At 64.5% G+C, this 45669-nt stretch carries 34 protein-coding genes; 12 read left to right on the top strand and 22 right to left on the bottom strand.

From position 1 onward, the window contains the following. Positions 1–102: 102 nt before the first annotated feature. The 8 genes from ACQ4OD_RS20070 to ACQ4OD_RS20035 form a co-directional block, all read right to left on the bottom strand. On the bottom strand, positions 103–2496 hold the full coding sequence (locus ACQ4OD_RS20070; RefSeq protein WP_139669676.1) for an efflux RND transporter permease subunit: 2394 nt from the start codon (positions 2494–2496) through the stop codon (positions 103–105). Next, positions 2493–3509, bottom strand: coding sequence for a WD40/YVTN/BNR-like repeat-containing protein (locus ACQ4OD_RS20065; RefSeq protein WP_139669674.1), 1017 nt, complete (start codon positions 3507–3509; stop codon positions 2493–2495). Before ACQ4OD_RS20065 ends, ACQ4OD_RS20070 begins: the two co-directional genes overlap by 4 nt. A 197-nt stretch (positions 3510–3706) precedes the next feature. Beyond that, entirely contained in the window at positions 3707–6364 is a 2658-nt protein-coding gene (gene pepN, locus ACQ4OD_RS20060; RefSeq protein WP_430944814.1) for an aminopeptidase N, read from the bottom strand. A gap of 13 nt (positions 6365–6377) precedes the next feature. After that, complete coding sequence (locus ACQ4OD_RS20055) at positions 6378–7208, bottom strand: DUF2797 domain-containing protein (RefSeq protein WP_430944813.1); 831 nt, start codon at positions 7206–7208, stop codon at positions 6378–6380. Further along, the gene (locus ACQ4OD_RS20050) at positions 7205–7465 is read right to left on the bottom strand and encodes a YeaC family protein (RefSeq protein WP_011532970.1); all 261 of its coding nucleotides are present in this window, start codon (positions 7463–7465) and stop codon (positions 7205–7207) included. The genes ACQ4OD_RS20055 and ACQ4OD_RS20050 overlap by 4 nt, the downstream gene beginning before the upstream one ends. Positions 7466–7478: 13 nt before the next feature. Beyond that, positions 7479–8363, bottom strand: coding sequence for a rhomboid family intramembrane serine protease (locus tag ACQ4OD_RS20045; RefSeq protein ID WP_139669670.1), 885 nt, complete (start codon positions 8361–8363; stop codon positions 7479–7481). Continuing rightward, complete coding sequence (locus tag ACQ4OD_RS20040) at positions 8360–9331, bottom strand: metallophosphoesterase (RefSeq protein ID WP_102685346.1); 972 nt, start codon at positions 9329–9331, stop codon at positions 8360–8362. The genes ACQ4OD_RS20045 and ACQ4OD_RS20040 overlap by 4 nt, the downstream gene beginning before the upstream one ends. Continuing rightward, positions 9331–10221 carry an NAD(+) kinase gene (locus ACQ4OD_RS20035; protein ID WP_011532967.1) on the bottom strand — a complete coding sequence of 297 codons (891 nt, stop codon included), beginning with the start codon at positions 10219–10221 and terminating at the stop codon, positions 9331–9333. Before ACQ4OD_RS20035 ends, ACQ4OD_RS20040 begins: the two co-directional genes overlap by 1 nt. A gap of 44 nt (positions 10222–10265) precedes the next feature. Between ACQ4OD_RS20035 and ACQ4OD_RS20030 the strand changes: the two genes are divergently transcribed. Then, positions 10266–11246 carry a DUF1853 family protein gene (locus ACQ4OD_RS20030; protein WP_198755800.1) on the top strand — a complete coding sequence of 327 codons (981 nt, stop codon included), beginning with the start codon at positions 10266–10268 and terminating at the stop codon, positions 11244–11246. Positions 11247–11289: 43 nt separating this feature from the next. On the opposite strand, the gene ACQ4OD_RS20025 is transcribed toward ACQ4OD_RS20030, so the two are convergent. Next, a complete protein-coding gene (locus tag ACQ4OD_RS20025) occupies positions 11290–12909 on the bottom strand; it encodes a WG repeat-containing protein (protein ID WP_139669666.1) in 1620 nt (539 codons plus the stop codon). Positions 12910–13084: 175 nt separating this feature from the next. Here ACQ4OD_RS20025 and ACQ4OD_RS20020 point away from each other — a divergent pair, with 175 nt between their 5' ends. Beyond that, positions 13085–13630 carry a cytochrome b gene (locus ACQ4OD_RS20020; protein WP_102685343.1) on the top strand — a complete coding sequence of 182 codons (546 nt, stop codon included), beginning with the start codon at positions 13085–13087 and terminating at the stop codon, positions 13628–13630. On the opposite strand, the gene ACQ4OD_RS20015 is transcribed toward ACQ4OD_RS20020, so the two are convergent. From ACQ4OD_RS20015 to rlmKL, 3 genes are all read right to left on the bottom strand, one after another. Next, on the bottom strand, positions 13621–14514 hold the full coding sequence (locus tag ACQ4OD_RS20015) for a 1-aminocyclopropane-1-carboxylate deaminase/D-cysteine desulfhydrase (protein ID WP_198755802.1): 894 nt from the start codon (positions 14512–14514) through the stop codon (positions 13621–13623). The genes ACQ4OD_RS20020 and ACQ4OD_RS20015 overlap by 10 nt on opposite strands. A gap of 924 nt (positions 14515–15438) precedes the next feature. Then, entirely contained in the window at positions 15439–17838 is a 2400-nt protein-coding gene (locus ACQ4OD_RS20010) for a sensor domain-containing diguanylate cyclase (protein ID WP_430944812.1), read from the bottom strand. A gap of 95 nt (positions 17839–17933) precedes the next feature. Then, positions 17934–20138 (bottom strand): bifunctional 23S rRNA (guanine(2069)-N(7))-methyltransferase RlmK/23S rRNA (guanine(2445)-N(2))-methyltransferase RlmL, encoded by a 2205-nt coding sequence (gene rlmKL, locus ACQ4OD_RS20005; RefSeq protein ID WP_102682738.1) that lies wholly within the window; start codon positions 20136–20138, stop codon positions 17934–17936. 550 nt (positions 20139–20688) lie between these two features. Between rlmKL and rmf the strand changes: the two genes are divergently transcribed. Further along, positions 20689–20904, top strand: coding sequence for a ribosome modulation factor (gene rmf, locus ACQ4OD_RS20000; protein WP_003248687.1), 216 nt, complete (start codon positions 20689–20691; stop codon positions 20902–20904). A 139-nt stretch (positions 20905–21043) separates the two neighbouring features. On the opposite strand, the gene ACQ4OD_RS19995 is transcribed toward rmf, so the two are convergent. Further along, positions 21044–22069: a quinone-dependent dihydroorotate dehydrogenase gene (locus tag ACQ4OD_RS19995; RefSeq protein ID WP_102682737.1), complete on the bottom strand. Its 1026-nt coding sequence runs from the start codon at positions 22067–22069 to the stop codon at positions 21044–21046. A gap of 94 nt (positions 22070–22163) precedes the next feature. Between ACQ4OD_RS19995 and ACQ4OD_RS19990 the strand changes: the two genes are divergently transcribed. The 4 genes from ACQ4OD_RS19990 (at position 22164) to ACQ4OD_RS19975 (ending at position 27059) form a co-directional block, all read left to right on the top strand. Continuing rightward, complete coding sequence (locus ACQ4OD_RS19990) at positions 22164–23408, top strand: CmpA/NrtA family ABC transporter substrate-binding protein (protein WP_198755638.1); 1245 nt, start codon at positions 22164–22166, stop codon at positions 23406–23408. 10 nt (positions 23409–23418) lie between these two features. After that, entirely contained in the window at positions 23419–23994 is a 576-nt protein-coding gene (locus ACQ4OD_RS19985; RefSeq protein WP_046854754.1) for an ANTAR domain-containing response regulator, read from the top strand. Positions 23995–24167: 173 nt separating this feature from the next. Continuing rightward, on the top strand, positions 24168–25379 hold the full coding sequence (locus ACQ4OD_RS19980; RefSeq protein ID WP_258701433.1) for a nitrate/nitrite transporter: 1212 nt from the start codon (positions 24168–24170) through the stop codon (positions 25377–25379). Positions 25380–25388: 9 nt separating this feature from the next. Further along, entirely contained in the window at positions 25389–27059 is a 1671-nt protein-coding gene (locus ACQ4OD_RS19975) for a protein kinase domain-containing protein (RefSeq protein ID WP_430944811.1), read from the top strand. Positions 27060–27169: 110 nt separating this feature from the next. Here the strand turns inward: ACQ4OD_RS19975 and ACQ4OD_RS19970 are convergent, their stop codons facing one another. The 8 genes from ACQ4OD_RS19970 to ppsA all read right to left on the bottom strand — a co-directional run bounded on the left by ACQ4OD_RS19970 (position 27170) and on the right by ppsA (position 35361). Continuing rightward, a complete protein-coding gene (locus ACQ4OD_RS19970) occupies positions 27170–28210 on the bottom strand; it encodes an OmpA family protein (protein WP_046854751.1) in 1041 nt (346 codons plus the stop codon). Between the two features lie 110 nt (positions 28211–28320). Continuing rightward, on the bottom strand, positions 28321–28887 hold the full coding sequence (gene sigX / locus ACQ4OD_RS19965) for an RNA polymerase sigma factor SigX (protein WP_046854750.1): 567 nt from the start codon (positions 28885–28887) through the stop codon (positions 28321–28323). A gap of 113 nt (positions 28888–29000) precedes the next feature. After that, a complete protein-coding gene (locus tag ACQ4OD_RS19960; protein ID WP_102682732.1) occupies positions 29001–29825 on the bottom strand; it encodes a mechanosensitive ion channel family protein in 825 nt (274 codons plus the stop codon). Positions 29826–29827: 2 nt separating this feature from the next. After that, the gene (locus ACQ4OD_RS19955) at positions 29828–30091 is read right to left on the bottom strand and encodes a hypothetical protein (RefSeq protein ID WP_038706516.1); all 264 of its coding nucleotides are present in this window, start codon (positions 30089–30091) and stop codon (positions 29828–29830) included. A gap of 89 nt (positions 30092–30180) precedes the next feature. Continuing rightward, positions 30181–31176: a zinc transporter ZntB gene (locus ACQ4OD_RS19950; protein ID WP_110704517.1), complete on the bottom strand. Its 996-nt coding sequence runs from the start codon at positions 31174–31176 to the stop codon at positions 30181–30183. Positions 31177–31201: 25 nt separating this feature from the next. Beyond that, a complete protein-coding gene (gene rraA / locus ACQ4OD_RS19945; protein WP_023630330.1) occupies positions 31202–31693 on the bottom strand; it encodes a ribonuclease E activity regulator RraA in 492 nt (163 codons plus the stop codon). 116 nt (positions 31694–31809) lie between these two features. Next, a complete protein-coding gene (locus ACQ4OD_RS19940) occupies positions 31810–32802 on the bottom strand; it encodes an alpha/beta fold hydrolase (protein ID WP_430944810.1) in 993 nt (330 codons plus the stop codon). Positions 32803–32985: 183 nt separating this feature from the next. Further along, positions 32986–35361 carry a phosphoenolpyruvate synthase gene (gene ppsA, locus ACQ4OD_RS19935; RefSeq protein ID WP_102682729.1) on the bottom strand — a complete coding sequence of 792 codons (2376 nt, stop codon included), beginning with the start codon at positions 35359–35361 and terminating at the stop codon, positions 32986–32988. A 178-nt stretch (positions 35362–35539) separates the two neighbouring features. On the opposite strand from ppsA, the gene ppsR reads away from it, so the two are divergent. Beyond that, complete coding sequence (gene ppsR, locus ACQ4OD_RS19930; protein WP_046854746.1) at positions 35540–36358, top strand: posphoenolpyruvate synthetase regulatory kinase/phosphorylase PpsR; 819 nt, start codon at positions 35540–35542, stop codon at positions 36356–36358. Positions 36359–36501: 143 nt separating this feature from the next. Here ppsR and ACQ4OD_RS19925 read toward each other — a convergent pair whose 3' ends face one another. Then, positions 36502–41367, bottom strand: coding sequence for an NAD-glutamate dehydrogenase (locus tag ACQ4OD_RS19925; RefSeq protein WP_139669700.1), 4866 nt, complete (start codon positions 41365–41367; stop codon positions 36502–36504). A 290-nt stretch (positions 41368–41657) separates the two neighbouring features. Between ACQ4OD_RS19925 and ACQ4OD_RS19920 the strand changes: the two genes are divergently transcribed. From ACQ4OD_RS19920 to ACQ4OD_RS19905, 4 genes are all read left to right on the top strand, one after another. Next, the gene (locus ACQ4OD_RS19920; protein ID WP_110704523.1) at positions 41658–42011 is read left to right on the top strand and encodes a hypothetical protein; all 354 of its coding nucleotides are present in this window, start codon (positions 41658–41660) and stop codon (positions 42009–42011) included. Between the two features lie 122 nt (positions 42012–42133). Continuing rightward, positions 42134–42844, top strand: coding sequence for a FadR/GntR family transcriptional regulator (locus tag ACQ4OD_RS19915; RefSeq protein ID WP_110704525.1), 711 nt, complete (start codon positions 42134–42136; stop codon positions 42842–42844). 101 nt (positions 42845–42945) lie between these two features. Then, positions 42946–44139 (top strand): L-2-hydroxyglutarate oxidase, encoded by a 1194-nt coding sequence (gene lhgO / locus ACQ4OD_RS19910; RefSeq protein ID WP_430944809.1) that lies wholly within the window; start codon positions 42946–42948, stop codon positions 44137–44139. 46 nt (positions 44140–44185) lie between these two features. Next, positions 44186–45514, top strand: coding sequence for an MFS transporter (locus ACQ4OD_RS19905; protein ID WP_023632061.1), 1329 nt, complete (start codon positions 44186–44188; stop codon positions 45512–45514). Positions 45515–45669 lie beyond the last annotated feature (155 nt).

Genomic DNA, 45669 nt, shown 5'->3' with positions numbered 1-45669 from the left:
AGAGATCGCGCCATCTTCAAGGCCAGCGCATACCTGTGGGAGCCGCGGTTCGCCGCTGCGAGTTGCCGGCGATTGGGCCGCGCAGCGGCCCCTTGCTGAGGATCAATGGGCGAAGATCGACCCGCCCTCCTTGCCCGCCAGTTTCTCTGGCTTGATCAGGAAGCGTGCCAGCGCCGGCAGCAGCCACAGGGCGCCGAACATGTTCCACAGCAGCATGAAGGTCAGCATCAGGCCCATGTCGGCCTGGAACTTGATCGCCGAGAAGATCCAGGTGCACACGCCGATGGCCAGGCACAGGCCGGTGAACAGCACCGCCTTGCCGGTGGAGCGCAGGGTCTCGTAGTAGGCCTCCTGCAACGGCAGGCCGGCGCGCAGGAAGCTTTCCAGGCGGCTGTAGATGTAGATGCCGTAGTCCACACCGATGCCCACACCCAGCGCCACCACCGGCAGCGTGGCGACCTTCACGCCAATGCCCATGAAGGCCATCAGCGCGTTGCCCAGTACCGAAGTCAGCACCAGCGGCAGGACGATGCACAAGGTCGCGGCGAACGAGCGGAAGGTGATCATGCACATTACCGCCACGCAGATGTACACGAGGATCAGGATGGTCAGCTCGGCCGACTTGATCACCTCGTTGGTGGCGGCCTCGATGCCGGCATTACCCGCCGCCAGGAGGAACTGCAGGCCCTCCTTGCTGTGGCTGTCGGCGAAGGCCTTGGCCGCGGCGGTGACCCGTTCCAGCGTCTCGGCCTTGTGGTCGTTGAGGAACACCAGCACTGGCGCCAGCGAACAGTCGGCGTTGTACAGGCCGTCGGCACGGGCGATGGAGTTGTTGAGGATATCCGGGTTGCGCGACAGGGTTTCCCATTTCAGGCTGCCCTCGTTCATGCCCTTGATGACCTGCTTGGACACGGTCACCAGGGAGATGGTCGACTGCACCCCGGGGGTGTTGTCCATGGTCCACATCAACTCGTCGATCGGCGCCATGGTCGAGTGGATCGAACAGCTCTCGGCCGGGGTCTTGACCATGATCACCAGCACATCGGAACTGGTCGAGTAATTGCTGATGATGAAGCTGTTGTCCTGGTTGTAGCGCGAGTCCGGGCGCAGCTCCGGCGCGCCCTGGTCGAGGTCGCCGATCTTCAGGTTCTGGCTGTACCAGAGGCCGCCGCCGAAGGCCAGCAGCGCCAGCACCACCGATACCGGCGCCACCTTGGGGCTGGCGAAGTTGGACAGCAGGCGCCAGAACGGATGCTCGCGGGTCGCATCCTTCTTGCTGCGGGCGATGGCCTTCTGGCTAATGCCGACGTAGCTGATCGCCACCGGCAGCAGGATCAGGTTGGTGAACACGATCACCGCCACGCCGATCGAGGCGCCGATGGCCAACTCGCGGATCACCCCGATGTCGATGATCAGCAGGGTGATGAAGCCCACGGCGTCGGCGAGGATGGCGATCATCCCCGGCAGGAACAACTGGCGGAACGTGCGCCGCGCTGCGGTCAGGGCGTTGTCGGCGTCGCTGGACTGCAGGGCGATGCCGTTGATCTTCTGCACGCCGTGAGAGATGCCGATGGCGAAGATCAGGAACGGCACCAGCATCGAATACGGGTCCAGGCCGAAGCCCACCGCATGCATCAGCCCCAGCTGCCAGACCACCGCCACCAGGGTGGTGATGAGCACGGCGATGGTGCTGCGGATGCACCAGGTGAACCAGTACAACAGCGCCCAGGTGATGACCAGGGCGACACCGAAGAACATCGCCACCATCACCAGCCCGTCGATCAGGTCACCGACCTTCTTCGCGAAACCGACGATGTGAATCTTCACGTTGGGGTTCTGCGCCTGGAACTTGTCGCGGATCTTCTCTTCCAGCTGGTGGGAGAACTGCTGGTAGTCGAGCTTGACCTGGCGCCCCGGATCCTGCGGGTCGGGATGGTTCTCCAGCAGCGGGATGTCGATGATGCTGGATTTGAAATTGTTGGCCACCAGGCGCCCCACCTGGCCCGACTTGAGCACGTTGTCGCGCAGGGTGTCGAGGCTGTCCTGGGAGCCGTTGTAGGTGTTGGGGATCACCTCGCCGCCGGAGAAGCCCTCTTCGGTCACCTCGCTCCAGCGCACGCTCGGGCTCCACAGCGACTTCAGCCCGGCGCGGTCGACGCCGGGGATGTAGAACACCTCGTCATGGATCTGGCGCAGGGTCTCCATGTAGTCCTTGTCGAAGATGTCGCCGTTGACCGCCTCCACCGAGACGCGCACGGTGTTACCGAGGTTGGCCAGGTCGTTGCGGTGCTCCATCATCTGCTCGATGAACGGATGCTGCAGCGGGATCATCTTCTCGAAACTGGTGGACGGGCGGATCTGTGTGGCCTGCCAGAACAGGAACACGCTCACCAGCAGGCAGATGGCGATGACCACGGGGCGGTTGTTGAAAATCAGGCGTTCCAGCAGGGTGGCCTTGTCCTTGTGCTGCATGTCGAAGCTCTCCCGGCTGGTCATGGACGCACCTCCTGGGTACCGTCGGCCGAGGCCAGGTGCACGCCCCCTTGCCCGACCAGCAACAGGCCGCCACCGCCCAGGCCACTCACACCCGACAGGGCGATGCGGTCGGCGCGGTTGCGCACACTGAAGGTCTGCCCGTCGTCATGGCTGCGCAGCACGCTGCCGCCATTGCCAACCAGCACCAGGCTGCCGTCCTCGAGAAGCGTAGCGCTTGCCAGGCCGAATTCGAGCGGACCGCGTTCGGCCTTGAGCTCGACTGGCTGCCAGCTGTCGCCGAAATCGGTGGAGCGGAACAGGTTGCCGCGCAGGCCGTAGGCCAGCAGCGTGTTGGACTGGGTGGTACCGATCACACCGAACAGCGAGCCCTCGTAGGGGCCCTGCACCGTTGTCCAGCTCTGGCCGGCATCGCTGGAACGGAACATGCTGCCCTGCTCGCCGACGATGAACAGGCCGGCGTCCTTCACCTGGGTAATGGCGTTGAGGTGAAGCTGGTCGGGGTTGTCCAGGCGCTCGGCGACGTCCTGCCAGTGCTGGCCGCCATCGGTGGTCTCCAGCAGCGCGCCATAGGCGCCCACGGCAAAGCCATGCTGCGCGTCGATGAAGCGCACGTCGAGCAAGGGCGCTTCGCGGGACAGGTCTTCGAACTGCTTGCTCCAGGTCGCGCCGCCGTCGTTGCTGGCGAGGATCTGGGCGTCATGGCCGACTGCCCAGCCGCGCTTGTCGTCGAGGAAGAACACCGCGGTAAGCAGTTGCCGGGTGGGCACCCGGGCCTGGGTCCAGGTCTTGCCCTGGTCGTCGGAGAACAGGATATGGCCGCGATCGCCGACCACCACCAGGCGCTGGCCGGCGTGGGTGGCGCCGATCAACAGGCTCTGGCTGGCCTTGGCCGACTCCACCGAGTATTCCTCGGCGGCCACCGCCGCCTCGGCATTGCCGGCGCCGATGCCCAGTACCAGTGCCAGCATCGCGCCTGCCGCCAGCCTGCGGCGTGGCGTTGTCCGCTCTCTCATGACTGCCCCCTGTTGTGTTCTTGTGGTGGGTCAATCTATTGCCAGGCACTGCCGAAACCCCTGGTCCAGAGGCCTGGAATAGCTTCTGGCCATCGTATCGGGCTTGTCCGACAGAAAACAACGAGCGGGACGTTATGTTTTGTTAACCATCAAACGCATCGCGACCCGACTTGCCCCGCGATAGCGTTGGACCAGGCTTACGCCAAGCTCTTGCTCACCACCTCGTACACATCGCTGGACAGCGCACCGGACGCGAGGATCCGCTCCAGCTCGCCCTTCATCAGCGCCTGACGCTGGTCGTCATACTTGCGCCAGCGGGTCAGCGGCGCCAATTGACGCGAAGCAATCTGCGGGTTGAGCGCATTGAGCTCGATCACCAGGTCCGCCAGGAAGCGATACCCCGAACCGTCAGCGGCGTGGAAGTTGACCAGGTTCTGCCCGGCGAAACCACCGATCAGCGCGCGCACCTTGTTCGGGTTCTTCAGGGTGAAGGCCGGGTGCTGCATCAATGCCTTGACCCGCGCCAGGCCGCCCGGCAGGGTGCTGGCCGCCTGCACGCTGAACCACTGGTCCATGACCAGCGGGTTGTCCTTGAAGTGCGCGGCGAAGGCGTCCAGGGCCTTGGCCCGCTCGGCCTCGAACGGCGAGTTGACCAGCACCGCCAGGGCGGTGAGACGCTCGGTCATGTTGTCGCAGTGCTCGTACTGCTCCAGGGTCGCCTCGAGCACCTGCGGCTTGCCGCTGAGCATCAGGTACGACAGCGCGATGTTCTGCAGGCTGCGGCGGGCGAAGTGCTCGGCCGAGGCCACGTAGGCGGTCTTGCGCGAGACCTCGCGGTTGGCCTGGTAGCGCGCCCACAGCGCATCGAACAGCTGCTCGGCGATCTGCCGGCGGGCGAACTCACGGGCGGCGTGGATGGCATCCACGTCGGCCACCTGGCTGATCTCGGTGAGGTAGGCCTCGCCCGGCAGCGAGAGCATCTCGGCGACCATGGCCGGGTCCAGCGACTCATTGCCAACCACAGTGCCCAGTGCGGTGATCAGGCGCTGGTCGAGGGACAGTGCTTCGCCACGCTGGTGCTGGCCGATCAGCTCCTGGAGCACCTGCACGGCCAACTGCTGCCCCGCTTCCCAGCGGTTGAAGCCGTCGCTGTCGTGTTGCATGAGGAACATCAACTGGTCGCGGTCGTAGGGGAAGCTCAGCTTGACCGGTGCGCTGAAGCCGCGCAGCAGCGACGGCAGCGGCTGGCTGGCAATACCTTCGAAGGTGAAGGTCTGCTCGGCTTCGGTTACCGACAGCACGCGACTGGTGCCAGTGGCGGCGCTTTCGCCGGCCAGGCGCAACGGCAGGTCGTTACCTTGGGCATCCAGCAGGCCCAGCGCCACAGGGATCACGAACGGCAGTTTCTCAACCTGCCCCGGTGTCGGCGGGCAGCTCTGGCGGAAGGTCAGGCTGTAGCGCTGCGCGGCAGCGTCATAGGCCTCGCTGACCTCCAGGCGCGGGGTGCCGGCCTGGGTGTACCAGCGCTTGAACTGGGTCAGGTCGACACCGTTGGCGTCTTCCATGGCCTTGATGAAATCGTCGGTGGTAACCGCCTGGCCATCATGGCGCTCGAAGTACAGGTCGCTACCCTTGCGGAAGCCCTCGGCCCCCAGCAGGGTGTGGACCATGCCGACCACCTCGGCGCCCTTCTCGTACACCGTCAGGGTGTAGAAGTTGGAGATCTCGATGAAGCTGTCCGGGCGGATCGGGTGGGCCATGGGGCCGGCGTCTTCGGCGAACTGATGGGTACGCAGGTAGGCGACATCCTCGATGCGCTTGACCGTGCGCGAATTCATGTCGGCGCTGAACTCGGCATCGCGGAACACCGTGAAGCCTTCCTTGAGCGACAGCTGGAACCAGTCGCGGCAGGTCACGCGGTTGCCCGACCAGTTATGGAAGTACTCGTGGGCCACCACACCCTCGACCCGCTGGTGGGCGGCGTCGGTTGCGGTCTCGGCGCGGGCCAGCACGCAGCTCGAGTTGAAGATGTTCAGGCCCTTGTTTTCCATGGCGCCCATGTTGAAGTCGTTGACCGCGACGATCATGAAGATGTCCAGGTCATATTCACGGCCGTAGACCTCCTCGTCCCAGCGCATGGACTTCTTCAGGCTGACCATGGCGTGGTCGCACTTGTCGAGGTTTTCTTCCTCGACATAGATACGCAGGGTCACGTCGCGGCCGGATTGGCGTTTGAATTCGCTCTCGACGCACCACAGGTCACCCGCCACCAGGGCAAACAGGTAGGCCGGCTTCTTGAACGGGTCTTCCCAGGTGGCCCAGTGGCGGCCGTCTTCAGCCGGCCCGCTGCCGACCGGGTTGCCGTTGGACAGCAGCACCGGATAGCGATGCTGCTCGGCGATCACCGTGGTGGTGAAGGTGCTCATCACGTCCGGGCGGTCGAGGTAGTAGGTGATCTTGCGGAAGCCCTCGGCCTCGCACTGGGTGCAGAACATTTTGCCGGACTTGTACAGGCCTTCCAGCGCGGTGTTGCTTTCCGGGTGGATCTTCACGCTGGTATCCAGGGTGAAGCGTTCGGCCTTGGGATGCACGGTGAGGCTGTCGTCATCGAGCTGGTAGTCGTTGGCGCCCAGCGCCTGGTCGTCCAGCTGCACACTCAGCAGCTCCAGGTGCTGGCCATCGAGCACCAGCGGCGGCAGGCCGGCGCCGCGCTCGGGGTTGCGGCGCATGACCAGCTGCGCATGGACCAGGCTGTGGTCCTCGAACAGTTCGAAGGTCAGGTGGGTCTCGTCGATCAGGTACTCGGGAGCCTGATAGTCCTTGAGGTAGATCACTTGCGGTTGTTCGGTACGCATGGTGACGATCCTTTTACTGGAGCACGGCCAGCTGGTAGGCCGTGTACTTGCGAATGTTGATCACGCCGGTGTCGAAAATCAGGTACTGGCCCTTGATGCCCAGCAGCGTGCCTTCCACGACGGGATCCTTGTCGAGGTTGAAGCTGACGATCTTTTTCGGGTAGGCCTCGACCGGGTAGCGCATCTGCACCACCTCGGCGTCGGGCAGCGGCTGGATGGCCTGCAGGCCGAAGCGCTCCTGCAGCCCACGGATACCGTCTGCGCAGGCGTCGAAGATCTGCTCGCGGATGGCCGGCAGGTCGAGCACCTCGGCGTCGCCTTTGAGCAGCGCGCGCCAGTTGGTGCGGTCCGGCACCTGGCTGCGCAGCACATCCTCGACCAGCCCGGATTGCTGGCGGGTGGCCACGCGCATGATCGGCAGCGCCTGTCTGGCGCCCTGGTCGAGCCAGCGGGTGGGCAGCTGGGTGGCTCGGGTGATGCCGACCTTGATGCCCGACGAGTTGGCCAGGTACACCACGTGGTCGGTCATGCAGAACTGCTCGCCCCACGACGGCTCGCGGCAGGTGCCGGCATCGTAGTGGCAGCGTTCCGGGGCCATGATGCACACATCGCACTGGGCCAGCTTGGTCATGCACGGATAGCAGTAGCCCTGGCTGAAGCTGGTCTTGGTGCGTTTGCCGCAATGGCTGCAGTGGATCGCGCCGAGGTACTCCAGGCGTATCGACTGGCCGATCAGCGGGTTGACCGGCACCTCGGTGTCATCCAGGCGGAAACTGTATTGAACGACCGGTGCGTCCAGGCGCACCGCCATCTTGCTCAGAGAGCCACGAGCGAGTTCGATCAATGTACCGAGTCCGACTTGAAGAGGATGTTGGCGATCGGCGCCGACTTCGAGGCGCATTCCTGCGGGCCCATGTAGCCGGTGCGCTGCTCTTCGGGGAGGTTCTTCATTTCCCAGGCGATCACCGCCTGCAGCGACAGCTCCTTCTGCTCAGCGGTCAGCTTGCGGCCGTCGGACCATTTGCCGATCTCCACGGCCGTCTTCAGGCTCTCGTAGATCTCGGGGGTGATGTTTTCGATCATTTGCGCGAACGTGGACATGCTGTCTCCTCAGTCAGGCGGTCAGTTTACGCCTCGCCAGCGCGCCACCCAAGAGCCCCGTCAGGCATCCGATGAGCAACCCGCCGACATGGGCGGCGTTGGCGATCTGGCCGAAGCCGAGCTGGCCGACCACGCCGCTCAGGCAGATCACCAGCCAGATCAGCATCATCACCAGCACGCCCTTGGGCAGGTTGAACTGCGGGTTCGGCGCCAGCCACTGGTACAGCCAGACATGCCCGAGCAAGCCGTAGAGCACGCCAGACAGCCCGCCGAACAGGCTCGGCCCGCTGGTGAAATGCTGAGCCAGGTTGGACACCAGACTGAACAACAGTGTCAGCCCCAGCAACATCCACGGCCCCTGGCGCAGCTCAATGCGCTTGCCCAGCTCCCAGTACCACAGGCCGTTCATGGCCAGGTGCAGCACGCCGAAGTGCAGCAGCATCGGCGACACCAGTCGCCACCACTGGCCTTCGGCGAGGCCCTGGAGCAAGGGGGTGAAGTACAGGTAGTCGCCCTGCACCTTGAACGACAGGAAGGTAAACCAGCCGATGGTCGAGAGGTTGTCACCCAGGCCGGTCACCCCGGCGACCACCAGGCTCAGGATCAGTACCGCGGCGGTGACCTTGCAGGCCAGGGCCTGCTTCTTCAGCGAAGGCGCCGCCGGGGCGGTCGGCATGCCAGCGTCCACAGGTTCGGGCATGGCTTCAAGGTCGGCATTGCCCTCAGGGAAGCGCCGATAGAGTTCCAGTACTTCGTGGGCCATGGCCGGCGGCGCCCAGAGCACCTGTTCCTCGCCCTCCTCCACCACCCGGTGCGGCACCTGCAGACGGCGCAGCAGGGCGACGAAACCGCTGAGATCGACCGCCAGCGGCAGGCGCAGCACTTCGACCACGTTCATTGGCTGGCCTGCGGGCGGTCGACATCGACCCAGACAAACTTGTGCGGGTCGATGCGGGTCTCGTCGTCCAGGCGGTAGGCCGCGAGCTTGCCGTAGAGCACGGCGCTGTAGTCCAGGCAGGCCAGGTTGTCGCGGATCGGCGCCGGCCGACCACTGCGCCAGTAATGGCCGACGAACAGCAACGGTTCGTCCTCGGCATAGCGCAGCAGGGCGTTCTTCTGGCTGTGGCTGAGCGGCGTGCGGGCCACCTCGTCGGGTAGCGCATCGGGCTGGAACACGATGTCGCCGTAGGTCTGCGGGTCCTCTTCCCAGAACTTGGTGCGGAAGAAGGCGCGGGTCAGGCCGTCGCCGCCGGTCAGGGTCAGGCCGTCCGGCAGGCGCATGTCGGTGCCGCGCAGCAGGCGGTTGCACACTGTCGAGGCGAAGCTGCCGGACACTGCCGAGGCCTGCACGAAGTGCTCGTCGATGCAGCCCGTGGGGTACTGCTGACGCAACGGCTCGATCAGCCGTGGGTCCCAGCAGGCATGCACAAGGCGGAAGCGGCCTGCGTCGACGAACAACGGCAGCTCATAGAACCACTGGATGAAATCGTGCCAGTCGCCGGGATGCTGGGCGAACTGGGTAAGGGTCTCGTCGATCAGCCGGGCATGGCGCGGGGTATGGTCGCGCACGAAGGCCTTGCCACTGCCCGGCAACGCCGGGGTGACCCAGCCCAGGGCGTTGTACTCATGGTTGCCCATGATGCAGAACGCCTGGCCGGCCTCGACCATGTCATGAACAATGTGCAGCGCCTCGCGGATGCGTGGGCCACGGTCGACGATGTCGCCCAGGAACAACGCCTGGCGCCGCGGATGCCGCCAGACCCCGCCGATGCGCTTGTAGCCGAGGGCGTCGAGCAAGCGTTCGAGGGTGAGCGCGCAACCGTGCACGTCACCGATGATGTCGAAACTGCGCGCCGGATCGAGCATCAGTCGTCCCTGCCGCCCAGGCGGCTGCCCCAGCCGAGCTTGGTGCGGCAGACCTCGTAGTAGTTGTGGTCCAGCGGGTGGATCAGGCGCAGCTTCTGCGGTTTCTTGCTCACGGTGATGGTGTCGCCCGGGGCGCAGGTGAAATGATTCTGGCCATCGCAGGAAACCTGCGGGTAGATCTGCAGGTCCTTGGACACGACGATCTTCAGCTCGCTGTTGCCGTCGACCACGATCGGTCGGCCGGACAACGTATGCGGGTACATCGGCACGATGACGATGGCATCCAGCTTGGGGTGCATGATCGGGCCGCCGGCGGACAGCGCGTAGGCGGTGGAGCCGGTCGGGGTGGCGACGATCAGGCCGTCGGCTTTCTGGCTGCAGACGAACTGGCCGTCGATGTAGATCTCGAACTCGATCATCCGCGTCGACTTGCCCGGGTGCAGCACCACGTCGTTGAGCGCGTCGCCCTGGCCGATGGCCTCGTTGTGACGACGCACCTCGGCCTGCAGCAGGAAACGGTTCTCCACCAGGTAATGGCCGTCGAGCACCTCGGCGACCTTCTCCTCCAGCTCGTCGGGGCGGATATCGGTGAGGAAACCCAGGTTGCCGCGGTTGATCCCCAGCACCGGGATATTGTGACGGGCCAGGGCACGGGCGGCGCCGAGCAGGCTGCCGTCGCCGCCAACCACGATGACCAGGTCGCAGACCTCGCCCAGCAGCTTGCGCGTGGAGGTCTGCAGGCCGTGGCCGGGCAGGACTTCGGCAATGGTGTCCTCGAGAATCACGTGCAGGTGGCGCTCGAGGAGGAATTTTTTCAGTCGGCGAATGGTGTCGAGCACCTGGGAGCTGCCAAGGCGTCCGATGATACCGATATTGCGAAATTGCTCCATGGTGCTCCTGCAAGGCTCTGCGGCGGGGTGACAATGCCGGGATTATGGGCGAAAGGACCGGCCAGCGGCAAACCGGCTATGCTCGCAGGATGACGCCCTTCGCCGATCTCGAGCCCCTGCCCCGCCAGCTGCGCCACCCTGCCGTGCGCGACCTGGCCTGGGCGCTGCTGTCGCCCCCGCTGCTGGCGCAGGCCAGCTGCCCCCAGCGCCACCCGCTGCAGGGCAGCGCCTGGGCCGATGATCCCCAGCGCCTGGGCCAATGGCTCGTGACGCTCGACCAGGAGCCTGCGCCGCTGCTGGACTGGCTGGCACGCCTGAACAGCCGGCGGCTGGGCCTGTACTACGAAAGCCTGTGGCAGTTCGCCCTGCAGCAGGCACCGGGTATCGAGCTGCTGGCGGCCAACCTGGCGATCCGCGACGGCGGGCACACCCTGGGCGAGCTGGACATTCTGCTGCGTGACCGCGAAGGCGATCATCATCTGGAGCTGGCCATCAAGCTCTACCTGGGACCGCCTAGCGGCGACGGTGGCGACCCAGGCCTCTGGCTCGGCCCCGGTTGCCATGATCGGCTGGGACGCAAGCTGGCACACCTGGTGCAGCACCAGCTGCCCATGTCGAGCGGACCGCAGAGTCACACTGTGCTGGCCGGATTGGGTCTGGACCGGGTGCAAGCCCACCTGTGGCTTGGCGGCTACCTGTTCTACCCACGGTCGGGGCACACCCGTCCACCTGACGGGGCCAACCCCCGGCACTTGCGCGGTGGCTGGCTGCGCCAATCTGAATGGAGCGAAGCCGATAACGGATGCTGGCAGCCCCTGCCACGCCAGGCATGGCTGGCGCCAGCGCGCTTTGAAGCACAGGCCTGCTGGAACGCAACGCGCTTCACCGCCTGGCGGCAAGGGCTGGAGCCCGATGCCCACGCACACTTGCTGTGCAGAGTGGAGGAACAGGCGGACGGAACGTGGGAAGAGGTCGAACGGATGTTCCTGGTGGCCGACAACTGGCCGCACCTCCCCCCACGCTGAAGCAGCACCCGCTGCCGATTCACCGGCGACGGGTGCTCAAGCGTCAGGACGCCTCGGCCACCGGCTCAGGCGCCGGGCAGTGGGCCTGGGCATCCTTCGGCCACAGCACCTGGCCCTTGCCATCGACCACCTGTTCCGCGCCACAGGGCAAACGGTTGGTGTCGAACACCACGCTGCCATCCAGACGATACAGGGCGCGCAGCGTGCGCACGGCGTCATCGCCATTGCCCTCGACTCGATAGGCGAAGATCGCACCACGCGCCTCGTCGACTTCCAGGTCCTGCCATTTGGCGGGCACCAGCAGCTTGCCATCGATGTCGTACAGCGCGCGCAGGGTATCGGAATTGCTGCCCTCGGCAGCCAGCAGGTGGCGGCCATCGGCCAACAGCTTGAACGACACGAACTGTTCCGGCTTGACCAGCACTTTGCCCTGCTCGTCCATCAGGCCCACGGTATCGGTTTCACTCGGCATACCGAGGAGCATCACCGTCTTCTTCGGCGATTTCAGCTCGGTGAAGGCATAGCGCTTGGGCGCTACCACGCCGATCTGCTTGTATATGGGCTGGAACACGACCTTCCCCTGGTCCAGGTCGATGGTTCCGTAGGTTGCCAGGAACATGTTCTGCAGCTTGCCGATATGGTTGAAACCCGGGCGATGGCCACTCATGCCGAGCAGGCCGATACCCGCATCGCCGATCGAGTCGTACTCGGGCTCGATCAGCCATTTGCCGTCATGCCCGATCATCCCGGCCTTGCCGCGGTCTTCGCCGGTGCGCTGCAACTGCACCATGCCGCCAACCTTGCCGAACGTCTCGCAGTTCTGGTATTGCGCCTCGATGACGACCTTGCCTTGATAATCCAGGTAGCCACAAGGTTTGTCGTAACCATCCCTGAAGGCCACCAGGCCACCGCCTGGCGTGCCCAGCCAACCCTTGTCGAGCGCAATCACCAGGTTGCCGGAGGCATCAGCCAGCCCCTTGCCCGCGCCGCCTTCGCGGGTGACCACCAGATATCCGTCAGCCGCGCTGACTATGGTGTCGAAGTCCAGCTTGCGCAACACCTTGGTCTGGAGGTTGTATCCCCAGCTCTCGCCTTGCCGCTCGGCCAGCACCCAGTTGCCACGCTTTGCGAAATCCTCGCGCACGTACAGCGAGTCGAACACCGCTTCGCTGACCTTCTCGCCCTGAGGCGTGAGGATGCCGCGCAGTTCGTCGATCTCATAGACGATGAAGTCGTTGTCACCTCCGACATAGACAGTGTCGAAGATGGCCGGCTGGACTTCCTTGCCCTGCTCATCCATCACTCCGACCTTGCCATTGCGGACGTAGCCGAACAGGCCAGGGGTCAAGGTGTAGAGCTCATCGGTGAGGTCGGCGCGAATCACCTGCTTGCCGTCACCACTTGCCAGGTGCCAGTAGTCGCCACGCCCGAAGATGAAGGCGTTGGTGAAGGCTTGGGTGTAGATCTGGGTGAACTCGCTGCCTGGGGCGACTCGAAATGCGCCGTTCTGGTCCAGCACCGCGCACTCGTCGTTCACGCACAGCGGAATGGTCAGGGCGGCAATCGGTGGAGTCTTGACCGCCGGGGCTTGCTCGCAGCCGGCGAGCAGCAGGGACAGGGCGCCAAACAGCGCTACCCGAGGGGTGGAGATGAGGCGTTTCATTGACACAGGATCCTTGTGCGATGGAGATCGGGTGCAGGCCCAAAGCCATTACCCAGGCCCGTTGTGTCGGCCGTGTTTGATAGATCTGAAGCAAACACATTTCCACGCCAGCGATTAGAGTTAGGGGCAGGCGCCATCAAGAGCGCCCCTTCCGACCTGATGACGAGGACCCACCATGGTTTCATCCACTCCTGCGGCCCACTACGCGCGCCTGTCGATCGCCCTGCACTGGCTGATGCTGGTGCTGCTGGCCGCCGTCTACGCCTGCATCGAGCTGCGCGGCCTGTTCCCCAAGGGCAGCGCCGAACGCGACCTGATGAAAGACCTGCACTTCATGCTCGGGCTGACGGTGTTCGTGCTGGTCTGGCTGCGCCTGGCCATGCGCCTGTCGCGCCCCACGCCGCCGATCGTGCCCAAGCCACCAGCCTGGCAGACCGGCCTGTCGCACCTGGTGCACCTGCTGCTGTACCTGATGATGATCGGCCTGCCGCTGGCCGGCTGGGCAATCCTCAGCGCCGCCGACAAGCCGATCCCGTTCTATGGCCTGGATCTGCCGGCCATCGTCGCCCCGGATCCGGACCTGAGCAAGTTCATCAAGGGCTGGCATGAACGCATCGGCAGCTGGGGGTACTGGCTGATCGGCCTGCACGCACTGGCCGGGCTTTATCATCACTACGTGCGGCGTGACAACACCCTGCTGCGCATGCTGCCCTACAAGTAACCGCGTCGTCCCTGCAGGCCTCCGGTATGCAGGAATACCAGGCGGGTGCCGGGAGCGAAATGCCCGGCCTCGACCCGGTCGCGCAGGGCCAGCAGGGCCTTGCCGGTGTAGAGCGCCTCCAGCGGCATGCCGGTTTGCCGTTCGGTGTCGGCGATGAACGCCAGCAGTGCGTCGTCGATACGGGCAAAGCCGCCACGGCTGGCGTCGTGCAATTGGTAGCCGTGCACGCCCGCCAGCGCTGCGACGGTTTCCGGTACACCGTGGTCGAGGGGCACGGCCAGGGCGCCATGGACCACATGTCTGCCCGCCTCCTCCAGCACCATTCCGGCCAAGGTCGTGCCGGTGCCTGCCGCCAGCCACCAGGCGTCGTAGTCCGTCCAGCCGAGCGTTGCCAACTGCGCCCGGCATTGCGCGACGATCAAGCCGCAGCCCTGCGCGCCAGCTTGGCCGCCACCGCCTTCAGGGATGCAGTGCCAATCCGGGTAGCGGGCCTGCCAGGGCTCCCAGAAACCGGGTTCATGGCGACTGCGGTAGCCGCCGAAACCGAGCCAAAACAGCTCCATGCCCAGGGCTCGCAGGTCTCGCACCGTCGGTGTGTCCTGGGGGTGGCCACGCAATAGCCCGACAGTGGCGAAGCCGAAGCGCTTGCCAGCCGCCGCCAGGGCATGAAGATGGTTGGAATGGTTACCACCCAGGCTGATCAGGCCCGGCGCATCGGCCTTGCGAGCCTGGAGCAGGTGATGACGCAGCTTGAACCATTTGTTGCCGCTGATCAGCGGGTCGATCAGGTCCAGGCGCAGGACCGCAGCTTCGATTCCCGCGTGGCGTAACCAAGATAGGTCGAGGCGTTGCAGGGGGGCTTGGGGGAGAGAAAAATCAGACATGGAGGCAGTTTATCTGATTGCCCAGATACAAATGTGCTGCTCGTTGCCGTTGCCGATGAGGAGTCTAGCGCCATACCCCGCTAGCGACAGCTGCGTCAGCCCAGGCGCCACCCGTAACTTCGCGACTTCAGGAGGCCGAACGCAGGTCTTGCGGAGGGAGGTGACGGGCATGGATGCCCGTCAAGCGCTGCGCCCCAGGATGGGGCGTTCAGCGCGGTCCTCCCGGGAGCAAGGCCGGAGTGAGGGGACCCGGAGCGAAGCGGAGGGCCGGATGAATGGAGCGCACGGTTTTTGGTTCCTTTTTGCCACGACAAAAAGGAACTCGCCGTAAAGGCGAAAAGGTGACTGTGCGTCGACATCGCAAATGAATGCGCTTACAACTATAAAAACCGATGCCGATTGACTTTGACTTTGACTTTGACTTTGACTTTGACTTTGACTTACACAGCGTGCGTCTCGAAAGTTATATGCGCATTCATTTACGATGGGGACGCATAATCACCTTTCCGCCCTTACGGCGGGTCCCTTTTTGAAGCATCAAAAAGGAACCAAAAAATGCTCGCTCCATTCATCCGGCCCCTACGCTTCGCTCCGGGGTCCCCTCACTCCGGCCTTGCTCCCGGGAGGACCGCGCTGAACGCCCCATCCTGGGGCGCAGCGCTTGACGGGCATCCATGCCCGTCACCTCCCTCCGCAAGACCTACGTTCGGCCTCCTGAAGTCGCAATTTGTGTCGCCTGAACTATCGCGCACTTAGAAGCAAAAGCAGAGCAAGAGCAAGAGCAAGAGCAAGAGCAAAACCTGGAAATTTATCGATTGAAAATAACACAATACACCGACGCACCGAAACACAACCTGAATTCGCATACAACTTCAAACCAACACCAAATACTATTCACCAACCAACAAGAACATCAAACCCAAGTCAAGACAACAACTCCCCCTCAACCCGATCCCTCCCCCCCTGCTTGGCCACATATACCCCAGCATCCGCCCGCAACAACAATGCATCCGCCCCCTCCCCAGCCCGCCACCCCGCCACCCCGAAACTCGCCGTCACCCGCCCAACGCCCTCCACCGGCACACTGCGCACCCCCTGCCACAACTCCTGCGCCAGCATCCGCGCCTGCTCGGCATTGCTCCCGGGGCACAGCACCATGAACTCCTCCCCGCCCAAGCGGCAGAACACATCGGTGCGCCGCAGCCGATGCGCGATCCGCTGGCACAGATTGCGCAGCACATGATCCCCGACCGCATGCCCGAACTGATCGTTGATACGCTTGAAATGGTCGATATCCAGCATGATTACCGCCAGGTCCAAACCCTCGCGCTGGGCCCGATCCAGTTCGTTGCGCAGCCGCTCCTGGAAATAGCGCCGGTTGTAGATACCGGTCAGGGCGTCGGTCACCGACAATGCCCGCAACTCTTCCTCGACCCGCTTGAGATCCGAGATATCGGTCAGGTAGCCATGCCACAGCGTGCTGCCATGCTCCCCGATCTCCGGCGTAGCCTCCCCACGCACCCAGCGCAGCCCCGCTTGCGGCAGGCACACCCGGTACTCCTCACGCCACGGCGCAAGGTGCTCGGCGGAATACCGCACCGAGCGTCGCACCCGCTCCAGGTCGTCAGGGTGAATACGCTCGAACACCGCCGTGGCATCCTCGCGCAGCACCGCCAGGTCAACCTCGTAGATGTCGTGCAGACCTTGGCTGGCATAGGGAAAACAGGAATGGCCATCGGCATCCAGGCGGTACTGGTAGATCCCGCCCGGCACCTCGGCGCTGAGTTTCTCCAGCAACCGATCGCGGGCCGCCAGGGCTTCGTGCACCCGGCGCCTCTCGGTGACATCGATGCAGACCGCCAGGTAACCCACCCACAAGCCCTGCTCGTCCAGCACCGCCGTCACCAGCATGTTGGCCAGCAGATGGCTGCCGTCCTTGCGTACCAGCGTCCAGTCCGCCGGCTGCGCGCCACCCTCCTGCACCGTTTCGGCGAACATCGCCTGGCCGGCGCCGACCTCGCGGCCAAAGCGCACGCTCAAGGCATGGGCACGCTGGTGCAGCTCTTCGGGCAACACCAGGTCCTCCAACCGCAGCCGGCCCAGCGCTTCGCCGGCCGAGTAGCCCAGCATGCGTTCGGCGCCGGCATTGAACGTGCCGATCACTCCGCGCAGGCTGGTGGCGATGATCGCGACCTGGGTCGCGGCATCGAGCACGCTGCGCAACTGGTTGTGAGTCTCGCGCAACGACTGCTCGCTGACACGTAACTCGGCGGTGCGCCGGGCCACCAGACCCAGGGCACGTTGGCGCTGGCTGAACAGGCTGTAGAGCAGCAGCGCCAGCAGTACGCTCAGCAGGCCACCCAGCAATGCCACGACTGGCACCGCAGACGACCGGTTAGCCAACAGAAAGCCCTGGCTGGGTCGAATATCGAGCTGGTAGTGATGGTCGGCCAGGTGTAGCAGGTGACTGCTGGCAAGGCCCATGCGCGCCGTCGGCATGCCCGAGTCGAACAGCACCTCGTGGCCGCCCTCGGTGGACAGGTCGAGGATACGCACCACCAGGTTGTCGTCGGCCACGGTCGGCAGGCTCTCGGCAATCAACTGGTGCAGGCTGAGCAAGGCCATCACATAACCTCGGGGCAACTCGCTCGCCGACGCATCATCGGCGAACACCGGGGCGACCATCAGCAGGCCGCGGGTGTAGGCTGGCTCGACATTGATCATGTCCAGCGGCGCGGACACCGCCATGCTGCCAGGGCCCGAGGCCCGGGCCAGGGTCGCGGCGCGCAGCGCCTGCCCGCCGAGGTCGAAGCCATAGGGCTGGGCCTGCCGGCTCGCCGCCTGGGTGTACAGGACCGGGTAGTAGTGATCGCGCATCGCTGCCGCCTGCCAACGCCCCTGGGCGTCCAGGTCGCGGATCTGGTAAGGCTGCCCCAGCAAGGCGCTGGCCTGCTGTTCGAACGCCGCGCGCTGCCCGGACGCTACCCGCGGCGCCCAGGAGTAGGCCTGGGTGCGATGCAGCAACGGGCGGGCATAGCCATCGAACTCGTAGGGCGTGATTTCACTGGAGTAGGCGAAAAAGCGGCGCAGGCCGTCCAGGCGCTGCTCCTGCTCCTCGAAACGTTCGGCGATGCGGCTGTAGCGTTCACTGGCCAGCAGTTCGAAACGCTGGCGCAGTTGCTGCTTGAAGAAGGTCTGCGTGGCAATGGCCAGCGCGGCCGTGAGCAGCGCCCCGGCGACCAGCGCCGCCAGGGCCACGCCCCAGGCCGACAGCTCGTCACCGAACAGGCCAAGCGGCTTCGCAGGTACGCCTGGGTTCGACATAGAGGACTCTCAGCAACGTCAGCGTCCTGCGTATTGTCCCGCCCTGTCCTGCTTTATAGCCGCTGGCCAGTGGCCACGCCATGTACCTCGTCGGCTCAGCGCAAACGCAGCTGCCAGGCGCGATGGATGCGGTTGTTGCGAGCGAAGTCAGGGTCCAGGGTCTGGGCGCTGATTTCCTCCACCGCATACCGCGTCGCCAGGTGCTCGTCGAGCTGGAACTTGCGGAAGTTGTTGGAGAAGTACAGCACACCACCCGGCGCCAGGCGCGCCATGGCCAGGTCGAGCAGTTGCACATGGTCGCGCTGCACGTCGAACACCCCTTCCATGCGCTTGGAGTTGGAGAAGGTCGGCGGGTCGATGAAGATCAGGTCGTAGCTGTCCTGGGCGTTCTCCAGCCAGGCCATGACGTCGCCCTGCTCCAGGCGGTTGCGCTCGGAGAAACCGTTGAGCGACAGGTTGCGCCGTGCCCAGTCCAGGTAGGTCTTCGACAGGTCGACGCTGGTGGTGCTGCGCGCGCCGCCCTTGGCTGCGTGCACGCTGGCCGTGGCGGTGTAGCAGAACAGGTTGAGGAAGCGCTTGCCCGCCGCCTCGCGCTGGATACGCAGGCGCATCGGGCGGTGGTCGAGGAACAGGCCGGTGTCGAGGTAGTCGGTGAGGTTGACCAGCAGCTTGACGCCGCCCTCGCTGACTTCCTGGAAGCGTCCTTCGGTGGCCTGGCGTTCGTACTGGCGGGTGCCGGTCTGGCGCTCCCGGCGCTTGAGCACCACGCGCTGCGGATCGACGCCAAGGGCCTGCGGAATCGCGGTCAACGCGTCGAGCAGGCGTGCCTGGGCCTTGTCCGGGTCGATCGAGCGCGGCGCGGCATACTCCTGCACGTGCACCCAGTCGTGGTACAGGTCGACAGCCAAGGCGTACTCGGGCATGTCGGCATCGTACACGCGGTAGCAATCGACCTGCTCGCGGCGGGCCCACTTGCCCAGCTGCTTGAAGTTCTTCTGCAGGCGGTTGGCGAACATCTGCGCGCCTTCCGACAGGCGCGCCGGCTCGCTGGCCACCGGCGCCTGGCGGCGCGGCTCGCCCTCACCCGCGTCGGCCTGGGCCTGAGCCTGACGACGATCGCCAGTGACGAACTGGTCGGGCTGGACCTTGAACAGCAACAGCTTGCACGGCAATGCGCCGTTCCAGAAAGCGTATTGCTTGTGGCTGCGGATACCCATGCGCTTGCCCAGCTCCGGCGCGCCAGTGAACACCGCCGCGTCCCAGCCCATGCATGCCTGGCGCAGGCGCTCGCCGAGGTTCTGGTAGAGGTACAGCAGGCTGGCCTCATCGCCCAGGCGCTCGCCATAGGGTGGGTTGCTGATCACCAGGCCCTTCTGGTTCTGGTCTGGGCGCGGCTCGAAGCTGGCAACCTCGCCCTGGTAGATCTTCACCCAGTCGCCCAGGCCTGCGCGCTCGACGTTGTTGCGCCCCGGCTGGATCAGCCGCGGGTCGGCCTCGTAGCCACGAATCCACAACGGTGGCTTGGCCAGGCCCACTTGGGCACGGGCCTGGGCCTCGTCGTGCAGCTTGCGCCACAGCGCCGGTACGTGCCCGAGCCAGGCCGTGAAGCCCCAGCGCTCGCGCTTGAGGTTGGGGGCGATGTCGGCGGCGATCATCGCCGCCTCGACCAGGAAGGTGCCCACACCGCACATCGGGTCAGCCAGGGCGCCGCCCTCGGCCGCAATGCGTGGCCAGCCCGAGCGGATCAGCACCGCCGCTGCCAGGTTTTCCTTCAATGGCGCCGCGCCCTGCTGCAGGCGATAGCCGCGCTGGTGCAGGCTGTGGCCGGACAGGTCGAGGGACAGAATCGCCTCGCCACGGTCCAGGCGCAGGTGCACCCGCAGGTCCGGGTCGAGCTTGTCCACCGACGGGCGCAGGCCTTCGCGGTTGCGCAGTTTGTCGACAATGGCGTCCTTCACTTTCAGGGCGCCGAAGTGAGTGTTGTCGATACCCGAGCCATGGCCGCTGAACTCCACTGCCAGCGTGCCGTCGGCCGCCAGGTGGTCAGCCCAGTCGAGCGCATGCACGCCGTCATAGAGGTCGTCGGCGTTCTTCATCGAGAAACGCTTGAGCACCAGTAGCACCCGGTTGGCCAGGCGCGACCACAGGCACAGGCGGTAGGCGGTTTCCATGTCGGCCGAGCCGCGAATGGCCGAGGTGTGTTCACGCACCTCGGTCAGGCCCAATTGGCTGGCCTCTTCGGCGAGCAGGCCTTCGAGGCCCTTGGGGCAGGTGAGATAAAGTTCGAAACGGTCCGACATGTGTAATCCAGAGCCTTTGGCTAGGTAAATGGCAAGCCGACGCATCGGCTGCCGCTGTTTGCCCGCGCACCTTTCCAGCAGGCGCCCGGGTGGCCTTGCGAAGCGATCGCAAGACCTGGCCGCTCGGCAGACCAATGCCTCACGCAGAAGCGAAAGAGGCTTTGATCGTCGGGCAGTGTGAAAATTTCGTGGACCCAGGGTTCAGATGTGACCCTTCGTCGCATTACCAATTATTACTGTCATCATCGAGCAACGCTGGCCAATTGACGTCAACGTTGACTAAACCCTGATCATAGCGGGCCCAACGGCAAACAAGGTTGAGTCGCATTTATTTACTTATCCCCTCACCCTCGGAAAGGTTACGTCCTTATGACAAATCGATCATTCACACTGTGACTCGCATTCGTTAGAACTGATCTCAGGCCGCACCGCAACGGGGCGGCACTTTCAGCCCGCGACGCCGGCAGCGGGCGCAAACCGGCAGAACGATTCTGCCCGGCCTCGGAGAGGCCGACGGGACATTACAGTCAACAAGTGAGGGCAACACCCTATGAGAAGACTTAAGCGTGATCCGTTGGAAAGAGCATATTCACGTGGCTACCAGTATGGAGTCACCGGCAAATCCCGCGAACTTTGCCCCTTCAATCTACCCTCTGTACGCCAAGCCTGGATCAACGGCTGGCGCGAAGGTCGCGGCGATAACTGGGATGGCATGACCGGCACCGCTGGCATTCATAGACTCAACGAAAATCACGCCGTTGGCTGAACGAGGACACTGAATTCGAGTCACCATGCGCGCCCTATCCGGGCGGCGGGCTGCGGCCCAGGGGCCCCTTTGAAGGGGCCCTTTTTTATGCACCTTATTTTCTCGCCACATCTTCTATACAGCGTGGGAGCGGCTCATTTCATGGTTTCGGCATCGCCGCAATCGCATCCACCGCTTCACGAATCAACGCCGGGCCTTTGTAGATGAAGCCCGAATAGATCTGCACCAGGCTAGCCCCAGCGGCGATCTTCTCAGCCGCGTGGCGCCCCTCGGTAATGCCGCCAGCGGCGATGATCGGCAGCTTGCCGCCCAGCTCGCCCGCCAGCACCTTCACCGTGTGCGTGCTCTTTTGCAGTACCGGCGCACCCGACAGGCCGCCCGCCTCGCCACCGAACGGCAGGCCTTCGACACCTTCGCGGCCCAGGGTGGTATTGGTGGCGATCACCGCGTCCATGCCCGACTCGCGCAGCGCCGCGGCCACCAGCGCGGTCTCTTCGTCGCTCATGTCCGGTGCAATCTTGATCGCCAATGGCACGCGCTTGCCGTTGGCCGTGGCCAGCTGTTCACGGCGCTCGGCCAGGGCATCGAGCAGTTGCTTGAGCGAGTCGCCGAACTGCAGCGAACGCAGGCCCGGGGTATTCGGCGAGCTGACGTTGACGGTGATGTAGCTGGCGTCGTTGTAGACTTTTTCCAGACAGATCAGGTAGTCGTCCTGGGCCCGCTCGACCGGGGTGTCGAAGTTCTTGCCGATGTTGATGCCCAGTACCCCGGTGTACTTCGAGGCGCGCACACGTGCCAGCAGGTGGTCGACACCGAGGTTGTTGAAGCCCATGCGGTTGATGATGGCCGTGGCTTCAGGCAGGCGGAACAGCCGCGGCTTGGGGTTGCCCGGCTGCGGGCGCGGCGTCACGGTGCCGATCTCGACGAAGCCGAAACCCAGCTGGGCGAAACCGTCGATGGCCGCGCCGTTCTTGTCCAGGCCTGCGGCCAGGCCGACCGGGTTGGCGAAGTTCAAGCCCATCACCGTCACCGGCAACGCCGCTGGCTGCTTGCACAGCAGACCATTGAGCCCCAGGCGGCCACCGGCGCCGATCAGGTCCAGCGAGAGGTCGTGGGAGGTTTCCGGGGAGAGCTTGAACAGCAGCTGGCGGGCCAGGGTATACATGGGCGGGCGGACTCGCGGTGTGTGAGGGGGCGATTATAGCCAGCGCGCCGCCGGGGCGACAGGGCCATGGCACATGGGTTGCTATGTCTGTTGCATGCCGCTCTATTGCGAACGCTCGAGGAACTCCGTGAACACACCCCTCCCGACAACGCCCCTGGCCTGGGTCAACGGCAGCGACGCGCCGGAAAAACCCAGCCTGGACATCGGCTTCATGGCCTTGACCGACTGCGCCTCGGTGGTGGTCGCCGCCACCCAGGGCTTCGCCCAGCCATTCGGCCTGACCTTAAACCTGCGCCGCCAGGCCTCCTGGGCTGGGCTGCGCGACAAGCTGGTCAGCGGCGAGCTCGACGCCGCCCACTGCCTGTATGGGCTGGTATACGCCGTGCACCTCGGTATCGGCGGCGTGCCCGCCAGCCCCCTGGCCGTGCTTATGGGCCTGAACCAGAACGCCCAGGCCATCAACCTCTCCCCCGCACTGCAGCGCAAGGGCGTGACCAACCCCGAGGCACTGGCGCGGCTGGTGCACCAGCAAGGCGCACTCACCTTCGCCCAGACCTTTCCCACCGGCACCCATGCCCTGTGGCTGTACTACTGGCTGGCCAGCCAGGGGATTCACCCATTGCGTGACGTCAGCAGCGTGGTGGTGCCCCCGGCGCAGATGACCGCCCACCTGCAGGCCGGGCGTATCGACGGCTTCTGCGTCGGCGAACCCTGGTCGGCGGACGCGCTTGCCAAGGGCCAGGGCTTCACCCTGGCCACTAGCCAGTCGATCTGGCCCGATCACCCGGAAAAGGTCCTGGCCTGCGCCCGGGGTTTCGTCGAACAGTACCCCAACAGCGCCCGGGCACTGATCCAGTCGGTACTCGCCGCCGCGCGCTTCATCGAGCAGAGCCAGGAGAACCGCCGCAGCACCGCGCAACTGCTCAGCGGCAGCGCCTACCTTGACACCCCCGTCGACAGCATCGAGCCGCGCCTGCTCGGCGACTATCAGGATGGCCTCGGTCATCGCTGGCACGACCCCCATGCCCTGCGCCTGTTCGACCAGGGCCGGGCCAACCTGCCCTACCTGTCCGACGGCATGTGGTTCATGACCCAGTTCCGCCGCTGGGGCCTGCTGCGTGAAGACCCGGACTACCTCGGGGTCGCCCGCCAGGTGCAACAGCTGGCCCTTTACCGCGAGGCCGCCTCGGCACTGGGCGTGCCCTGCGCCGACCTACCCATGCGCAGCAGCCTGCTGCTCGACGGACGTCGCTGGGACGGCAGTGACCCCCATGGCTATGCGCGCAGCTTCCCCCTGCACGCCCTGGACGCGGCGCCTGATGCCCGCGCCAGTCACTGAGGGGGCGAACATGCTGCGTATCCTGCTGATCGACGACACCGAAAAGAAAGTCGGTCGTCTCAAGGCCGCCCTGATCGAGGCCGGCTTCGAAGTGATCGAGGCCGGCAACCTGAGCATCGATCTGCCCGCCTGTGTCGAAACGGTGCACCCGGACGTGGTGCTGATCGATACCGAGTCACCTGGCCGCGATGTGATGGAGCAGGTGGTGCTGGTCAGCCGCGATCGCCCCCGTCCGATCGTGCTGTTCACCGACGAGCACGACCCCGACGTGATGCGCCAGGCGATCCAGGCTGGAGTCAGCGCCTACATCGTCGAGGGTATCCAGGCCACGCGCCTGCAGCCGATCCTCGACGTGGCCATGGCCCGTTTCGAAAGCGACCAGGCATTGAAGGCGCAATTGCTGGCCCGCGACCAGCAACTGGCCGAGCGCAAGCGCATCGAACAAGCCAAGGGGCTGCTGATGAAAATGAAGGACTGCAACGAGGAAGCGGCCTACACCCTGATGCGCCGCCAGGCCATGAGCCGCCAGCAGAAGCTGATCCAGGTGGCGGAGCAGATCATCGCCATGTCGGAGATGCTGGGCTAGTTGCAATGACCCGCAGACCTTGGCCCGTCTCTTGCTCATGGAACACCAGGTAGCCAACGGCGGTTGCCCCCCAGACCCCGACAAAGACGTCGCTCCCCAGCCACTTATCCGTGGACCGGGCAGCGGCGTCTTTTCGTTTCCGCCCCTGCGTTGCGCGCCCCACGAGGTGTCCGATGAATACGAGCTTCTGGAAATCCGGGCATGTGCCCACCCTGTTCGCCGCCTTCCTGTATTTCGACTTGAGCTTCATGGTCTGGTACCTGCTCGGCCCGATGGCGGTGCAGATTGCCGCCGACCTGCAACTGACCGCACAGCAACGGGGCCTGATGGTGGCCACGCCGATCCTGGCCGGCGCGCTGCTGCGCTTTGCCATGGGTCTGCTGGTCGATCGCCTGTCGCCCAAGACCGCCGGGCTGATCGGCCAGGCGGTGGTGATCGTCGCCCTGGCCTGCGCCTGGCAGTTGGGCGTGCGCAGCTACGAACAAGCCTTGCTGCTGGGTGTGTTCCTTGGTTTTGCCGGGGCCTCGTTCGCCGTGTCCCTGCCGCTGGCCTCGCAGTGGTACCCGCCGCAGCACCAGGGCAAGGCCATGGGCATCGCCGGTGCCGGCAACTCCGGCACGGTGTTCGCCGCCCTGCTGGCGCCGGCGTTGGCCGCCGCCTTCGGCTGGAACAATGTGTTCGGCTTTGCCCTGCTGCCGCTGCTGCTGACCCTGGTGCTATTCGCCTGGCTGGCCCGCAATGCCCCGCAACGGCCCAAGCCCAAGGCCATGGCCGACTACCTCAAGGCCCTCGGCGACCGCGACAGCTGGTGGTTCATGTTCTTCTACAGTGTCACCTTCGGCGGCTTCATCGGCCTGGCCAGCGCCCTGCCTGGCTATTTCAGCGATCAGTACGGCCTGAGCCCGGTGACCGCCGGCTACTACACCGCCGCCTGTGTGTTTGCCGGCAGCCTCATGCGTCCGCTCGGCGGCGCCCTGGCCGATCGCTTCGGTGGTATCCGCACCCTGCTGGCGATGTACGGCGTGGCCGCCGTGTGCATCGCGGCGGTGGGCTTCAACCTGCCCAACGCGGCGGCAGCCCTGGCGCTGTTCGTCAGCGCCATGCTCGGGCTGGGGGCCGGAAATGGCGCGGTGTTCCAGCTGGTGCCGCAGCGCTTCCGCCAGGAGATCGGCGTGATGACCGGGCTGATCGGCATGGCCGGCGGCATCGGTGGCTTCCTGCTCGCCGCGGGCCTTGGCACCATCAAGCAGCACACCGGCGACTACCAGCTCGGCCTGTGGCTGTTCGCCAGCCTGGGCCTGCTCGCCTGGTTTGGCCTGCATGGCGTCAAGCAGCGCTGGCGCACCACCTGGGGCTCGGCGGCGATCACTGCGGCGCGGGTCTGAGGCGCACCCATGAGCCTGCTACTGAGCTTCGCCCAGGCCAGCGCCACAGGCCCGCGCACGGAAAACCAGGATGCCATGCGCCTGGTCACCCCGGCAGCCGAACTGGCAGCCAGCAAAGGCTACTTGTGCGCGCTGGCCGACGGCGTCAGCCAGTGCGCCGACGGCGGCCTGGCAGCACGCGCCAGCTTGCAGGCCCTGGCCCTCGACTACTACGCCACGCCCGCCACCTGGAGCGTGGCCCAGGCCCTGGACCGTCTGCTGGTGGCGCAGAACCGCTGGCTGCGCGCCCAAGGCAATGGCCAGCCGCTGCTCACCACCCTCAGCGCCCTGGTGCTGCGCGGGCGACGCTTCACCCTCGCCCACGTCGGCGACTGCCGGGTGTACCGCTGGCAGGACGACCAGCTGCAATGCCTGAGTGAAGACCATGTGTGGGACCAGCCCGGCATGCAGCACGTGCTCAAGCGCGCGCTGGGGCTGGACCAGCAGTTGCTGGTGGACTATCTGGAAGGCGATCTGCACGAAGGCGAGTGCTTCGTGCTGCTCAGCGACGGCGTGTGGGCCAGCCTGGGCGATGTGCATATCCAGTCGATCCTGCGCGAACACCCCGACCTGCAGGAAGCCGCCGATACCCTCGTGGCCAGCGCCCATCACTGCGGCAGCCAGGACAATGCCAGCGCCTTGCTGGTACGAGTCGACCAGCTGGGCGCGAGCAACCTGGGCGACACCCTGGCGCAGCTCAAGCAGTGGCCGCTGCCAGCCGCTTTGCGTGAAGGCCAGATGATCGATGGCTGGCAGGTCGACGGTTTGCTGGCCCAGAGCAGGCAAGCGCTGCTCTACCGCACCCGTGACCCGCAAGGTCGGCCCTGGTTGCTCAAGACCCTGCCCCCGGCCCGCGACAACGAGCCCGGGGCCGCCCAGACCTTGCTCATGGAAGAGTGGTTCCTGCGCCGGGTCGCCGGCCGCCACTTCCCCGAAGTGCACCCGGCCAGCCAGCGCCAGCACCTGTACTACCTGATGCGCGAATACCCGGGCACGACCCTCGCCAGCCTGCTCGTGGCGAGCGGCCCGCTGCCCCTGGCGCAATGGCTGGAAATGGCGCGCCAGCTGCTGCAGGCTGTCGGCGCACTGCACCGGCGCAACCTGCTGCACCGTGACATCAAGCCGGAAAACCTTCACTTGGGCGAAGATGGCCAGTTGCGCCTGCTCGACTTCGGGCTGGCGTACTGCCCGGGGCTTTCCGAAGACCCGCCCCACGCCTTGCCAGGCACGCCTTCGTTCCTTGCCCCGGAAGCCTACGACGGCCTGCCCCCTGCGCCGCGTCAGGACCTCTATGCCGCGGGCGTGACGCTTTACCAGCTGCTTACCGGCCACTACCCCTACGGCGAAGTCGAGGCGTTCCAACGGCCACGCTTCGGTACGCCAGTAAACCCGGCGCGCTACCGCCCGGATGTGCCGGAGTGGTTGCAGCACAGCCTGTTGCAGGCGGTGGCGGCAGATCCAGCGCAGCGCTTCGAGACCGCCGAACAGTGGTTGCTGTTGCTGGAGCGGGGGGATCGCCAGGAACTGGACGAGCGACCACGGCCGCTGCTTGAGCGTGAGCCACTGAAGGTATGGCGCACGATTGGGTTGCTGTCGCTGCTGTTGAACATGGTGCTGTTGCTGGTTCTGCTCAAGCACTAGGCTCTGTACGAGCCTAAGCACACAGGCAAACCGCGCCCCATAGGCACCCAGAAATCGCGGACAAAGAAAAACCCGGCCGAGGCCGGGTTTTTCGTGAAGCGTCAAACCAATTACTTGGCCTGGGCTTCTACCTGAGCTTCTACGCGACGGTTGACGGCGCGGCCAGCTTCGGTGGCGTTGTCGGCGACCGGACGGGTCTCACCGTAGCCAACCGAGTCAACACGGCTCGATTCAACACCGTACTGCTGGGTCAGGACCTGCTTGACAGCGCTGGCACGACGCTCGGACAGCTTCTGGTTGTAAGCGTCTGGGCCGACGGAGTCAGTGTGACCTTCCACGGTGGTGGTGGTCTGTGGGTACTGCTTCATGAAGTCAGCCAGGTTCTTGATGTCGCCGTAGCTGTTTGGCTTGACGACCGACTTGTCGAAGTCGAACTTGACGTCCAGCTCAACGCGAACGACTTCGGCAACAGCCGGGCAGCCATCAGCGTCAACGGTAACGTTGGCTGGGGTGTCAGGGCACTTGTCGACGTTGTCGCAGACGCCATCGTTGTCGCTGTCGGAGCAGACTTCGGCAACTGGAGCAGGCGCAGGAGCGGCTTTCTGGCCACCGCTGCCACCGAAGTTCAGACCCAGACCAACGGTCGGACCCCACTCGGTGTTGCCGTTGTCGATGTTGTACATGGCTTCGACGCCGGCACGGGCGAAGAACATGTCGGTGATGTACCACTTGGCGCCAGCGCCAACGTTGGCGAAGGTGGAGTGGTCACGGCCGCTACGAGTGGCCTGGCCCAGGCTCTCGTGAGCGAAACCGGCGGAAACGTACGGACGCAGTGCATCGCCTACGGTACCGAAGTGGTAGGTAGCGTCGAGCTTGGTCTTGGAGCCTTTGATGTCTTTGTTGAAGACTTCACCACGAGCGTTGTGGGTCTCGTTGTAGCCCAGGTCCAGGGAGACGTCGTCGGTCAGGAAGTAACCGAGGCGAACACCTGGATTGGTGCCGGTGTTCTTGAAGTTACGTTCGCTGTCGTAGAACTGCTTGGTAACGTTACCTTCGATTTCGACTGCGCCTTGGCCTTGAGCCAGAGCGCCGAGCGAAGTCACGGCTACGAGCGAGCCAATGGCCAAGCCCAAGGTGTTTTTCAATTTCATCCGTTAAATCCCCATCTGGTGATAGTTAAGCAGTCCCACCAACATCCGGGGGACAACTCGACGGCAAGTCTAGCAGAACTTGCCGGTTGGTTAGAGGTATTTGCAGGCCACTAAGTTTCAGCCACGCCTGCAAATTTCTCTCTAAGCTTGTCGAGCGCACGCTTGTAGCGCATTTTCGTGGCGCTCAGGCCCATGTGCATGATGTCCGCGATTTCCTGGAATTCCAGCTCCGCGACAAAGCGCAGCACCAGGATTTCCCGGTCGATCGGGTTCACATGTACCAGCCATTTATCCAGCCCGCCTTTTTCTTCCGGCTTTGGTGCCTTGTCCTCGGACGCCTCTTCGACAGGGTCCAGGCTCAGCGCATCCATCAGCCGGCGTTTGCGACGCTCCTTGCGGTACTGGGTGATGCATTCGTTGTAGGTGATGCTGTAGAGCCAGGTCTTGAACTTGGACTTGCCCTCGAAGTTCTTCAACCCGTAGAGCACCTTGAGCATCACCTCCTGACAGACATCGTCGGCATCCCGATCGTTCCCCAGGTAGCGCGCACAGACGTTGAACAGCGTGCGCTGGTAGCGCCGCATGAGCTCCTCATAGGCGCGGGTGACGTGAAACAGCTCCTCATGCGAACGCGCCACCAACTCCTCGTCGGTGAGCTCGCGGGGGTCATAACGCATGGGCGGCGAATGAACTTTATTCAAAACGGATCTGGCCGACAGTCAGGTCAATGTCGCCGCTCGGCCCCGTGGGCCGATTTTTGCGGCGGCATACATTAACAGCTTTTGTGCGGTTAGCGGCTATTCACGCGCTGCTCGAGGAGCTCGCGATTAGACAACGACACCAATTCGCCATCATCGGTCAGCAGGGTCGTCTTGACCGTGCCGATCTCCTCGATGTGCCCTTCGACCTCGCCAATCCGCACCTGCTGGCCAACCTGGTAAAGCTCGCGCACATAGATGCCGGCCAGGATCTGCCCGGCGATTTCGCGGCTGCCCAAGCCCATCGCCAGGGCAATTGCCAGACCAACGGTAATCAGCCCGATGACGATCACGTGGTTGAGCAGGTCGGTCTTGACCTCCAACTGGCTGATGGCTACCGAAATACTGATGATGATCACCAGACCCTGGACGATACGCCCAACGCCAGCAGCGTACTCCAGGCCGATGCCCTCGGCGGCGCCACGCACTAGGCCGTTGGCCAGTTGAGCCAACAGCACGCCGGCCAGCATCACCAGTGCCGCACCAAACACCTTGGGCAGGTACAACGCCAGCATGTCCAGGGTCGCCGAGACCCGCTCCAGGCCCAGCGACTCCGCCGCCGAAACCAGGAAGATCAACAGCACGAACCAATAGACGATCTTGCCGATCAATGTCGAGATCGGAACCTGGATACCAATCCGGGCGAGCATCTTGGTCAGGCCGGTGCCGCTCATCAGGCGGTCCAGGCCGAACTTGGCCAGCACCTTGGACAGCAAGGTGTCGAGCAGCTTGGCCACGACGAAACCAAGCAGCACCACGACCAGCGCGCCGAACAGGTTGGGGATGAAGTTCGCCACCTTGGTCCAAAGGGCAGTCATGGCGGTGACCAGGCTCTGGGTCCAGAGATCGAGTTCCATATTCAATCGGCCTTATCTGCAGGGCTGCCTGCGGCAGGGTTGCGGGTAGAGTTGCGGCGCACCGGCGCCACATGCGCCGAGCCATTGTTCACGGCGATCAGCAGCGCCTGGCTCCAGCGGCCAAGCAGGCTGAACAGATCGCCCGCGCCAACCTGGCGGTTGGCGGTCTTGAGCACACGACCCAGGCACGCGGCGTCGTCACGGTCCTGGCCGGACGGCGACGCCTTGAGCAGGTCACGCAGGGATTCTTCAAACGGATCGTGCATGGGCACCTCGCGCAATGTGAGTCAAAGACGTGGGTGCCAAGCGATGGGTCACACCTGCCACTGGGGCGAATGTTTCAAAATACCTCATTTCAGACCCAGCGCAGCCGACGGAACAACCACCACTGCCCCGCCGCCAGCCCCAGCACCACGGTGCAGGCGAGCGCGAAGCCGTAGGGGTTTTCCGCCCCGGGAATACCGCCGACATTGATGCCCAGCAGGCCCGTGACAAAGCTCATGGGCAGGAAAATGCAGGTAATGATGCCAAACCGGTACATGGTCCGGTTCATCCGCTCGCTGCGGCGCCGATCCTCGCTTTCCAGCACCAGGGCGGCTCGCTCGCGAGCCAGTTCGAGTTCTTCGAGGTAGCGGATCAGGCTGTTGTTCAGCTCGTTCCAGTAGTCCGCGTCAGCATCGGCGAACCAACTGCATTTATTGCGCGATAGCTGGGCATAGATATCGCGCTGAGGGGCAAGGAAACGGCGCAGGCCGGCGGCACGACGGCGGATCTGCTGCAGGCTGCCCTGTGCCGGCGAATACCGTTCGTCGGATTCTGCCTTCTCCTCTTCCAGATCGACCGCTTCGGACAGGTCGCTGACCAGCGCCTGGACCTTTTCGGTCAACAGTTCGCCCATCAGCAACAACAGTTCGGAAGCCGTTTTCGGGCCCCGGCCCTCATCCAGTTGCTGGAGCACCTCGTCGCTGGCGCGCAGCGGCCGCAAACGCAGCGAGATGACTCGCCGCGCCTCGGCGAAGATACGCACCGAGACCATGTCCTCGGGTTCGGCACCCGGGTTGAGATTGACCCCGCGCAGGAACAGCAGCATCTGCTCGCCGGCCATCTGCAACAGGCGCGGGCGGGTGTTCTCCTCAAGCAACAGTTCGCAGGCGAACTCGCTCAGACCGCTGTCGTGCAGCAGCCAGGTGCGGGTCTGCGGATGGCTGCGGTCCCAGTGCAGCCACAGGCTCTCCTGGGGCTGCAACTGCAGGTCGTCCAGCTCGGTGCGGGCGATCGAACGCGCGCCACCCTTGCCATCGAGCACCAGGGCATGCACCAGGCCCCATTGCGCGTTGTCTTCCTCGAACATCAAAGCTCCATGGGTGTGCGGCGAATCACTCGGGCATCTTCAGCGGGCTTGGCGAGACCAGCACGCCGTTGTTGTCGGCGTACACGTATTCGCCCGGGCGGAAGGTCACGCCGGCAAAGGTCACCGCGACATTGAGGTCGCCAATGCCGCGCTTGTCAGTCTTCATCGGGTGGCTGGCCAGGGCCTGGATACCGACATCGGTCTGCGCCAGCACGTCCACGTCACGCACGCAGCCGTAGATCAGCAGGCCTTCCCAGCCATTCTTCGCGGCCTTCTCCGCGAGCATGTCGCCCAGTAGCGCACGGCGCAGCGAACCGCCGCCGTCGACCACCAGGACCTTGCCCTTGCCGTCGAGCTCGACCTGTTCCTTGACCAGGGAATTGTCTTCGAAGCACTTGATGGTGACGATTTGGCCGCCGAATGAGTCGTGGCCGCCGAAGTTGCTGAACATGGGTTCGAGCACCTGGACCAGGTCCGGGTAGGCGTCGCACAGGTCGGGCGTTACGTAATGCTGCATGGGAAACTCCTGTCAGTCACAACGAAAGCGGGTGTCGGCCAAGGCTACACCTTGGGAGGGCCGGCAGTCATCCGGGACCGAGCAGTCAGTTGAACCGTCGCCGCGCCGGCCGATGTTCAACTGGCAGCCACAGGCTCCATCACCACCGTCGAGGCATGCACCGGCACCAGGGGGTCGCGCAGCCAGCGCTCCATCAACGGCCACACCTGCGTCTGCGCCGCCTTGCTGACCAGCATGTCGACATGCCCGAAGGCCTCGAAGCCCTCCTCCCGACCCAGGCGCAGGAACTGCCTGGCATCACCGCCAAACTGCTCGAACAGCTTGCGGCAGGCCCACACCGGATCCTGGAAGTCACCGGCCCCGGCCACCGCCAGCAGCGGCACCTCGACTTCGGCCAGCCCCGCCCACCAGTCCTTCTCCTTGTCGCCGAAGCGGCCGAACAGGCCATTCCAGCGCAGGCTCTCCAGGGCCAGGCCGATGGGTTCGTCTTCCGGGCCCCGCTTGAGGCGCGAACCGGAAATCTGCGCAAAACGCTTGAGCAGCATGCGCGCGCCCCACTCCACCGGTGGCACTTTTAACGACCAATAAACCCGGCTGACCTGGGTACCAAACAACGCCGCACTGGCCACCAGGCCGGTGTCGAGATAGCCGCTGCCCAGCGCCGCCGCCAACGTGGTGCCGCCCAGCGAGTGGCCGATCCAGCGCGGTACCTGCCCGGCTTTTTCATGTACGAAGGCGCCGATCACCGGCAGGTCGTAGCGCGCATAGTCGGCCACGCGGTTCTGCCGCCAGTCGCGGTTGCGCGGCGACAGGCCGTGGCCACGCATCTCCGGGATCCACACATCGAAACCGGCGCGCGCCAGGTAGGCGCCCAGGCCGATGCCCTTGGGCGAATACCAGAAGCGCCGGTTGGAGAAGCTGCCGTGCAGGAGAATGACCGGCATGCCCTGGACGCGGTCCTGATCGGCCAGGCCCAGGCGGGTGACGGCCAGCTCTACGCTCGCATCCGGGCTGTTGCCGGCCTTGATCCGGTAGACGTCTTCGCTGAGGTCGCCGCGGCGCTCGGCACTGAGCAACGCGACGGGAAATTGGGTGCTGCTGCTTTGCATGGCTTCACAAATTCATTGGACATGAAACGTGGGAGCGGCGGTGCGCCGATGCGACTTGCCCACGATGGCGTCAGAGCAGACTACAGAGGTGTCTTCACTGACGCTATCGCGGGGCAAGTCGCATCGGCGCACTGCCGCTCCCACGCACTAACACCAGGGCGCAACAGGCGCCCTGTTACCGCATCAGGCCGCGCCCTGGCCTTCGGCCAGGAAGAACCAGGTCTCGAGCACCGAGTCCGGGTTCAGCGACACGCTTTCGATGCCCTGCTCCATCAACCACTTGGCCAGGTCGGGGTGGTCCGACGGGCCCTGGCCGCAGATGCCGATGTACTTGCCGGCCTTGTTGCACGCGGCGATGGCGTTGGCCAGCAGCTTCTTCACGGCAGGATTTCGCTCATCGAACAGGTGGGCGATGATGCCGGAATCGCGGTCCAGGCCCAGGGTAAGCTGGGTCAGGTCATTGGAGCCGATGGAGAAGCCGTCGAAGTACTCGAGGAACTCTTCGGCCAGGATGGCGTTGGACGGCAGTTCGCACATCATGATCACGCGCAGGCCGTTGTCGCCGCGGGCCAGGCCGTTTTCGGCGAGCAGGTCGACGACCTGGCTGGCCTCGCCCAGGGTGCGCACGAACGGCACCATGATCTCGACGTTGGTCAGGCCCATCTCGTTGCGCACGCGCTTGAGCGCACGGCACTCGAGCTCGAAGCAGTCACGGAACGACTCGCTGATGTAGCGCGACGCACCGCGGAAGCCCAGCATCGGATTTTCTTCTTCCGGCTCGTAGAGCTTGCCGCCGATCAGGTTGGCGTATTCGTTGGACTTGAAGTCCGAAAGGCGCACGATGACCTTTTTCGGGTAGAAGGCCGCAGCCAGGGTGCTGATGCCCTCGACCAGCTTCTCGACATAGAAGCCGACCGGGTCGTTGTAGCCGGCAATGCGCTTGTCGACGCTCTCTTTCAGCTCCGGCGGCAGGCCGGCGTAGTTGAGCAGCGCCTTGGGGTGCACGCCGATCATACGGTTGATGATGAACTCCAGGCGCGCCAGGCCGACACCGGCATTGGGCAACTGGGCGAAGTCGAAGGCGCGGTCCGGGTTGCCGACGTTCATCATGATCTTGAACGGCAGCTCCGGCATGGCATCGACCGAGTTCTGCTTGATGTCGAAGCCCAGCTCACCTTCGAAGATGAAGCCGGTGTCGCCTTCGGCGCAGGAAACGGTGACGCCCTGGCCGTCCTTCAGGACCTGGGTGGCGTTACCGCAGCCGACCACCGCCGGGATGCCCAGCTCACGGGCGATGATCGCCGCATGGCAGGTACGCCCGCCACGGTTGGTCACGATGGCGCTGGCGCGCTTCATCACTGGTTCCCAGTCAGGGTCGGTCATGTCCGAGACCAGCACATCGCCTGGCTGGACCTTGTCCATCTCGGACACGTCGTTGATCACGCGGACCTTGCCGGCGCCGATGCGCTGGCCGATGGCGCGGCCCTCGACCAGCACGGTGCCCTTCTCTTTCAGCAGGTAGCGCTCCATGACATTCGCGCTGGCGCGGCTCTTCACGGTCTCGGGACGGGCCTGGACGATGTACAGCTTGCCGTCGTCACCGTCCTTGGCCCACTCGATGTCCATCGGGCGCTGGTAGTGCTGTTCGATGATCATGGCCTGCTTGGCCAGTTCATTGACTTCGTCGTCGCTCAGGCAGAAGCGCGCACGCTCGGCGCGGTCGACCTCGACGGTCTTGACCGAACGACCGGCCTTGGCTTCGTCGCCATAGACCATCTTGATCGCCTTGCTGCCCAGGTTGCGGCGCAGGATCGCCGGGCGACCGGCCTGCAAGGTGTTCTTGTGCACGTAGAACTCGTCCGGGTTGACCGCACCCTGAACCACGGTTTCACCCAGGCCATAGGCACCGGTGATGAACACCACGTCGCGGAAGCCCGACTCGGTGTCCAGGGTGAACATCACGCCCGCGGTACCGGTCTCGGAGCGGACCATGCGTTGCACGCCAGCGGACAGGGCGACCAGCTTGTGGTCGAAGCCCTGGTGCACGCGGTAGGAAATGGCCCGGTCGTTGAACAGCGAGGCGAACACTTCCTTGGCCGCGCGGATCACGTTGTCGACGCCACGGATGTTGAGGAAGGTCTCCTGCTGGCCGGCGAAGGAGGCGTCCGGCAGGTCTTCGGCGGTGGCCGAGGAACGCACGGCCACGGCCATGTTGTCATTGCCCTGGGACATTTCGGCGAAGGCGGTTCGGATTTCCGAATCGAGACGCGCCGGGAAATCGGCTTCCATCACCCACTGGCGGATCTGCGCGCCGGTCTTGGCCAGGGCGTTGACATCGTCGACATCCAGCGCGTCGAGCGCCGCATGAATGCGGTCGTTGAGGCCACTTTGCTCGAGAAAATCGCGGTACGCCTGAGCCGTAGTGGCAAAGCCGCCCGGCACCGAGACACCGGCACCTGCGAGGTTACTGATCATCTCGCCCAGGGATGCGTTCTTGCCCCCCACATGCTCCACATCATGGACGCCGAGCTTATCGAGGGAAACTACGTACTCTACCAAGGTGATCTCTCCACTAACTGTATTGGAAAAGCTCAAGGGCGCCCGCCTGCCTGAATGACTGGGCCGGACGCTTGTGGCCTGGACCTGGAAAATAAGTGAGAATGCCGTGCAACCGCGTTCGGCAAACCGAACCTATCATATCCAGAAATCTTCGGCAGCTTAAGGCCCCCAGGTGCAAATGAAACGAACCGCGTTCTTCATCTCCGACGGTACCGGCATCACTGCAGAAACGCTGGGCCAGAGCCTGCTCGCACAATTCGAGAGCATTCCGTTCAATAAATTCACGCGCCCCTACATCGACACGCTGGAAAAGGCCCGGGCCATGGTCCAGCAAATCAACGCCGCGGCCGAGCGCGACGGGGTGCGTCCGATCATTTTCGACACCATCGTCAACCAGGACATCCGTGAGGTCATGGCCACCTCCAATGGCTTCATGATCGACATCTTCTCGACGTTTTTATCCCCTCTCGAGCAGGAATTGACCGCCCATTCGTCGTATTCCGTGGGCAAATCCCACTCGATCGGTGGCAATTCCAACTACATGGAGCGTATCGAGGCGGTCAACTTCGCCCTGGACAATGACGACGGCGCACGCACCCACTACTACGACAAGGCCGACCTGATCCTGGTGGGCGTGTCGCGCTGCGGCAAGACCCCGACCTGCCTGTACATGGCCATGCAGTTCGGCATTCGCGCCGCCAACTACCCGCTGACCGAGGACGACATGGAGCGCCTGCAGTTGCCGGCGGTGCTCAAGAAGCACCACAACAAGCTGTTCGGCCTGACCATCGACCCCGACCGCCTGACCGCGATCCGCCACGAACGCAAGCCCAACAGCCGCTACGCAAGCTTCGCCCAGTGCGAGTTCGAGGTGCGCGAAGTGGAGAACCTGTTCCGTCGGGAGAACATTCCCAACATCAATTCCACGCATTTTTCGGTGGAGGAGATTTCGGCGAAGATCCTGGTGGAGAAAGGGGTGGAGCGGCGGTTCAAGTAACGCGAGGGGCTCGTCACAAGATTTTTATCGCCAGTGAGACCGCGCGGGCGGCGCTCGATTCGCGCACCACCACAAACTCCGCGCACGCCCCATGAAAAAGCCCCGGCATCGCTGCCGGGGCTTTTTTCACTTCAGCGCAAGGCTCAGGACGGAATCACCGCCGCCTGACCGCTCAGCGCCAGGTCGACCAGCTCGCGGTTGGCCACCGCGTACATCGCATAGTCGGTGCCAGTGGCGTTGCGCAGGTCGTCGAGCATGGCGCGCCAGCGCTCGACCATCACCCGGTGCTGCTCGCACCACAGGGCCACGCGGGCGTCCATGTCTTCCGGCGCGTCGGCCATCTGCAGCACGGAGATGGTGATCGCCCGCTGCTGCAGGTCGATGTCGTCGCGGAACGCCTCGCGGGCCAGGGCCTGCCAGTTGTTCTCCACCGGCAGGTTGCTGATCTCCTGCAGGTACCAGGTCAGGTCCAGCGAGCTGCCCACCGCGAAGAACGCCTTGGCCACCTGCGCCGGATCGTGCCCGGTGACATCCGAGGCCTCGATGATCGGCAGCAGGGTGTACAGGTGCGTGGTGCCAGCGACCATGCGCGCCAACAACTCCGGTACCCCGGCGTCGACGAAGCCCTGGTAGCGGTTCATCCAGCGCTCGCGGGTCGGCCCCTCCAGCAGTTCGTCGAGTTTCAGCCCCAACTGGGCGATCTTCGGCCCGAAGTGAGCCACATCACGCCCAGCATCCTGCTCGTTGCGGCGGCTGCGCAGGAACCAGCGGGTGGCCCGACGGCCCAGACGCATCAGTTCGTCCATCAGGGTCAGCTGAATCTCGGCCGGGACTTGGTAGTCCAGGGCCTCGATCTGGCGGAACCAGTGCGGCAGGTGGAAGATGTCGCGCACGATCACGTAGGCGCCCGCCACGTTGGCCGGGCTCATGCCGGTGGACTCCTTCAGGCGCTGCACGAAGGTGATGCCCATGTTGTTGACCAGGTCGTTGGCGATCTGGGTGCTGACGATCTCGCGCTTCAGGCGGTGGCGACGCATGGAGTCGGCGAACTTGCTGACCAGCGACGGCGGGAACGCGGTCTCCATGTCGCGGGTCAGGTAGTCGTCGTCCGGCACCAGCGACTTGAGCAGTTGCTCCTTGAGGTCGATCTTGCTGTACGAGATCAGCACCGACAGCTCGGCGCGGGTCAGGCCCTGCCCGGCCGCCAGGCGTTCGGCCAACTGTTCCTCGCTGGGCAGGAACTCGATGGCGCGGTCCAGCTTGCCACGTGCTTCCAGGTCAGCCATCAGGCGCTTGTACTCGGCGATGCGCTCGCGGGCACGGCGTGCCGCCAGCGACAGCGCTTGCGTCTGCTTGTAGTTGTTGCCCAGCACCAGCCCGGCGACTTCGTCGGTCATGCTGCCCAGCAGCTGGTTGCGCTGCTTCTCGGTCATGTCGCCACCCTGCACCACTTCGTTGAGCAGGATCTTGATGTTGACCTCGTGGTCGGAGCAGTCGACGCCACCGGCGTTGTCGATGAAGTCGGTGTTGGTGGCGCCGCCATTGAGACCGAACTCGACACGGCCGAGCTGGGTCATGCCCAGATTGCCGCCCTCGCCCACCACCTTGCAGCGCAGCTCGTTGCCGTTGACGCGCAGGGCGTCGTTGGCCTTGTCGCCAACATCGGCGTGGCTTTCCGTACTGGCCTTGACGTAGGTGCCGATGCCGCCGTTCCACAGCAAGTCCACCGGCGCCTGCAGCAGTGCATGCAGCAGTTCGGTCGGGGTCAGGCGGTCGGCCTCGATGGCGAAGCGTTCCTTCATCTGCGGGCTGATGGCGATGCTCTTGGCGCTGCGCGGGAAGATCCCGCCGCCTTCGGACATGATGCCGGTGTCGTAGTCGCTCCAGGCTGAACGCGGCAGGTCGAACAGGCGCTTGCGCTCGGCGAAGCTGGTGGCCGGGTCCGGATTCGGGTCGATGAAGATGTGCAGGTGGTTGAACGCCGCCACCAGTTGCAGCTTGTCGGACATCAGCAGACCGTTGCCGAACACGTCGCCGGCCATGTCACCGACACCGACCACGGTGATCGGGTCTTCCTGCACGTTGATGCCGCGCTCGCGGAAGTGGCGCTGCACGCCCACCCACGCGCCACGGGCAGTGATACCCATCTTCTTGTGGTCATAGCCGGCCGAGCCGCCCGAGGCGAACGCATCACCCAGCCAGAAGCCGTAGTCGATGGCGATGCCGTTGGCGATGTCGGAGAAGGTCGCGGTGCCCTTGTCCGCCGCCACCACCAGGTACGGATCGTCGTCATCGTGGCGCACCACGTTGGCCGGCGGCACTACGCCACCGTCCTTGAGGTTGTCGGTGATGTCGAGCAGGCCCGAGATGAAGATACGGTAGCACGCCACGCCTTCGGCGGCGATCTCGTCACGGCTGCCGCCCAGCGGCAGGCGACGCGGCAGGAAGCCGCCCTTGGCGCCAACCGGCACGATCACCGAGTTCTTCACCTGCTGGGCCTTGACCAGGCCGAGCACCTCAGTGCGGAAGTCTTCCTCGCGGTCCGACCAGCGCAGGCCGCCGCGGGCGACGTTGCCGAAGCGCAGGTGCACGCCCTCGACCCGTGGCGAATAGACGAAGATCTCGAACTTCGGCACCGGCTTGGGCAGCTCGGGGATCAGCTTGGGGTTGAACTTGAAGCTGAAGTACGACTTGTTCTGCCCGTTGGCGTCCGGCTGGTAGAAGTTGGTGCGCAGGGTCGCCTTGATCAGGTCCAGGTAGCGACGCAGGATGCGGTCCTCGTTGAGCACCTGCACGTCGTCCAGAGCGGTGAGTATCGCCTGTTCCAGGCGCTGCTGCTTGTCGTCGAGGTCTTCGTTGGTGAGCTTGCGCGCCAGGTAGAATCGGGTCTTGAACAACCGGGTCAGCTCGCGGGCGATATCGGTGTGGTTGTTCAGGGTGCTGGCGATGTAGCCCAGGTCGAAGCCCAGGCGGATCTGCTTGAGGTAACGGGCGTAGGCCCGCAGCAGCGCGACGTCGCGCCACGGCAGGCCAGCGGTCAGCACCAGGCGGTTGAACGCGTCGTTCTCGGCATCGCCCTTGACGATATGGACGAAGGCGTCCTGGAAGGTGTCGTTGAGCTGCTGGATGTCAAGGTTGAGGCCTTCGCTGTAGGTGAAGGCGAAGTCGTGGATCCAGAACTCGCGGCCACTGGCGTGGCGCAGGCGGTAGGGGAACTCGCCGAGCACGCGCAGGCCGAGGTTTTCCAGGATCGGCAGCACGTCCGACAGTGCCAGTGGCGTATCGGCGTGGTAGAGCTTGCAGTGCAGCGTGCGCTCACCGAGCTGGGTCAGCGGCTGGTAGAAGCTCATGGCCAGCGGCTTGGCCTCGGACAGGTTGAGCACATGTTGCATGTCGACCACTGCCGAGTGCGCGGCGAAGCGCTCGCGATAGCCGGCCGGGAAGCCTTTCGGGAAATCGGCGAGGATGTTGGTGCCGTGGGCTTCGCCAAAGTTTTCCACCACCAGCGCCGAGAAGTCGTCCTGCCACGAACGGCAGGCCTGGATCACTTCGTTCTCCAGTTGCTGCGGGTCGATCTCGATGCGGTTCTTCGGGTCGACCCGCAGGATCAACTGGACGCGGGCCAGCACAGACTCGGAGAAGAAGGTCCAGAACTCGCAGTCGGTGGCTTTCAGGCGCTCCATCAGCACCTGCTGGATCTTCTGCCGCACCTCGGTGGAGTAGATCTCGCGCGGTACGTAGGCCAGGCAGTAGCAGAAGCGGCCGTACGGATCCTTGCGCAGGAACACGCGGATCTTGTTGCGTTCCTGGATCTGCACGATCGACATGGCGGTGCTGAACAGCTCGTCCACCGGGGTCTGGAACAGGTCGTCGCGGGGCAGCACTTCGAGGACCTGGGCCAGTTCCTTGCCCAGGTGCGCTTTCGGATCGAAGTGCGAACGGCGCTCGACTTCAGCGACCTTGCCGCGGATGTAGGGAATGGTGTGCACGCTCTCGCCGTACACCGACGAGGTGTACAGGCCCATGAAGCGGCATTCCTTGACGACCTTGCCGTCCTGGTCGATCTGGCGGATCGACACGTAATCCGGGTAGGCCGGACGATGCACGCGGCTCGGCTGCGAGGCTTTGGCGAACGACAGCAGGCGCGGTTCGCGCAGGTAGGCGACGGCGTAGTCCTCGATGCGCAGGTCGTCGGCGCCAAGACCGGCGCGCAGCAGGCGGGCCAGGCCCAGGAACGAAGCGTCGTCGTAGACCAGGTGGCCGCCGTCGGCGTCGGACTCGACGGTGAACTCCTCATAGCCGAGGAAGGTGAAATGGTTGTCCAGCAGCCACGACAGGAAGCTTTTCACCTCAGCCTTGTCGTTCTGCGCGGGGCCGAAGGCGTTCTGCTCCACCAGTTCCAGCAGCTCGCGGATCTTGGCTTTCATCGGCTCGAAGTCGGTGACCACGCCGCGCACCTCGGCCAACACCTGCTCCAGCTCCATGGTCAGGGTGTTGAGCTCGGCGGTATTGGAGCAGCGGTCGATCTCCAGGTACATCAGCGATTCATGGTTGACGCCCTCGCCCAGGGTGCCCTTGGGCAGCAGCTCGACCAGCTCGCCCTTGGCGCCGCGGCGCACGCTGAGCACGGTGGTCTGCAGGGTGTGGATGCTGTAGCCGCGGCGGTTGAGCTCGGTGCGCACCGAGTCGACCAGGAATGGCAGGTCGTGGTGCAGTACCTCGACCACGGTGTGCGTGGACTGCCAGCCGTGGCGTTCGTAATCGGGGTTGTAGACCCGCACCTGCGGGTGCGCGGCGTCGAAGCGCTCGATGATGCGCCAGGCGGACAGCGTGCAGCCGGCCAGGTCCGACAGCCTGCGCTGAGTGAGTTCGTCCAGAGAGATGATGCCGAAGAACTGTTCAGCGAACAGTGCCACTTGTGGCAGGGACTGTTCGTTGATGTGCTGCGCCAGGGCCGCTTGCAGTTGATGCTGGAAGTCGGCTTTGCTGGCTGCGGTGAAGAACGCCATCTGTGGTACTCCGCTTGGGCTTTGTTATAGGTGAAGCGTCGCGTACATGCGCCTTGTACGGATCAACCATAGCCAACCCGTGGCAAGACAGAAGCGTTGGGTACCTGCAAAAGCGACTGCCAGGTGGCTGTGCCTTTACGGGAACCCATCGACAGGGCAGCTTAACGACTGAACGGTCACTTGGGCTTGCAGCGCTGCGACAATTTCGGTCAATGCGCGGTAACTTTACGTTTATCAGTGTGCGCAAGGCTGTCAGAATTCCTTTTCATTTCCATTGATCCGAGTGCGCCATGCAATTGAAAACCGCCCTGCTCTTCGCCACCCCCTGCGACGACGAGGAAGACAACATGGCGACCCTGTGCTGCCACAGCGACAAGGGCCAGATGTTCCTGCTGACCCGCTACCCGGACGAGGACACCGTCGACCTGACCCTGGACGACGAGCCGTCGACGCTGGACGGGCTGAAGGTGACCTTGAGTGCCACCCGCCTGCTGATCGAGGTGGCGGCCGGGGATCGCGACGCGCTGAAGGGCGACGAGGAACTGGAGATCATCCTGACCACCTCGGGCAGCGACCTGGAGGAAGTGGCGCTGACCTTGCGCAACATCCTCGACGGGACCGGGACGTTCGTGTCCGAGATCTAGGCAGGTCATCCGGGCCTCGTCGCGGGGCTTGAGTCTTGCGCGATGAAGGCACAAGACCATTGACAGCCGCAGGCGCGGACGGGCATTGTCTGACAACCTGACCAATAGGCACCCGCACGCCCATGCTAGAGCTACAGCGTCCCGACACCCTCGTTGAACGCGTCGTCAGCGCCATTCGCGCCGAGATCGATGCCGGCCGCCTGGCCGCCGAGTCGCGTCTGCCCACCGAACAGCAGTTGGCCGAACAGCTCAATGTCAGCCGCTCGGTCGTGCGCGAGGCCGTGGCGCAGCTCAAGGCCGATGGCGTGCTGATCGCTCGCCGCGGGCTCGGTTCGTACATCTCGCAGACTCCCAACGGCACGGTGTTCCGCTTTCCCGGCAGCAACGGGCGCAAGCCGGACCTGGTGCAGATGTTCGAGATGCGCCTGTGGATCGAGACCCAGGCCGCCGCCATCGCCGCTCGCCGCCGCGACGCCGACGACCTGCAGCGCATGGCCGCGGCTCTGGGCACCATGGAAGACCCGCGCAGCGACTTCGCCACCGCCGCGGCCGCCGACGTGGCCTTTCACCGGGCCATCGCCGATGCCGGCAAGAACGACTACTTCGTCGCCTTCCACGATTTCCTCGGTGGCCAGCTGGCCGCAGCGCGCCGCACCGCCTGGGAAAACTCCGCCACCCCGGCCGTGGGCGGTTCGGCCGACGCCCTCCGTGAGCACCGGGCGCTGTACCAGGCCATTGCCGACGGTGATCGGCAGGCGGCCGCCGCCTGCGCCGAGGCCCATCTGCGCGCTTCGGCCAAGCGCCTGAAACTCGATCTTCCCGACCTCGACTGATTCTGGAGACCCCTATCGCAGCCTGGCGAGGTTTTACGCGCACTACTTAGTCTGACAACCTGATAAGCAGATTCACCGACAAGAATTCCAAGGTACCCTGCATGACTTACGACTATTGCATCATCGGCGGCGGCATCGTCGGCCTCGCCACCGCGATGGCCCTGCTCACCCGTCGCCCCGGCGCCTCGCTGCTGATCCTGGAAAAGGAAGCCAGCCTCGGCCGCCACCAGACCGGCCACAACAGCGGCGTGATCCATGCCGGCATCTACTACGCCCCCGGCAGCCTCAAGGCCGACCTGTGCAAGCGCGGCGCCCAGGCCACCAAGGACTTCTGCGCCGAGCACGGCATCGCCTTCGAGGTCTGCGGCAAGCTGCTGGTGGCCTCCAACGACCTGGAGATTCAGCGCATGCAGGCGCTGTACGAGCGTTCGCAACAGAACGGCCTGAAGGTCGAGCGCCTGCACGCCGGCGCCCTGCGTGAACGCGAGCCGAACATCGTCGGCAAGGGCGCGCTGTTCCTCGACGCCACCGGTATCGTCAACTACCAGCAGGTATGCGACGCCATGGCCAAGGTGATTCGCCAGGCCGGGGGCGAAGTGCACCTGTCCACCGCCGTGCGCGCCATCCAGGAGCATGCCGATCATGTCGCGGTCAGCACCGACGGCAACACCTGGCGCGCCCGCCAACTGGTGGCCTGCGCCGGCCTGCAATCCGACCGCCTGGCGCGCTTGGCCGGGGTGCAGATCGACCACCAGATCATCCCCTTCCGCGGCGAGTACTACCGCCTGCCACCAAGCAAGAACCAGATCGTCAACCACCTCATCTACCCGATTCCCGATCCGGAGCTGCCGTTCCTTGGCGTGCACCTGACACGAATGATTGACGGCAGTGTCACCGTCGGCCCCAACGCGGTGCTCGGCTTTGGCCGGGAGAACTACCGCAAGTTCTCGGTGAACTGGCGCGATGTCGCCGAGTACGCAGGCTTCCCCGGCTTCTGGAAAACCATCTGGAACAACCTGGGTTCCGGCACCACCGAGATGAAGAACTCGCTGTTCAAGCGTGGTTACCTGGAACAGTGCCGCAAGTACTGCCCATCCCTCGAAGTCGAGGATCTGCTGCCCTATGAGGCCGGCATCCGCGCCCAGGCGGTAATGCGCGACGGCACCTTGGTCCACGACTTCCTGTTCGCCGAGACGCCGCGCATGGTGCACGTATGCAACGCACCGTCGCCGGCCGCCACCTCGGCCATCCCCATCGGCCAGATGATCGCCGAAAAGATCCTCGAGGCCCGCTGAAGCACCTGCTGCATCCACTACTACAAAGACAACAAGGAAACCTCAGATGTCGGTATACGAGACGGCCCCGGCCGCGCCCGAAACCCCAGAGCAACAACGCAAGCGCCTGCGCAAGGTGGCGGCGGCGACCATCTTCGGTTCGATGCTGGAGTGGTATGACTTCTACCTCTACGCGACCATGGCGGCGATCGTCTTCTCGAAGATCTTCTTCGACCCGAGCAACCCGGCGGTGGCCTCGCTGCTGGCGTTCTCCACCTTCGCCATCGGCTTCATCGCCCGCCCGTTCGGCGGCGTGCTGTTCGGCTACCTGGGCGACCGTTTCGGGCGCAAGCATGTGCTGGTGATCACCTTCTGCATGATGGGTCTGTGCACCATGCTGATCGGCCTGATCCCCGGCTACGCAACCATTGGCATCTGGGCGCCGATCCTGCTGGTGATCATCCGCATCATCCAGGGCCTGGGCGCCGGTGCCGAGTTGTCCGGCGCGGCAGTAACCTCCTACGAACACGCCAGCGAAGGCAAGCGCGGCAGCCAGGGCGCCTGGCCGGCGCTGGGGCTGAACCTGGGCTTGCTGCTATCGTCGCTGACCGTGTACCTGCTGACCATGAACGGCAACGAATTCCTGCTGGCCGGCGGTTGGCGCATCCCGTTCATCGCCAGTATCGCGCTGGTGGCGGTGGGCCTGTGGGTGCGCAAGAGCATCCCCGAGACCCCGGACTTCAAGGAGCTGGACAAGGCCGACGACAAACCGCAGGTGTCGCCGCTGAAGCTGCTGTTCAGGAACGACCTCAAGGGCCTGGCCGTGGTGTTCTTCGTGGCGGTGGGCTACAACGCCCTGAGCTACATCTTCAAGACCTTCTCGCTGGCCTACCTCACCCAGTTCAAGGGCGTCGAGGCCCATGTCACCTCGCTGTCGGTGACCCTGGCCAGCCTGGTGGCGATCTTCGCCGTGCCGTTCTTCGGCTGGCTGTGCGACAAGTGGAGCAGCAAGACCGTGCTGATGCTCGGCGGGCTGCTGTCGGCGTTGTTCGCCTTCCCGTTCCTGCAACTGCTGTCGACTGGCGAGCCGATGATGATCTACTTGGCTATCGCCGTGGGCACCGGGATCCTGGCGCCGATGATGTTCGCCCCGCAGGGGTCGTTCCTCAGCCGGCAATTCCCCACGCAGACGCGCTCGTCCGGGTTCGGCACCGGGCGAGAGGTCGGTACCGCGGTGGCCGGTGGCCTGGCGCCGTTGGGTGGGCTGGCGCTGGTGGCAGGTTCGGCGACTCATTCCACCGATGGCGTGGCGATGATATTGGCGGTGGCCGGGGTGCTGGTGGTGGTGTTTGCGTTCTTTGACCAAGGGTGGCGGCATTCGAAGGCGAAGAACTAAACAAAGCCACGATCCGATCCGATCCGATCTTGATCTTGATCTTGATCTTGATCTTGATCTTGATCTTGATCTTGATCGCAAGATTAACTGCGTAGTCACTAGCGACAGCTGCGTTAGTTCAGGCGCCGCCCGTAACTTCGCGACTTCAGGAGGCC

It is taken from the genome of Pseudomonas sp. WC1, assembly GCF_050586565.1.
Taxonomy (GTDB): domain Bacteria; phylum Pseudomonadota; class Gammaproteobacteria; order Pseudomonadales; family Pseudomonadaceae; genus Aquipseudomonas.
The sequence above is the reverse complement of the archived record's forward strand: the minus strand, read 5'-3'. Positions and strand labels throughout refer to the sequence as shown.

Bases quoted from the DNA above. Each gene is read 5' to 3' on its own strand.
- lhgO (WP_430944809.1), top strand. From the start codon at position 42,946: ATGACTTACGACTATTGCATCATCGGCGGCGGCATCGTCGGCCTCGCC.
- ACQ4OD_RS20040 (WP_102685346.1), bottom strand. From the start codon at position 9,331: ATGCTCGATCCGGCGCGCAGTTTCGACATCATCGGTGACGTGCACGGT.
- ppsR (WP_046854746.1), top strand. From the start codon at position 35,540: ATGAAACGAACCGCGTTCTTCATCTCCGACGGTACCGGCATCACTGCA.
- pepN (WP_430944814.1), bottom strand. From the start codon at position 6,364: ATGCGTACCGAACAACCGCAAGTGATCTACCTCAAGGACTATCAGGCT.
- ACQ4OD_RS19905 (WP_023632061.1), top strand. From the start codon at position 44,186: ATGTCGGTATACGAGACGGCCCCGGCCGCGCCCGAAACCCCAGAGCAA.
- ACQ4OD_RS19940 (WP_430944810.1), bottom strand. From the start codon at position 32,802: ATGCAAAGCAGCAGCACCCAATTTCCCGTCGCGTTGCTCAGTGCCGAG.
- ACQ4OD_RS19990 (WP_198755638.1), top strand. From the start codon at position 22,164: ATGCCGCTCTATTGCGAACGCTCGAGGAACTCCGTGAACACACCCCTC.
- ACQ4OD_RS19995 (WP_102682737.1), bottom strand. From the start codon at position 22,069: ATGTATACCCTGGCCCGCCAGCTGCTGTTCAAGCTCTCCCCGGAAACC.
- rmf (WP_003248687.1), top strand. From the start codon at position 20,689: ATGAGAAGACTTAAGCGTGATCCGTTGGAAAGAGCATATTCACGTGGC.
- ACQ4OD_RS19970 (WP_046854751.1), bottom strand. From the start codon at position 28,210: ATGAAATTGAAAAACACCTTGGGCTTGGCCATTGGCTCGCTCGTAGCC.
- ACQ4OD_RS19980 (WP_258701433.1), top strand. From the start codon at position 24,168: ATGAATACGAGCTTCTGGAAATCCGGGCATGTGCCCACCCTGTTCGCC.
- ACQ4OD_RS20010 (WP_430944812.1), bottom strand. From the start codon at position 17,838: ATGTCGAACCCAGGCGTACCTGCGAAGCCGCTTGGCCTGTTCGGTGAC.
- ACQ4OD_RS19920 (WP_110704523.1), top strand. From the start codon at position 41,658: ATGCAATTGAAAACCGCCCTGCTCTTCGCCACCCCCTGCGACGACGAG.
- ACQ4OD_RS19960 (WP_102682732.1), bottom strand. From the start codon at position 29,825: ATGGAACTCGATCTCTGGACCCAGAGCCTGGTCACCGCCATGACTGCC.
- ACQ4OD_RS20020 (WP_102685343.1), top strand. From the start codon at position 13,085: ATGGTTTCATCCACTCCTGCGGCCCACTACGCGCGCCTGTCGATCGCC.
- sigX (WP_046854750.1), bottom strand. From the start codon at position 28,887: ATGCGTTATGACCCCCGCGAGCTCACCGACGAGGAGTTGGTGGCGCGT.
- ACQ4OD_RS20045 (WP_139669670.1), bottom strand. From the start codon at position 8,363: ATGAACGTGGTCGAAGTGCTGCGCCTGCCGCTGGCGGTCGATCTCAGC.
- ACQ4OD_RS19985 (WP_046854754.1), top strand. From the start codon at position 23,419: ATGCTGCGTATCCTGCTGATCGACGACACCGAAAAGAAAGTCGGTCGT.
- ACQ4OD_RS19955 (WP_038706516.1), bottom strand. From the start codon at position 30,091: ATGCACGATCCGTTTGAAGAATCCCTGCGTGACCTGCTCAAGGCGTCG.
- ACQ4OD_RS20025 (WP_139669666.1), bottom strand. From the start codon at position 12,909: ATGAAACGCCTCATCTCCACCCCTCGGGTAGCGCTGTTTGGCGCCCTG.
- ACQ4OD_RS20065 (WP_139669674.1), bottom strand. From the start codon at position 3,509: ATGAGAGAGCGGACAACGCCACGCCGCAGGCTGGCGGCAGGCGCGATG.
- ACQ4OD_RS19975 (WP_430944811.1), top strand. From the start codon at position 25,389: ATGAGCCTGCTACTGAGCTTCGCCCAGGCCAGCGCCACAGGCCCGCGC.
- ACQ4OD_RS19950 (WP_110704517.1), bottom strand. From the start codon at position 31,176: ATGTTCGAGGAAGACAACGCGCAATGGGGCCTGGTGCATGCCCTGGTG.
- ACQ4OD_RS20070 (WP_139669676.1), bottom strand. From the start codon at position 2,496: ATGACCAGCCGGGAGAGCTTCGACATGCAGCACAAGGACAAGGCCACC.
- ACQ4OD_RS20050 (WP_011532970.1), bottom strand. From the start codon at position 7,465: ATGTCCACGTTCGCGCAAATGATCGAAAACATCACCCCCGAGATCTAC.
- ACQ4OD_RS20035 (WP_011532967.1), bottom strand. From the start codon at position 10,221: ATGGAGCAATTTCGCAATATCGGTATCATCGGACGCCTTGGCAGCTCC.
- rraA (WP_023630330.1), bottom strand. From the start codon at position 31,693: ATGCAGCATTACGTAACGCCCGACCTGTGCGACGCCTACCCGGACCTG.
- ACQ4OD_RS19915 (WP_110704525.1), top strand. From the start codon at position 42,134: ATGCTAGAGCTACAGCGTCCCGACACCCTCGTTGAACGCGTCGTCAGC.
- ACQ4OD_RS19925 (WP_139669700.1), bottom strand. From the start codon at position 41,367: ATGGCGTTCTTCACCGCAGCCAGCAAAGCCGACTTCCAGCATCAACTG.
- ACQ4OD_RS20015 (WP_198755802.1), bottom strand. From the start codon at position 14,514: ATGTCTGATTTTTCTCTCCCCCAAGCCCCCCTGCAACGCCTCGACCTA.
- ACQ4OD_RS20030 (WP_198755800.1), top strand. From the start codon at position 10,266: ATGGGCGAAAGGACCGGCCAGCGGCAAACCGGCTATGCTCGCAGGATG.
- rlmKL (WP_102682738.1), bottom strand. From the start codon at position 20,138: ATGTCGGACCGTTTCGAACTTTATCTCACCTGCCCCAAGGGCCTCGAA.